This is a genomic window from Nostoc sp. DedQUE07 (assembly GCF_034530975.2).
Classification (GTDB): Bacteria; Cyanobacteriota; Cyanobacteriia; order Cyanobacteriales; family Nostocaceae; genus Nostoc.
On record NZ_JAVRCC020000025.1, the window covers coordinates 1 to 57671 of the forward strand.

Genomic DNA, 57671 nt, shown 5'->3' on the forward strand with positions numbered 1-57671 from the left:
ATAAGCTGACACTATTGATAATCAGTTCGCTTAACTCAAAACCTTGCCTACCAAGGCTTGTATCTTACCAGGCAATGATTTTAGGACTTGTGTATACACCGTAGCTCCTTGTAGGAGAGGGTAGGGGGAGAGGTTCTTCGAGGATTACTGGATTGGTGTTCTAGAATGAATGATTTATGAGTTAAAAACTTTATTTACTCATAACTTTTATTAAGATGCCAATAATTGCCGAATTAACCTGGCCACAGCTTTCTGCGTGAAGCGGTTGGCAATTTGTTGACCTAAACGTTGTACATCTGAATTTACCAATAACTGAGTAATTTGGGATGTAATTTGCACTGGGTCAAAGCCTCTTGTTTCTCGGAGAATACCTAATATACGTTTGATATGCTCCAAAGTTTGTTGTTGCTCAACTGTAGCTGCTGGAGTTTTATTAACTGCTGTCAATCCTACCCGTTCTCGTAACAAAGAGGTAAAGTTATGCAAAACATTTTTACCTAAAGCATCGAGTCCGTTAACAGATTCATCTACTAGCTTGTCACGAATAAAAGCACCGCGTTCAGATGACAGAAATTCTATTCCCTGATTCAGCACTAAATTAAAGTCGTAGTCTTGACTATTACGCGCATTTTTTAACAAGTTTTCTAAGCGATTCCAGCGAAATCTGCCATCTTTAAATAGCAAATCTTGCAATGATGCTCTTAATTGCGGTGCTGGATCTGTTAACAGGCGTTTAGAAACGTAGGGATAAGCTTCGCTAAGAACTTTAAAGTTTGGATCTATATATATTGCAATACCTTCAAGCGTCACAAGGGAACGAATAATTAAAGCGTAGTAGGGCGGTACGCGGAAAGGATACTCATACATCAAAGCTGATAGTTCATCGGTGATGCTTTTAATGTTTAGTTCGGCAACGCTGGCTCCTTGGGCATCAGCAAAAACTCTGGCAAAAGCTGGGATAATTGGTGTTAAATCGGTTTCTGGTGATAAGAAATCTAATTTAACGTAATCTTTTGCTAATCCTTCAAAGTCGCGGTTGACGACGTGGACGATCGCTTCAATCAAACCATAACGCTGTGGTGGTTTAATCTCGCTCATCATCCCAAAGTCGAGATAAGCTAATTTGCCATCGGTTGTCGCTAACAAATTACCAGGGTGGGGATCTGCATGGAAAAATCCATGTTCTAGCAGCTGGCGCAGGGAACACTGCACACCCACTTCAATGAGATAACGAGCATCTATCCCTTGGGCACTAATTTCTTCTGTCTGGGTTAATTTAGTGCCGTTAATCCACTCCATCGTCAGGACGCGACGATTGGTGTATTCCCAGTAAATTTTCGGTACGTATACGTCTTTTATATGACCATATAACTCGAAAAATCGCTCGGCATTTTCACCTTCATGGATGTAATCCATCTCTTCAAAAATGCGATCGCCTAATTCATCAAGAATCCCAACTAAGTCACTTCTTACCCGTTTGACTTTTTTCTGCACCCAAGCGGCGAGGTTACGCAAAATATACAAGTCAATGGTGATTCCCTCTCTTAAGTCGGGGCGTTGAACTTTAACAGCGACTTCTTCACCAGTTTTTAGCTTACCTTTATACACTTGCCCCAATGAAGCCGCAGCAATTGGCTGCGCCGAGAGTTCGGCGTAAACCTCTTCTGGAGGTGCGCCTAATTCTTCTTGAATAAACTGGTAAGCAATTTCGTTGGGAAAAGGCGGTAATTGGTCTTGTAATTTAGTTAATTCTTCTAGGTATACGGGAGGAACTAGATCCGGTCTGGTGGATAAAGCTTGTCCAATTTTGATGTAAGCAGGCCCTAATTGGGTCAGCAATACTCGTAGCTGAGTGGCTCGGCGGCGGTCATTTTTGACGACAATTCCCCGTTTACTATCCGACCACAATCCAAATACAAAGGATAGAGTTGGCCCCAACACGGCAAAAATCCGCCGTAAAACTTGCACTTTTCTATTTTGATAATGCGCCGCTATGCCCACGGGATCGTAAAGCGTCTCAGGTTGGGCTGCTGTTCTCACCTTTTGGGCTGCTAAGAGTCTTGGTGAGCGTACAACTAACGTTGATGTACCATCTTCTGGCACTACATCAATAACATTTAATTCGTCGCCTCGGCGATTTGTGCCGTTGCGACTGTCCTCCTGAATCGGTCGGGAACTAGGGGGAAGTGTCTTAACAATCATGAAGAAGGCCACCAGTCAGAACGATCACATTAAGTATTGTAACAATATGTTTAGAAATTGGGAATTGGGCATTGAAAGAGGCAGAGGGGCAGGATGCGGGGGGCAAAGGGGAAAATTCTCCCTTGCTCCCTGCTTTCGTTCGACTACGCTCACGGCAAGCCTGCTCCCTTGCTTCTTTCCCTGCTCCCCACTCCCCACTAGTCTGCTACACTTAAACGGGCATACTAGTTCAATAGTATTAGGTATTGCTAGTTGCTCAAAGATGAGACTTATTATCCTGTAAATTAGAATTATCCGGCATCTGCCCTCATGGAGAATTTGGCTTGATGTTGCTTTGCCTGCGAATTGAAAACTTTGCCCTAATTGACCAATTGGAATTAGAATTTGGCGCGGGACTAAATGTGTTAACAGGTGAAACCGGCGCTGGAAAATCGATTATCTTAGATGCCATTGATGCTGCTTTGGGCGGTAAAGTCTCTAGTAGAGTCATTCGCACGGGGACAAGTCGGGCGATGGTAGAAGCTACTTTCACCTCAAACGCTCCCCTAGCCGCTTGGTTGACCGAACAAGAAATAGATTTGCTTGATGAAAATTCTGTAGTCATTAGCCGAGAAATCACAGCCACTACGAGTAATGTCCGCAGTCGATCGCGGGTGAATGGTGTGTTGGTAAATCGGCAGATTATGGCAGGAATGCGCGATCGCTTGGTGGAAATCACCGCCCAAGGTCAAACTGTACAAGTGGGACAATCTGCCCAAGTCCGCGACTGGTTAGATTTGTATGGCGGCGACTCTCTAATGCACCAACGTCATAAAGTCGCCGCAAGCTTCAGTGCTTACCAACAGGCGCATTTAGCACTAGAAAAACGCCGGACATCGGAACGGGAACGATTGCAACAACTCGACTTGCTTACTTATCAAGTGCAGGAATTGGGAGCAGCGAATCTCAGTGAGCCTAATGAATTGGAACAGTTGGGACAAGAACGGGAACGCCTGAATCATGTCGTCGATTTGCAACAAATGAGTTACAAGGTTTATCAGGCTTTGTATCAAAACGATCATGAAACTCCCGCCGCAGGTGATTTATTGGGAGACAGTGAGGCGACATTAAATGACATGGTGGAATACGATAACCAACTACAACCCCTATTGGAGTTGGTACGGGACGCGCAAGCTGCGGTAATGGAAGTGGGAAGGCAAATTAATGCTTATGGAGATGGTTTAGAAGCCGATCCGCAGCGATTGGAAGAGGTGGAAGAACGGATTCAGGAGTTAAAGCAAATTTGTCGTAAGTATGGGCCGACACTACAAGAAGCGATCGCTTATTACCAACGTATCCAAGGGGAATTAGCCCAACTTAACGACAGCGAACAATCTATCGAAAAGTTAGAACAGCAAGAAAAGACGTGTTTTGAGAAACTTACCCAAGCAAGTAATCAGTTAACTCAATTGCGGAGTAAGGCGGCTGCTAATTTAGAATCACGTTTGATCGCTGAACTCAAGCCCCTAGCGATGGAAAAGGTAAAATTTCTGGTTGAAATATTACCAGCTTTCCCAACTGCGATGGGAGCAGATAAAATTACCTTTATGTTTAGTTCCAACCCCGGTGAACCACTGCAACCTTTAACAGAAGTTGCCTCTGGTGGCGAAATGAGCCGTTTTTTACTGGCGCTGAAAGCTTGTTTTTCTCAGGTTGACGTAGTTGGGACAATGGTATTTGATGAAATTGATGTCGGGGTTTCAGGAAGGGTAGCCCAAGCGATCGCGGAAAAATTATACCAGCTAAGTCAACGCAACCAGGTGTTATGTGTTACCCATCAACCTTTAGTTGCGGCAATGGCCGATCGGCATTTTCGGGTAGATAAGCAAACTATCAATCAAGGTAAAGGTAAAAAAGCTAACAATGATAATGCCGAACAGCGTACCGTTGTTAGAGTTACTACCTTGGATAATTTAAACACCCGTCGAGAAGAATTAGCGCAGTTGGCTGGTGGTAAATCTGCAACTGATGCGATCGCTTTTGCAGAATCTCTATTATTACAAGCTGCTAACCACCGTAGCACGAAGCATACTTGACCAAATAGTTACGAATTAGTAATTAGTAATTACTAATTACTAATTCGTAATTATAAATTTAGGCTGCCAATTCTGAAAGCCGTAAACCAGCAATATTCTCACAGGAAAAAGTCTCTTTGCCCATACATCGCCGACAGATTAGCTCTATAATTTGCCCTGCCCAATTGCGGAAAAACCATTGACACAAGGAATCATCTTCTTGAGGAGTTAGAGACAGAGGAATAAAACCTTTCTTCTGCCATACTTCTGCTGCTGTATAGATATCATCAACAAGAATCGCAACGTGATGGACAGTATTAAAACCTTGCTGTTGGAATAAGCTAGCAATCTGTTCATCTGGTGCGTTAGGCGCAAGCAGTACCAAAATCATGCCTGACGGCATTAAGGCTGAGAGAAAGTACATACTAGCATCTTCAGGCAATAGGTTTTGCTCAGGACAAAAATCATCAGGCCATTTTCCTGGCCCTTCAGTAATTTTGGCATCATAGTTAATCAGAGCTTTAGCATAGTTTGTAAGAGCTTCTGAATCAGGAAACAACAGTACATAGTGATCTACGATAACTCGTTCACCAAAAAGATGTATGCAAAATGATGAGTTGAGAAATTCTGGAGTCTTGCACCCATCTTTATACAATAGCAATCCATGATTTTCTACAAAAGGCGACTCCTTATTCATTGAAGTTTTGGCTAAGTTAAAACCTTTTCTAGGATTTAATGGAAGGTTGTTGTTCATAATGCTCACCTATAAAAACAATCTATAGCATTTATTCAAATTTGAGGCTTAGAAACAAGGTTTATATCTACTATTATAGTCAAATACTTTGAGCTAATCTCAGACACCCGCAAGGCAATTATAGTAACTAATAATACTAACTGTCTCTAAACTGGTGCCGAATAATTCTTAACTTATCTCTTCCTTTTATTCCCGATGAAAGCTACGTAGTAGCTTGTCTCTTTGTATTCTTCTGAGCGAGACGCTGCACCTAGCAAGCCAGGAACAGCTTTGTTGCCCTCCCACTCTAGATAATTTTTCAAGTATACGAGCAATCTGTTATTTGAAATTTTCAAATACAGCATTATAGTCTTTCTACTCATGAAGCCCATTTGTCAAGTCCGATCTATACAAATTTAAATGAGTTTACCCTGCATATTTAAATAGAAAAAGTATCTAAAAATTTGACATAAGCATCTAAATATTTTTCATTGTATAGAACGGTGAGTTTTTATATATTTTTTAGGTAAATAGCATTAATTACAAGTGTTTTTTGGAGTTAGTAAATTTCCTAAAAAAACTCTGTAATTTAATCCGAAAAGCTCAAGATTAGAAATTAAAAAAACAATAAAAAAGCTACATATGAAGCTTAATTGTGCTTTGTGATATTTATTAATGAAGCCAAATTTATGTCCTAATAGGAGAATTAACTCTAATGGCATCTGATTCAAATTCTGTTTTTGGTAATCCCGTTAATAGTGGTGGTCAGGCTAGCAACCCCAGCGATCCTTTCGCATCTGGAGGCGCTTTTGGCATCCCAACGGCTGAAAGCTTCGATTTTGATAAGTATGGAATTCCCAAAGAAGGCAGTTTCGATCCTGCTAAGTATGACATCCCAACGGCTGACAGCTTTGATCCTGCTAAGTATGGTATTCCAAAAGAAGGCAGCTTTAGTTTAGGTAGCTCTGGCATCCCAACGGCTGATAGCTTCGACCCTTCTAAGTATGGTATTCCAACGGCTGATAGCTTCGATCCTTCTAAGTATGGTATTCCAACTGGAGGCAGTGTACCAAGTTTTGGTGGTGGTGGGCCAACTGCTTAGTGGCAATTGTATAACTTGAAAGGCAAATTCAAGTTATACATAATTCTAAAAGTCTGGATTTATCTATCTTTTAATTACGTGATGTGCAACTTTCACTAAACAAAAATCCCATCCGAGCAAAAGATAACAATTATAATTTTGTAGCTTTTACATAGGGTGGGATTTTTATTATCTATGGAAGACTTAGTAGTGGATATAACTCCATCATCTAATACTGCCATTTTAAATTTATTTATACTCTTGCAAAGCTCCTAACTTACGAATTCCTGGCCAAATCATAGCTGTAGCAATCACTACTAAAATTGTGCCAATTCCACCACCCACAACAGAAATCACTGGGCCAAATAAAGCCGCAGTCAAGCCGGACTCAAAGCCGCCTAATTCATTTGAAGCACTAATAAACACGCTATTAATAGCAGCAACCCGACCACGCAAATGATCTGGTGTTCTGATTTGAACTAATGTATGGCGAATCACAACGCTAATACTATCTAGTGCGCCACCAAGGATCAGCATCAACATAGACAGCCAAAAAGAACGAGAAAGTCCAAAGATAATTGTTACAACCCCAAAGCCAACCACTGACCATAATAAGGCTGGGCCTGCTTTGCGTAATGGTGGTAAATACGCCAGGGTAATCGCCATAGTCAAAGCACCGATGGAATGAGCTGCTTGTAGATATCCCAATTCCACTGGCCCCACGTGTAAAATATCTTTGGCAAAAATGGGGAGGAGCGCGATCGCACCACCCAACAATACTGCAAACATATCCAATGTAATCGCCGCTAAAATCAACTGATTCTGCCAAACAAATTTAGCACCGGCTGCAAGTGCTTTAAATGAAATTGGCTCAGTTGCGCGGATGACTTTTTGCTGTTTGATCGCCAGCGTTAAAATAAAACACAGTAAAGCGGCGATCGCTGCTAATACATAAACTCCTGTAGCACTTCCTAATAGCGCAATCCCAAATCCTCCGAAGGCTGGGCCAATAACAGCAGCTAACTGAAAGCTACTACTATTCCAGGTCGCTGCATTGGTAAAGGCGGTAACAGGTATTAATTGCCACATCAGAGCATCACTTGCAGGTTTGAGGAATGCCCTAGCAACACCCGTTAATACCAAACAGGCGTAAATTAGAAAAATTGCACCCTGAGTATAGGAAAGTACCCCTAAAGCTAAGGAGCAGAGGGCTAACAACATTACCGAGAGTAACATGGTCACTTTGCGATCGCGACGATCGGCAACATCTCCGGCAATTAAGGTGAGAATAATCATCGGTAGGACTTGCGCTAGTCCTACACCACCTAAAGCGATCGCTGAGTTAGTCCGCTCATAGAGTTCCCAGCCAATCGCTACAGTTTGCATTTGCGACCCCACGAACAGCACTAGCCGTCCGATGGTAAATAGCCGATAGTCTCGAAACTTAAAGGCTGCAAAGGGATCGTGTTGTGCAACCTCAAAGTTATGGGGCTTTGAGTTCTGTTTTCTCGAAGACATTTTTTAGTAGAGTTAAGCCTTCTTCAATGTTGGAAATTTGGTCTTCTGAAAGACCTTTGAGCAGATCGCTAATATGAGCGCGAGTTTGATCTTGAGATTGCTTGAGATGGTGTTTTCCATCTTCAGTTAAATTGAGCAGTACCCGCCGCCGCTCTTGGGGATGAGCAATCCGTTTCACAAAGTCGCGTTGTACCAAGCGTTCTATGGTTGCTGATGCCGTGGCAGAGGTGACACCTAAATGCTCTGCTAAGTCAGATAATGAAGCACCAGGATTGCGGTTGATAAATGCTAGCGATCGCAACTGAGGTATAGATAAAAAAGCGGCACTATGGGCACGCATATCCGCTCGGATAAACCGCATCACTAATGGAACTGTTTCCATTACTCTAGCGGCACATTCTTCGGAAGTTGCACCTTGATTAGGTTTATCCAAGGTCATGGGCTTGTTGTTCTCCTAGTTACATGGCCACCCGTGGATAAAGTTTTCCACCAAGAATGGCCAAAATTATTAATGTTAATAAGAGAATTGTACAATCCAGACCAAAGCCATAGATGCTAGTGCCATTCAACAGCATGGTGCTACGTAACCCGTCAACCAGATAAGTCAACGGATTTAAATGGGAAATGAACTTTAACCAACTGGGCATCAACGAGATCGGATATATGGCATTGCTAGCAAAAAATAAGGGCATGGTTAACAATTGTCCAATACCCGTCATCCTTTCTCGGCTTTTCACCAAACAGCCAATAATTAATGAAAAAATACAAAATGTTCCCGCCCCCATTATGACTAGCAGCAGTACTTGGAGAATAGCTAGGGGATGAAGATTTAGTTTGACACCTAACAAAAATGACAATCCGTAAATGAATATTACCTGAGATAAGCACCGTACCCCACATGCTAGACCTTTGCCCAACACCATCGCTACACGAGGTGTAGGACTAGCTAAAAATTTATGTACAATTCCTAAGTCTCGCTCCCAGATTAGCGTCATCCCACCACTAAAAATGGCCACAAACAAAATGCTCTGAGCCAAGATGCCAGCAGAAATAAAGTCTAAATAGGGTAAGTTTCCTGTAGGAATCGCGCGAGTCCGCGAGAAAACTTGCCCAAAGATTAGCAGCCATAAAGCTGGTTGCACAGCTCGAACGACTAAATCAGTGGGATCGTGGCGGAGTTTACGGATTTCCAATTCTGCGATCGCCAGGGTTTTCGTAACTAGCTCTTTAATTGCAGAGATCAAATTTACTCGGACGGTGGGTGGTGCTTTAACCCAACCGTTGAGCAGCACGTCTGGTTCTCGCTGTGTCACGGTAGTTGACTCCTGATGTTAACTGGTCGCCTGTATAGTGAATAAAGACATCATCCAAAGTTGCATTTGGGTTATCTAAAGAAGCTTTTAAGTCGGTTGGTGTACCTGTAGTAACGACTTCACCTTGTTGCATAATCGCCACTCGGTTACATAAGCTATCCGCTTCTTCTAAAAAGTGGGTTGTTAAAAATATAGTTGTGCCGTAATCAGCACAGAGTTGTAGTACAAGCTGCCATACTTGAGTTCGAGCGATGGGATCTAGTCCGACAGTCGGCTCATCAAGAAACAGAATTTGGGGTTGATGTAGAACTGATATGCCAATTTCCAGCTTACGGATCATCCCACCAGAGTAGTTGCGTACCAAGCGTTTCGCCGCATCTTGCAAACCCATGTATTCTAGAATTTCATAGATGCGGCGATCGCGTCCTTTGGCAGGTATTCCATACAGCTTGGCGAAGATTAAGAGATTTTCGTAACCCGTAAGACTACCATCAGCAGACAGCGCCTGGGGTACATAGCCGATAGCCCGCCTCACAGGATTAGATTGACGAGTCACGTCATAGCCAGCTAAGGTTGCTTTCCCTGCACTGATAGGCAGTAAAGTTGTCAACATCTTAAGAACTGTACTTTTCCCTGCGCCATTGGGGCCAAGGAGTCCAAAAACTTCGCCCTGTTCTACAGATATGCTCAGGTTATTAACTGCCGTGAACTTCCCAAAACGGCGTGTGAGTCCCTGAGTTTCCAGAATCAACGGTTTTGGTTCGCTAGCAGGTTGCGATCGATTTATTTTTCCCGTCAGTATTGTCACAAGTTTGATGCACTTCTATTAATTAGTAAACCTAACTATTAGCTTCTCAATAGATTTACCAGAAGTCAATAGACTTCTGGTGGAAATTTGAATCAGAGTAAAAGGAAACTCAGTAAAGTGGCGGCAAAGTTATTGATGGGCGAAGTATCACTGGCAAATTAACCGCAAACACTTGCTAGGATAGTCAATAGGTGAAAAAATGTTCAGAATGCCTACTGCTGTTCAAAATCCTCCACTCCGTAATGCACTGAAATTTGACGACTTGCGAGTAGATGCTGAAATGCTATGAAGTAAGGGAGTGTCAGTGTAAATACAGTTGCTACCTTACTAAAAATCTTGCTTGAATGGGATTGTATTAAGTAATCTGACAAAATTAATCACATATTGATTCTTCACTAGACAAAACTTTGAGTACAGATTTTGTGTAATTAATTATGTTCCAAATTTCAAAAATTTATACTCTTGACTCAGTGTTAAATACTTAGTCTCAAAGCATAAATTCCTAGCTTTAAGCCGTCGATATCACCAAGAGATATAGTTTTGTTTATAAAAAAACTTATATTTAACAAACTCACTAGCAATCATGGAAGACATATTTGAATGGCTACAAGATCAGTTAGGTAGCTTTTTGCTTTTATTAGTATTAAAGCGCTTGCGCTTGGGAATATCAATAGCGATTATTTTATTCATTGTAGTCATCTTGTGGAGGATAGGTAACCAAATAAAGCCCGCTAGAAGTAATAGTTCAAGTTACAACTATACGCCTTGCTTAAATATGAGTAAGGTTCCTACTTTGAGGATGGGAAGTAAAGGCAAAGCTGTAGAAGTCATGCAACGACGACTCAGTGATCTAGGATATTCTACTACTATTGATGGAGAATTTGGCAAGGCTACTCAGCAAGCAGTTGTGAATTTTCAGAATAGCCGAGGGCTAAGATTAGATGGTGTAGTTGGCGATAGAACTTGGATCGGCTTATTTAAGCAATGTTAGCCGTGATTCAGATCAACTCCGATACTTGAACGTAATTGCATAGTCGTATTGACTTTTAGCTTCAACCAAGATCCCTAAAATCCCTGTGTAACCAAGCTTTAGCCTAGCTGCAACCATACGATCATGACGTTCATCAATCAAAACTCGATCTGCTTTCATTTCCAACGCTAGAGCGATGGCTTCAGCTTCACCAATATCCAGTTCATTGCTAAGTACTTCAACCAATGTTCGATCTTGAACTGGACGAGTTTGAATCCAGATAAAAGTTTGGACTTCAATTGCACCTGCAACTGGAAAGTTGGGATCAGTCACTTCTCGGTAGACAGCTTCAGGAATTAGGACTGTTCCGTAAAGCTGTTGTAGTAAATGAAGATGGTTAATGGCGGCGAGGTTATTAATGGGCGAAGTATCACTGACAACGATCACAGTCTACCCATCGCCCGCAAGTTTTCTATATCTTGTTCAAAATCCTCGACCCCATAATGCACTGAAATTTGACGACTTGCGAGTAGATGCTGAAATGCTATACGGTTTATCCCTGCAAATCGGCTGGCTTGAGCAAGAGTTAACTTTTCTTTTTAAAAAAGCATCACCGCAATTTCCTGTTTCATTTCGCCTTCAGTCATCCGAGTTGCGGTTAATATTTCATTAGGAATGACGACGTTCATAATTATAATCCTCTCTATCACTACTATTCTAAGCAGCTTGGGCATCGCCAAGTGATAATCAGGTAAATTAACCGAACCGTATCCTTTTTATAAATCTTGTTCATGTCATAATATAATGCTTTGTTCTGATTTGGGAACCCTAAGAATAATATTTGAGTACTGAATACGGTCTATATGGCAATAAAGGATGTTCTTGCAGATTTCGAGGGAGATGATTTCGTCACTCCCAGAATTATTCGTGCTGCTCGCAGTTTTAATGGTCAAGGTACTTCACTTTATTACTATATTGATGCTAAAGATTCTGATGGGCTTGTTGCTGGTCTAAAACTAGACTTCTTTAAAGAAGTTCGCTTTACTAACTTTAAGAAACCTCACCCAACAGAGAAATATAAACCTTATTTTGATAAATTCATTTCTGGATGGTCTTGTAGCCATGATGATGTGTTGGAATGTTTTACATCATCGAATTCAATAACAAAAGTGCAATTAGACAAGATGGCTAAACATTGGAAAATTCCTGTAGAGCGATTTATCAATACCTTGTTATTTGCATATATGTTGTTGTGGGATGCTGAGGATGATGGCTGGCTTGATGGATCTGATTGGAACGGCGGAGATTTCAGGGGTTCCTTACCTTCACCAAAGCGATGAAGTATGAATAAAATTAGAATTGAGTTGTTGGATATAGTAGCACTGACAGTTGATCTGCCTGAATACAACCTGTACCGTGGTCAAGTTGGCGCAGCAGTAGAATTATTAGCTGGCGGTGCTGCATTTGAAGTTGAATTTAGCGATGCCTACGGCGGGCTACGCCTACGCTCTGGCCGCACTTATGAATCTATCGGTTTACGCCCAGAGCAAATTATGGTGTTACATTTTGAGCCAGCATCCCCTGATTCAGTACGGTCAATGGTGACAGTCTAAGTTGTTGTGCCCAGAGCGATGCCTACGGCTGGCTACGCCTACGCAGTTTTATAGATATTCTGAAATAAAATCATATCTATAAACCTTCCGCAAAATATCCGATTATGGCGATCGTTGTTTCCCTAAGCCCAGAATTAGAAGCACGACTGCGCGAGAAAGCTACACAGCAGGGAAAAGATGTTAGTTTGGTTGCAGCCCAATTGCTAGAGGCTGTCCTAGAGTGGGAAGTGCAAGACTCAGAAGCAGCTATTAAGGGTATTCAGCAAGGATTAGAAGACTTTGAAGCGGGTAGATTCCGTTCATTTGATGATTTTGCTGACGAGCAACGTCGCAAGTATAATCTGCCAGCCGATTCATGAAATACCGCATTGAAATCTCTAGTGTAGCTGAAGCAGAAGCAGACAGCGCATTTTTGCAGTTATCTCAAGTTACTTCTCCTGAAAGGGCAAGTCAGTGGTATGCAGGATTACTACAAGTCATTGAGTCTTTATCGCAAATGCCAAGCCGATGTTCTCTAGCGAGAGAAAATGATTATTTTAGCCAAGAAATTCGCCAGATACTTTACGGTCGAGGACGCAACTCATACCGAATAATTTTCACGATTTTGGCAGGACAAGAAATATCCACAGTGCGTGTTCTTCATATCCGTCACGCTGCACAGTAGACCCTTGGTGAAGCACCGGATGACTCTGAGACGACCTAAAGACTAGTAACCGCACGGGAACTGGAGCATATTAAATATGTACCAGCAAAGCGATCGCATCTGGTAATTTTGAGAGCGATGCCTATGGCTGGCTACGCCTACGCATTAAAAATTATTGAAAAATTGAGCGCTTGTTGACAAAAGCCTGATTAGTAATCACAATGTAATTACAATCAAGGATAAATATCCTCATGGGGACAGCAATTAGAACCCGTATTGTTAAAATTGGGAATTCTCAAGGTATCCGCATTCCTAAACTTCTGCTAGAACAAAGTGGTATTGGTGAAGAGGTGGAAATTGAAATTCAAGATTGTCACCTAATTGTCCGTGCTGCCTCTCAATCGCGTCAGGGGTGGGAGGAAGCATTTGCAACTATGGCGAAGCAGCACGACGATGCACTGCTGCTCGATGATGCGATAACTACAGAGTGGGAGCATCGAGAGTGGGAGTGGTAGTCAATCGATTTGATGTGTTTTTGGTTAACCTCGACCCAACGATTGGCAGTGAGATTCAGAAGACAAGACCCTGTGTAGTAATCTCACCAGATGAGATGAATAAATATATTGCCACGATTATTGTTGCTCCGATGACAACTAAAGGACAGTCTTATCCGACTCGTGTCACTTGTGAGTTTCAGGGTAAGGATGGACAAATAGTTCTAGATCAAATTCGTACAGTTGACAAAACTCGATTAGTCAAAAAGCTAGGTCAGATTGACTCTGATGAACAAAAAGCAGTTTTAGATACCTTGGCTGAAATGTTTGCTGAATAATATGCCTAATAATTCTATAAACCGGATAGTTATACCAATTCTTTATAGCTAGGAGTTATATAACATCTCTGGTTATCTTCAACATTTTATTTCCACCAGGCTGGAATTCGTATTCAACCTTTCCAATATCTATTTTATAACCCATTGAAGTGTAATATTTTACTATTTCATCTAAATGTTGTGAGTGTTTCCACATTAAAGTTATGAGGGGAAATATTCGGACTTCTTTAGCAATACGCAGCATCTCACCTATAGAATCTAAGTGAAAATTGTAATCGAGATGATCTGAATATAAAAATAATAAATGCGAACAAAGGGCTAGATCAAACTCTTGATTATTATAAGCCAATTTTGGCAATTCACCGACTGCATACCTGTTACTCTTTTTGCCAGTTTCATAATCAGACAGAAATTCTCGAATAACTTTCACTCGATTGTGTCGCAAATCATCTGGAGATTTATGATAGCTCCATACCCAATCATTCGTTGTAGCCTTGACTTGATTAATGATGTTATCTACCACTTCATTAAATCTTTGCAATATTTCATCACCAGAAAATTGGTAGAGTGGATCAACAGAGACTACACTTTTACCCTGACGTGTCAGTTCTGCATTAAAGCTTGCTGGCCCATCTCCAATCCCAATGATTTTTTTATTTAAATCTGCATTTTTTAAATTGAATATTTTTATATATTCATCCATTGATCTCCCAAAAGGAACTACTTTATCAAGAACCATTGCCATAGAATTTACCTCGTCAATAGACTGATTAAACAGGATGATAGCATCAAAATGTTTTATTTACTGAGAGACGGCAATCATTCAGAAGCGCGTTAAGTTCTTTTATAACTGTCAAGGGATTTCTACCTCTAAATATAGCAGCGATCGCAGCTTCATAAGGATTTCTACCTGTTCTTTTGACAGCATTTATTGCAGCTTGATTTGATAATCCTCGGACACTAACTAGCCATGCCGCTAATACATGTCCAGTACGTCCAATTCCACCGGAACAGTGTACAACAACTTTCTCATTTTGTTTCTCAGCTTCTATTAAGAAAGGAAGTATTTTCTGTGTGAGGGTTTCTAAATCAGATAAATGGAAATCTGCAATTGGTGCCCAACAAATTAGCTGATTCCCAAATTCCTGTTTGTATATGTTTAGAAGATTAGAGTAAGAACCTAGCTGTTGTTCATCAAGAAGACAGCAAACACGCTTGATATTTTGGCGCTTCATGAACTCTATCCAATCCTGAACATTCTTGTCAGTGTATCCAGGTCGCGCAGCACCAAAGACTATTTGCTCCTTCTCCCAAGCTGGGGCAAATTTGTACATATTTAACTGTCTAGAATCGAGGTTGATAAATCTTACCAATGGCAGAAAATAGCAATGGCTGCGCCAACGCTTTCAGCGAACGCCGTTTAAAAATCTTTCTACAGTCAATGCCAACTAAAGTAACTATACTTAAAAGCCTAATACAATACCTACGTATACACACTATATTACTTTAGAGTTATACTGCACTGCATCTAATCTACCTGGAAAATAATAAGGTAGAACGAATGCTAAGAATAAAGTTTTTCAATAAATTTTATATTTTTGTGAATTGTCTTGCTGCCTATACTACCTCTAATGCTTATTCTTAGGACTTTTGCAGCTTACTTCGCTTACTCCAGTAGTTACCTTGACTAATCAATGAGGTTAAGAGAAACTAACTAAATACTGATGCGTGTGCTTATAATATTAATAAGTTTTGTAAAGATTCTGAGATATATATGTTGAAAAATGGAACATTAGTTAACAAATGGCAAGTTTATATCTAGTAAAAATGTTCCTATGGCTATATTTGTAGCCTTCTGCTAAGGCAGTAGAATTTAAGCGTACTTATCCTGGTTGGCCAAAAGAATGGAGACATTAGAGTTCATAATTTATCCAGACGGTCGGGTACAAGAGAAAGTCACTGGCATTGTGGGTAATTCTTGCGCTGAAGTTACAGCAGCAATAGAGGCGCAGCTGGGGCAAGTACTTAATCATGAGCCAACCTCAGAATATTTCGCCGCCAAGGTGCAGCAACCTAATGTGGCGAATACACACACCACTTACAGCGATTGGTAAGTTTTCACAGTAGTTTAGTGTTATTAATTCACAACCACCATGTCACACTTTAGCCAAATTAAGACTCAAATCCGTAACCTTGATTCTTTGAAAGATGCTTTGACTGAATTGGGCGTAGACTGGAAACCCGGCCCGCGCGAAGTCCGTGGCTATCGCGGTCAAACCCATCCTGCAGAAGTTAGTATTGAGCAGGAAAATGGCTATGACATCGGCTTTAGATGGAATGGCAAGGAATATGAATTGGTGGCTGACTTGCAATATTGGCAACAAGATTTGTCTGTAGATGGATTTTTGCGCCAAGTAACACAGCGCTATGCTTATCAAACAGTTCTGAAAGAAACTGCTCGTGTTGGTTTTCAAGTTTCTGAACAACAAAAAAATGAAGATGGTTCAATTCGCCTGGTAGTACAGCGCTGGAGTGCGTAATGGCTGATTTTCTGCCGTCACTGGAAGAACAAGAAGATAACCGTTCCGGTTTGGAACCAGAATTAGGGGGTTTTTTACGGGATGCCCCAGAACGTTCTGGTTTAGAACCGGAATTGGGTGGTATGCTACGCCAAAATGGTGTTTATGTTGACGAAATCACCTGTATTGGTTGCAAGCATTGCGCTCATGTTGCGCGTAACACCTTTTATATTGAACCAGATTACGGGCGATCGCGCGTGGTTCGGCAAGATGGGGACGCTGAGGAAATTATCCAAGAAGCAATTGACACTTGTCCGGTTGATTGCATTCATTGGGTTGATTACACTGAACTGAAAAAATTAGAAGACGAGCGCAAATATCAGGTAATTCCTTTAGTGGGTTATCCTGTAGAACAGGCAATTGTTGCTAGCGAACGTCGGCGTAAAAAGCAAAAGTTAAAAACCAAAAAATCCCGTTATTAAGATAAAAACGTTAAATCAATATAATAAAGGACTGGAATATCCAGTCCTTTTGTTTTTCGTTATGTAGTTAATTTCTGATGTCCGGATAATTTTGAATTCCCTGTAAGAGCTAACTCTCTTCATTTGAAATTTAGAGGATTGTGTTGTGAAAGTAATTTTTCTACTTTTGCCTTGTTTAACCTATGTAGTCAGTAGAAACTGGCACAGGATTTGTACCAGTTTTACAAGTGGCATTAAAAGGATAGTTTAGTTATTCATCTGGAAAAGTCTGTACCTTGCCATCAGGACTCAGAACAACTCGAATTCTGACATTTTGTCCATTTTTATTAGCGGAAACAAAAGGTTTGCCAACTTCAGGCATCCCAGCGTTATCAACGAATTCTCTTGCTGCCTTATTAAGGGGGAAAATTCGTTCAATTGTGCCGTCAACACCAACTATCAAACTGTACTCTAATGTTTGTCCCAGCCCAGTAGGTGGTTGCCAACGCTTCGTTAGGTATTGTCTAGCTTCTGCTACTTGAGGTGTGTCAAATAATGTGCCAGTAGCTACTTCTCTGGATGTGGGGTTTTTATTTGCGTCCCCTAATTGATCGATAAAGGGATTATTCTCCGCAGTCCTAGAGGAGGGAAGTTGTGAAGCAGGTTTTTCTCCAGCAGAAGATTGCTGTAAGGAACGGATTCTTTCGTCTAGCTGTTGTGAGGTTAGCGGGGAGGGTTGGGTTGGGGTATTGACACGATTCTTATTGGGTATGGTGTCAAGAGATGGAGGGAGGACTGGTGAGATATTAGTTGGTAAGCTATTGGCGTTAGAAGATAGTCTGGGTGGCAAATTCCGCAGTTGAGGGATATTACCAGCACCGGGTTGGGAACTTGACCCAGTTGGATTCTGTGCCAGATTTGGTAATATGGCAATTTCCTGGCTTGGAATTTTGCTGGATGCTGAAGGCATCGCTCGATTACTGGGAAGGGTTGCAGTCGTCCCTTGAGGTATTGTCAATGTATTTGGTGGCGGTGCAGAAAAACTATTAGAACTAGGGGCTGTTAGAGGTGCTTGGGGTAAAGTGGATGTGGAAAGGGGAGGGGTAGAACCTAGCAAATTGTTTGATGGAGGGGTTAGCCTAGGTTCAGGGGTGGGAAAGTTTAGTGAGGATGAAGGTTCTAGAGCAGTCTTTACTGCTTCTGAATTTGATGTTTTGGCTGTCTGCTGTTGCTTTTCTCTAATATTGTTAGCATATTGCCAAGTAACTGGTAAAAAACCTACACCTAATACTAATACTGCGGCAACAGGTGCCCAAGCAGGGAACCTCAGAGTCGAATCTGTGCTGTTGAGAGTTGGAAGTGCCATGACATCAGTTGAGTATTCATCTAAAGCACTTGCCAAATCGAATAGTTGCAGCAAACTGAGTTGAATTACGGGGCCAGATGAATAGTTGGCCAGAGAACCAAGAAATAGGTTGTGAGTTAAATAGCTACTTGGTTCTAAGTAGATATTTGCTCCTGGAATCTGGTTACTAAAAGCATTTAATGTTTTTGTTGAAGACTTTAATTCTGGATCGTCCAGTGCTGTGCTTGACTCCTGGGTACTGGGGAAACTTACCCAAAAGCTTTCTGGAGACTGTTGGAGGAATTGCTGTACATAGTTAGTGACGGCATCACATAAAGCTTCAAGTTGCTCGCGATCGCCCCGAATTGGAACTCTTTGTTCTTCTGGGAGTCGGGGATCGTCAAAACGTAGCTCAAAACTCAGATGTTTGAGGACAGTTTTCCCCATCCAACGAGACAGAGGTGAGCTTTGCGCGAATACTTCTAGCGTGCAAGTCGGTGGTGTGTAGCAACGAATAACTGAATTTGATAGAGGCATGACAGGAACTACGAAGAAGACTATATTGGGATTTTGCAAAAATTGAGCCAGTTGCTTGCAAAGAAAAGTTGGAACAGTGGATTCTTCCACTCAGAAATTTGTCAGGTTCCTTCTGTTATGCAAACTGGCGTGCAAGGAGGAGGCATTATTGATAGTGCATCGCTCAAGAACTAATGACCATCAAAAAGGAATCCTTACCTAGCAAACTTTTGAAAACGAATTTTGGTTGAGGAATTTCAAATCTAAAATTTAAAATTTTGTTGAACGGTCTATAAGTGCTAGCCAGAGACGGCGATGCCCACCAGGAGCGCTGTAAAAAAGTAAATCTACAAGCAGTTTTAAGGCCAGGTTAGTTAGTAAATCCGTTGAGATTTGCTCGTCCTCTTCCATCCGCTCTTGGTAGGTGTTGCAAAAAGCATCAATATAGTCTCCAAGTAAAGCAGCCTGGTGAGGTTCCCGGTTATTTTCTGCCATTTGTTCTAACAGACCGACAGCACGGCGAATCAATTCCTGGTGCTGTTTGGCTAGGTAGCAGACGATCAAAACAAGCGATCGCGCTTCTTCGACATCTAACTTTTTTCGCCCTCCTTGACCTTTGCGTAGAGGATTTGATTGGCGCAATCGCCATAAAGCTACGCGGTCTGGCACTCTTGACTCTAAATTCAGATCGGTTGCCGCCGAAAGCATTGCCTCTGAACCAATCCCAGTTAAGGTTTCTAGCGCTAACAGCACCAAGTCTAATTGGGTTTTGATATTGTCCCATTGAACTGTGTTTGGGGCTGGAAGCTTGATTAAATCCTCCCACTGGGAATTTGGAGTGGCTGAGTTGGCGGCCGAGTGCATAACTTTTAGCATAGGTGATCGAGCTGATAGGGGATGTTGCTGTTACCCATTTTGAAACCAGACTCTTAAGAATCAAGCTTGGTTTCCCATAGATAGCTATGAGCCGGAGGCTTCAGCTAGCTTTTATAGGTGGTAAACAGTAGGTATCTTTGTCTTACTCTAGATGAAAATTTATTTTCGACAAAGTAAAAAATTATCAATTCTAATTAAGGTTTACCCAACTTTCGCTGTTAGCTCCGTATCAGAGTATAAATAAATTATTGTTTTGAATGTTAACCGCTAGCGATCGCTAAGTAATTATGTAGAATACCTCCTAATTTGTTTGCATTTTTAAATTTTGAAATTTCTTGATATTTATTACTTGGTCTTAATATATACATAATTACTCTACAAATATTTTTCCTGTTTGCTAAAGGCACTTTTTGCTGCTGGACATTACCCCAACTGAGTTTTACTTGTGTGCGGCCTGTCATTTCAGTATAGGCTGGGCAACATCAGGACGATTGACGCCTCCATAAATAAAACCGATGACAAACTTAAAAATTTGATAAAGTCAGCCTTTGAAGATATTGACAATTGATTTACTCCAACTAAGTTGGTAATGCAACTTTAACCACAAACCACGCACATATCAGAACTTATTTATAAAGTTAATGGGCAGAGGTAATAGTTTAGACATTCACCAAAACCTATGCTTAAATATGGCTTAATTTCATTACTTCACCCAAGCGAATCACTCTATAATCATCACCAATCTATTTCAAATGGTAAGTTGAAAACACTTTCAGGAAGAGACTTTAGAGGATTTCCATAGAGAAGTATACTGTTCTTAAGTCCAGATAAATTCCTAATACTATCTGGTAATTCGGTTAGCTGATTGTTTATAAGCTCTAACTTTTCTAACTTAGTTAGGATACCTATACTCCCTGGTAATTGAGTTAATTTATTGTCATTAATAATTAGTTCTCTAAGATTTCGCAATTCACCAATACTCTCTGGCAAAGAACTTAAAAATCCCCTTTCAAGCCTCATAACTGTTAATTTTTGCAGTTTGCCAATAGTATCTGGTAACTTATGTAGTTTGGGATTGCGGCTGATTTCTAAATAATCTAAATTACTAAGATTACCTATAGTATTAGGTAGTGACTGTATAACTGTAGAGTTAATTATCAGTTCTTTTAAAGAACTAAGTTCTCCAATATTGTCAGGTAAATTCTCAAAATTAGCAAGCGGTCTCATTGATTCCATCAACTCTAACCGCTTAAGATTTTTGAGTTTACCAATACTGTTTGGTATTGCTTTCAAGCGTGAACAATCAGCAATGTGCAAAACTTCTAAATTTGTAAGATTACCGATACTTTCAGGTAGATATTCTAATTCACATAAATCATAAATTTTAAGTATTTTCAAGTTAGTTAGCTTTCCAATAGTTGTTGGTATTTGTTCAATTCCATAAACTATATTGTGCGATTTACTATAAATTGTTAATTCTTCTAAACTTAATATGTCGCCGATAGAATCAGGAATAACAGAATCCCTGTACCTATGAGAAAAACTCAAGTCTAGCCTCGTGACTTTGGTTCTTATGTCACTTTCAATTACTGCTTCAGCTTCTTGTAGAGTTTCTATTTCTATATCCATATAATTTATGATATATCTTATTTAATTAGAATATTAATGTCTGGTACTTATAGGTATTAAAGAAAAGGTAAGTAGCGTGGTTTCCTAACCTGTAAACCACGCTTCGTGAATCTCCTAATGTTTAGTTTGATAAGGGAGAAATAGCAAAATATCACTATTTTTATCCGACTAGCTATAACTTTTTTGAGTAGGCATTTATGATAATGTAAACTAAATCGGGCTACTAATTTGCTGTCTTATCCACACACGAAATGCTTTGATTGTCGCATTTCTGCCATTGGTTTTACTTAGCATCAAATATTCGGGAATCACTTGGTTTATTGAGAGATTGGGGAAAATATAACTGGTATTTGATTCTACATACTTACCATCAAAAAGCACGTTTATTTCTAACTTACTTCCATTCCATCGCCACAGTTCCGGTACTCTCAAAGATTGATAATTATTAAAACGAGTGCGAGAGGTAATATCAATTTCAATAGCAAAATCTGGAGGCGGGTCAATTTCTAAATTGATTCTATCTTTGCCCCTAATTTTAGCTTCATTTTGAATATAGAAACAATCATCGGGTTCTACCCCAGCATCCATACTTTCCTTATCAAAAGTTGTAGAACCTAAACTCCAAAATTCTAGATCGAGTTCTTCTAATAAAACTTTTACCAAATCTCCAATAATAACTTTAGCTACTTCATGTTCTGGCAATGGAGCCATTATTTCCAGCATCCCTTGACTGTAACCTATGCGCGAACTGCGATTGTCTCCTAATTCTGCTAAAATGCGTTTGTATGCCGACCAGGAGACATCTTTAATCAACAACTGATGACCGGCTCTAACAATTAGTTGATTGAGTTCAAGTAACATAGCATTCCTGCTTTTTATTTGATGTGAGCAACGGTAACACCAGTGCCGCCATCAGCTTGTTCTGCTGGTTCGTAGTTGTTCACTCTAGGATGCTGTTGCAAAAATGCGTGAACTCCTTGCCGAAGTTTCCCAGTACCGTAACCATGAATAATCCAGACTGGGCCTGTAGCTTCCGAAATGGCTTTATCTAAAATGTATTCAGCATCAGCTACCCGTTTTCCACGCAAATCGATGGTATTTTTGGAAGTCCGAATTTCTGGGACAGCTGGCGGTGGGGGGGTTACTGCTGCTGGGGCTGGTTTGGCTTTAACAACTGGTTCGGGTTTTTGACCATCTAGAGATTCAACATCTTGCAACTTCACGGTCATCTTCATTAGCCCAAAGCGAACGCTTAACTCGCCATCTTCATCAGGAGCAGCGATCACTTCTGCTATCTGTCCCAATTTGGGAACGCGGATGCGATCGCCTATCTTGGGCATAAACCCAACTTTTGGTTTTGCTGGCGCTGCTGGCTGATATTGCTGGCCAATTTGATTCAAAGCATTAGTAGCTTGCTGCGCCTCTTGGGCTGTGGGCGTACCTTTCTGCAAACGGCGAATTACTTGGGCAATTTCACTTTTTGCTTGAGCGATCGCTTGTTGGACTGCTATTTCCTGGGAAGCCCGCAAACTGCTTTCCCTTTCCTCCAAACTTGCGGCTTTTGCAGATACTTCTTTATATAAACGTTCCGCTTGCTGCAACAAAACTTGGGCTTCCGCAGCTTTGGTTTCTTGGCGGCGGCGTTGCGCTTCTAAGCCTGCAATTACCTGGTTAACTTCATCTGTAGCTTCTCCAACTTGGGTTTTCGCCTGTTGTACAACTTCTGGCTTCAATCCCAAGCGCAGGGCAATAGTCAGGGCGTTAGAACGTCCGGGGATGCCCCACAGCAGACGGTAAGTAGGCGATAGAGTACTTTCGTCAAATTCTACAGAGGCATTTTCAAACCGATCGTCTTCGTATTTCAGGGCTTTTAGTTCCCCGAAGTGAGTGGTAGCGATCGTTAGCTGGGAATGGTTGGCGAGATATTGCAACAAGGCGATCGCTAAAGCACTACCTTCTACTGGATCGGTTCCTGCACCGACTTCATCAAGTAAAACTAGGGAATTGGGCATAGGGCATGGGGCATTGGAATCTTTTTCATCTTCCTCTGCTTCCCCAGTTCCCAATGCTTCCAAAATCCGACTAATTCGGCGGATGTGTCCAGAGAATGTGGATAAACTCTGCTGTAAGGATTGTTCATCGCCAATATCTGCCAGCACTTTATCAAACCAAGGTATTTCTACTGGTTCGCGGGCGGGGACAAATAAACCCACTTTGGCCATTAATGCTGCTAACCCCAAGGTTTTTAAGGTTACAGTTTTACCGCCAGTATTGGGCCCGGTAATTGTCACTACCCGAATTTGCGGACTAATCAATAAATCTACAGGAATTACTGGTTGCCCTTGTTCGTGCTGTTGTTGCCACACTAACAGAGGATGTCGCAAGTTCCGCAAGGTAATCATTTCCCTGTCTTCGCGCTGGATAAATCGCGGGGGGTTTGCTCCTAGCCAGAAACTATATCGCGATCTAGCGGTTGCCAGATCCAAAGTAGTAGCGATCGCTAACAATCTCTCTAAATCTGGTTTGACTGCGGCTACTTGTTCCGTCAAAACACGGCGAATTGTTTCTTCTTCGGCTTGCTCTCTTCTGATGATCTGCCGCAGTTGGTTGCCTAGAGGTACTACTGAATTCGGTTCCACATACAGGGTGGCACCGCTGGTAGAGGTATCGTGGACTATACCAGGGATGGCATCTTTTTGGGGTGCTTTTACGGGGATAACAAAGCGATCGCTGCGTTGGGTAATCAGCTGTTCTTGAACTGCGCCAGATTTTGCCTGTAAGATATTTTGCAGCTTTTGAGTAATTTGGCTGCGTACTCGCCGCAAGTCTGTGCGAATTTCTCCCAGTTTTTGACTCGCGCGGTCAGTTACCTGGGCCCGTTCATCAATACAGCGATGAATTTCCTGTTCTAGTTCGGGATAAGTCCGCAAATCGGCAACCAAATCAGTCAATATCGGCAAATCTTCTTGATTGTCGATGACACGGCGCAAATTTCTGGCACCAGCGAGGGTGGTAGCGATCGCTAACAGTTCTTCCCCCGCCAAAACTCCACTGCGTTCTGCTCGTTCTAAGGAATCGCCAATATCTTGAATTCCTTCAAATGATAGTCCCGTGGTCAGGCGACTTTCCAGTTGGTAGATTTCTTTGGTTTGCTCTAACAACAGTTCGCTTTGGGTCTGAGAAGCAGGTATTTTCAGATGACGCGCAGCTGTCGCCCCCAGCTTAGTTGCGGCAAAGGTGGCAAGGTGCTGGCACAGGCGATGCCATTCTAATAATTCTAAGGTTTCAGATTGGATCAAGGTTTCAACATCTAATCTGAAATTATGGTAACAATTCTAGCTGCTAGATGGATAAATCTTAAAGGAGAAAATTTTGCTTTAATTAAATCAGCCAGCTAGTCCGTGGCAATAGCCAAGTAATAACTGGCACATTCAACTATCTTTTCTGAGAAAATACCCCAATATTAACTGCCATCGAAAACAATACAGAAACGAATTAGGCAGCAACTATTTCTTGGGCTAGAACGTAAGGTTGAACGATGAGAGTATTAAATCGTTTACTACGATCGCCATTCCATTCTCCCACTTGTACTGTTGTGGGTTTGGTAATCAATTGTTTATCAATCCATTGTTCCACTGATGGAATGTTATCGCTGGCGATCGCTACTCCAACATCCACCAAGTCTAGCTCAAGCGCCACCAAAATTACTGCATCTCGTTGTACATGAGGAATTAACCATTCCCACTCTGCCTCATCCAAAATTTCTGTTAATTCCGCTCTTAAATCCGACATTACTTCCCAATTATTTGTAAATAGCTATTTTTACATTATTCACTAGTTCCGAGTTCCTGACAAATGACCAATAACTAAACTTCAGATTTCATTTCATCTATTTCAAATAAAGACACAATTACTCCAGCTATGGGAATAGATATAAAAACACCTAATAATCCTGCTACTCTAGCCCCTACTAGTAAAGCAAAAAACACCACTACAGGATTAAGATTCAGCGCGCCTTGCATAATTCTGGGCGCAATCAAGTTGTCTTGTATCTGCTGGAGGACAATACAAGCTATTAATACTTTGACTGCTAACCAAACACCTTGAGACAACACGAATAGAGTAACTGTGCTTACTCCTAATGTTGCTCCTATACCAGGAATAATATCAACAATTCCGACTATTATTGACAATATCAAAGCAAAAGGTACTTTTAATAGTAAAAATACTAGAAATGTTGAAATTGTTAAAAATGCGCTTAATAGTAACTGACCTCTAAAAAATCCCAGAAAAGACTTTCTAATTATATTGGTAAATCTATTACGACGCTGTTTTGGAACTATTTTCAAAATAAAGTTCCATAATTTGTCTCCATCTAATAGCATGAAAAAAGCCACAACTGCAATCAAGATAAAAGTGACAAAGTTCGTCATGAACCCTTGTAAAATAGCTAAACTATTAACAAGACTTGATACAGCCTGATTCCGCAATTGTTCTTGAATAAAACTTAAATCTATTTGTAAATTACGGTTTCGTAACAAACCTTCTATTCCCTCTAATAAAGGTACTAAAGAATTTAAAAATGCAGTGATACTATCAATTAATTGTTGTCCTTGAGATAAAACCGTTAAGCTTACAGTAATTATCAGACCGCCTATAATCACAATACTGAGCAAGAAAACTACACCAACAGCTATACCGTGGGGCAAAAAACGCCGCAACCCTTGTACAGGATAACTGAGCAAAAAAGCTAAAATTGCTGCAAATGTAAAAATAACAATGACCGATTCAAAATAAGCTAAAAGTTGTACAATTGCCCAGCCAGAAGCAACCAAAAGCAAAAATCGAACTAATGCTAGATTATTTAATCGCTCCCAAAAACTCTTGGCTTCAAAGCCGCTCATAATAATTCATAATTTATAGCTCGTAATTAAGACTTGAAAAAAGCTATTTGTTTAGTGGGATAAACTTGCCCACCCGACAAGATTGATAATTTATTTGTTGGAAATCCCTTAGTTAATTACTAGAGCGAATTGACTTTAAGATTAGATCAACCTAATAGCGATCGCTACCTCCCAAAAGCATATATCTGTAGTTTCTCTAGGTTCATCGCCCTAAATCATGCATTTCGTTGATGACTATGGCACACTTTTGTGTTAGAGTTTCCAATTCCTCTTTATTACTGGAATTAGGAGCATCAATCAAGTTACCAATTCTGACTGTGATCGGAACTGCACGAGGTAGGGACGCTCCTTTTTGTAAAATCCCTTCAGTACCCCAGACACTCACCGGCAATATTGGCGCTTTTGCTTTCGCCGCTAGCAACAGTGCGCCTCTTTTGGGGTCTGTAATGCGACCATCTGGGGTACGAGTACCTTGCAAGAAAACACCGACAGCCCAACCTTTATTGAGATATTCTAGGGCGGAACGGATGGCATTGCGATCGGCATTTCCCCGACTCACTGGGTAAGCACCATACAATTTAATCGCTTGCGCCAAAACGGGGATATTAAATAACTCTTCTTTCGCCATGTACGCTACCGGACGACGTACACAATTAGAGACAATCGGCGGATCGAAATAACTAGCGTGATTACTTGCTACTAATAGAGGCCCTGATTTGGGGACATTTTCCGCACCATAAATATGGCCCTGAAAATAAGCGTGAAGCATGGGGCTGACGACTGACCATTTAAAGGCGTGGTAAAGTGCCAGACTGATCAACGGTTCGCGGTTTTTGTCCACAGAAGATAATGCAAATCAAACTGAATTTAGCATACGCGATCGCAACACCCAGATCAAACGCAAAAAAGTTAAAGATGCAAATCAGCAACGCACGCCTACAGAAATTGCTTCACATCCCAACACAATTTGGATTCATACTTGCTTGGTATCTGAAAACCAAATCAAGATTGCGATCGCAGAGAATGGTCTTGGAGTTGCAGACACAAATTTAACTAGGTTATTTAACCTTTTTTTGACAACTAAAGATGTGGGTAAGAGATCCAGCTAAAAAAATTAAACAGGTAAATCAGTAGCACTCTGAATGTTTTGTAAAATCAAATCAGGGGTATTACGTTTAATCAAGCCAGTTAATACTTTACCAGGGCCAATTTCCATTACTCGCTCGATACCGTTGGCTGGTAATTGCAGACAAATTTCTCGCCATCTTACAGAACCAGTCATTTGTTTGTTCAGGCGTTGTTTTAAAATCTCGGCATCAATAGATGCAGTTGGCTCGACATTAGACAGCACTGGCACAATCGCGGGTTGAAATTCCACAGATTCTAAAATGTCTTGAAATTCCGCAGCTGCTGGTGCTATTAAATGTGAATGAAATGCTCCAGAAACTTTTAGGGGAACCGCACGCTTTGCTTTAACTTGAGTCATCAGCGCTTGTACAGCCTCAGTCGTGCCTGAAATTACCACTTGAGCCGAACTGTTATCATTTGCTATCACCACATCAGGCGTTTGGGAAATAACTTTTTCTAACTGTTCGCGGTCAAAGTTCATCAAAGCTGCCATCATCCCATCAATGGAACTATCCATGAGTTCTGCACGACGTTTCACCAGATATAAACCAGCCGACCATTCAAAGACACCTGCTATATAAAGGGCAGTATATTCTCCCAAACTGTGGCCAGCAACTAAATCTGGCTGGTGTCCTCGCTCTCGAAGCAGGTCAGCAAGAATGCTTTCAACCACATAAAGACTTGGTTGAGTATACAGCGTTTGTGATAACTTCTCTTCTTGAGTTTGACAAATTTCAGTTACAGACCAGCCCAAAATATCCTCAGCTTTGGCAAGCTTGTCTTTAGCGGACGGTATATCTAGTAAATCCATTCCCATTCCCAGCGTTTGGGAACCTTGTCCGGGAAACACCCATGCAGTTTTTGTCATTTGTCAATAGTCAGTGGTCATTGGTCATTGGAGACTGGGGATTAGGGACTGGGGATTAGGTACTGGGGAAGAGTTTCCCAATACCCAATACCCAGTCCCCAATCCCTATCTTCCCCATTGAAAGATTGCCGCGCCCCAAGTAAGACCGGCACCAAAGCCGGATGTAGCAACGATGTCATTGGGTTTAATTTTACCTTGTCGTACTGCTTCATCTAAAGCTAAGGGGATGGAAGCAGCTGAGGTATTGCCATACTGGGCGAGATTACTTATAACTTTATGTTCTGGGATATTCAGGCGTTGGGCAACGGCATCGATAATTCGCTGATTGGCTTGATGCAATATCAGCCAATCTATCTGGTCAACGCTAAGATTGGCTTGAAACAAGGCTTTATCAATTATTTCTGGCACTTTTTGGACAGCAAAGCGGTAGACTTCTTTGCCGTTCATCGTAATCGGTTGGTAAGTGCCTTTGGTGATATTTACATCAGTCAGCAGTTCTTGGGAAGTACCTGCATAAGCAAGGTTGAGGTAATGGTTTTGAGTACCATCACTTTTAAGTGCAAATCCTAATAAGCGATCGCTTTTGGCAGCTTGTAACACCACTGCCCCAGCACCGTCACCAAACAATACACAAGTCCGGCGATCTTCCCAATCTACCCAACGAGAGAGGATATCTGCCCCTATTAACAATACATTTCTATAGACACCAGTTCTAATGTATTGGGCTGCTGTAACCAAACCAAACACAAAGCCGGAACAGGCAGCGGTCAAGTCAAAGGCGACTGCGTTAGTAGCTCCCAATTGCGCCTGTACTTGACAAGCACTACCAAACAAATCATCAGGGGTGGAAGTCGCTAGCAGAATCAGGTCTAGGTCTTCTGGTTTAATTCCTGAAGCGGCGATCGCTTGGCTGCTGGCGGCAGTAGCGAGTACACTCAAGGACTCAGATGGCAGAGCTAATCGACGTTGACGAATTCCCGTTCTTGTAGCGATCCACTCATCTGATGTTTCAACTAGTTCACTCAATGTCTGGTTGTGTAGGGAAGTCGCTGGTACTGCCGAGCCGCTTCCAGTAATTGCTACGCCTAAGTTTTGCACTCCTAATCTCCCAAGCTATCAGCTTTTTGTCTTTTGTCTTTTGTCAGTTGTCCTTTGTCATTTGTCCTTTGTCATTTGCCAGTTGTCCTTTACAAATGACCAATGACCAATGACCAATGACCAATGACTAATGACTAATGACTAACCGCTCTCGCGCTCTAGGATATATTGGGACTGAATTCGTTGTATCACCTGATTGTCAACAGCTTCTTTTGCCATCCGAATTGCATTAAAAATTGAAGGTGCTTGAGAGCTACCGTGACCAATAAAACAGACTCCTGCCACGCCTAGTAGTAAAGCACCACCATGTTCTGCGTGATCCATTCGCTGCTTAATCCGCTTCAAGTTGGGTTTTAAGAGTGCGGAACCGATTTGACCGTGCAATCCTTGGGGTAATTCTTCCCGCAGAATTTGCAGAATCACTTCTCCGACGGCTTCGGCAAATTTTAACAGTACATTGCCTACAAAGCCATCGCAGACAATCACATCAAAGTGACCGGAAAGTACATCACGCCCTTCAGCATTGCCAATAAAATTAATTTGGGAATTTTCGCGTAGCAGTTGGTGGGCGCGGACGGCTGCATCATTGCCCTTAGAGTCTTCTTCACCGATATTCAGCAAACCTACTTTCGGTTCATCTGTACCCAAGACATACTTACTGTAAGCCGATCCCATAACACCAAACTGCTCTAAAAACTTGGGGCGGCAATCTACATTTGCGCCAACATCAAGTACCAGCACTGGCTTACCAGCAATAATTGTCGGAAAAACTGTCCCGATCGCTGGGCGATCGATTCCTGGTAATCGTCCTAAGCGCAGCAAAGCTGATGCCATAGCGGCCCCAGAGTGACCTGCCGAAAATACGGCATCTGCCTTTTGTTGCTTGACTAAATCCATCGCCACATTGATAGAAGCCTTGCGTTTGCGTCTAACTGCATTTAAAGGCTCCTCATCCATAGCGATCGCTTCTTCAGCATTCACGATCTCTACCTGCCCTAAACTTGTTTTTGATGGCAAGGCAGCTTCTATTTGTTGGGGATCGCCAACTAAAAATATATCTACACCCAATTCTTCTCTTGCTCGCAATGCGCCAGCAACGATTTCACCAGGTGCATGATCCCCTCCCATTGCGTCAATTGCGATCCGTACGCGAGTCGATCCCATTGCTCACAGCTTCTAGAAACCTTACAAATTTTACCAGATGGCAATGCCCGAAAAAGCTTAATTTTCTGACCGCCAAATTAATTCTGTTACTATTGCAACAATTTTTACTGGCAAGCTCAAGATAGCACGAATTTGGGGATTGGGCATTGGGGATTGGGCATTGGGGATTGGGCATGGGGAAGAGACAAGGTAGACAAGGAAGATGGGAGAGACAAGGGAGAGGCTTGTTCAATAATTCCCCATTGTCCCCAGTCCCCAGTCCCCAGTCCCCAGTCCCTACTCCCCAATCCCTAATACCCAATCAACTAGCGTCCGAACGCCGTAGCCAGTTGCCCCTGCGCTGTTGTAGCCATTTTCTTTATCTGTCCACACTGGGCCTGCAATATCTATGTGCGCCCAAGGGGTTTGTTTGACAAATTGCTTGAGGAAAAGGGCTGCGGTGATTGCACCACCTGGACGCGGCCCTGTATTTTTCATGTCCGCAATACCTGACTTTAACCCTTCAAAATATTTTTCTTCCATTGGCATCCGCCAAATCTTTTCTCCTGAAGTTTGGGCAGCTTTTTCGATCTGGGAAGCAACACCATCATCGGGAGTGTACAAACCAGCAATATCGTCACCCAAGGCAATGACGTTGGCACCAGTCAGGGTGGCTAAATCAACGATCGCATCTAATCCCAATTTTTCGGCATACACCAAGGCATCTGCTAAGGTCAAACGTCCTTCTGCATCGGTGTTGTTCACTTCAATTGTTTTGCCGTTTGATGCTGTGAGAATGTCTCCAGGGTGCATGGCATGACCGCTAATCATGTTTTCGGTCACTGCGGAGATGAAGTGAACTTCCGAATCCGGCTTAATTTGAGCAATTGCTTTTGCTGCGCCGAAGGTAGCAGCTGCACCCCCCATATCCATTTTCATGGTTTCGATGCCGCTACCAGCACCTTTAATGTTGAGTCCGCCGGAATCGAAGGTTACACCTTTACCAATAATTGCTAATTTCTTTTTGGGTGTACCTTCTGGCTTGTAAGTTAGGTGAATGAATTTCGGTGGCAAATCGGAAGCTTGGGCTACTCCTAAAAATGCGCCCATACCTAACTTTTCACAGTCTTCTCGTTCTAGAATTTCTAGTTGTAAACCGTATTCTTTGGCGATCGCTTGAGCAGTTTCCGCTAAAGTAATTGGTGTTACCGCGTTGGCTGGTGCTGCCACTAATTGCCGTGCCAAATTTACCCCAGAAACAATTTGATTGGCGCGGGTTATGGCGGCTTCTTGTCCGCCGAAACCCAGTAAATCTATACTTTCTATTTGTGAACCTTTCTCTTCTGGTTCAGATTTAAAGCGAATATCTTGGTAAAGTGCTAATTCCACACCTTCTGCGATCGCTTGGGCACTCGCGGCTGGATCGTTGTTCCACAATGGAAAACTAAAACCCAAAATTTTGCTTTTTTGCTTTTTTCCTACCCTGGCTACAGCAGCAGCAGCACGGCGCAGAGTATCTAGTTTTAACGCTTCTGGTTTGCCTAAACCCACTAAAATCAATTTCCGCACTGGGCTATCAGCATTTACACGGGTGAAGATTGTACTGTTGGCTTTACCTTTAAATTCTTCTTCAGTAATCAGTTCTTTTAAGACCCCAGAAAACTTTTGATCTAAAGTAGCTAGTTCTCCGGTTAACTCTACTGCATCTTCAAATAATCCAATTGCCAAACTATCGCCCGCCCACTCTAGTAAAGGCTTATCACTAGGTTGAATTGTCATTTTGGGATTTTCTGTAAATATTCCTTCTTGTACCAGTATTGCTCAAAATTCTGGTTTCATGGTGAGGGGAGTGGGTATTGGGCATTGGGCATGGGGCATGGGGCATGGGGCATCAAGGGTTAGTAAGTATAAGTTAACGAATTAGTATAAATAGCACTCGTTAATGAGTCTTTGATCCTCGTGAATCCACCTCAGAACTCCGTTAACGAGTCTTTGATCCTCATTAATCCACCTCAGAACTCCGTTAACGAGTCTTTGATCCTCGTGAATCCACCTCGGAACTCCGTTAACGAGTCTTTGATCCTCATTAATCCACCTCAGAACTCCGTTAACGAGTCTTTGATACTCGTTAATCCACCTCGGAACTCCGTTAACGAGTCTTTGATCCTCGTTAATCCACCTCAGAACTCCGTTAACGAGTCTTTGATACTCGTTAATCCACCTCAGAACTCCGTTAACGAGTCTTTGATCCTCGTTAATGAAGCTATAATCTCCATTCTTTTACCTGACTTTTCGCGTTATATGGAAAAGTCCACTAAAAACCTAACCCCCAACCCGTGGCGGGAAGGGGGAAAATTCAAAGTCTCTCTCCTTTTAGGAGAGAGATTTAGAGAGAGGTTTTCCAGATGCCGTGAAAAGTCAGATTCTTTTACGTCCTGCTTCTTGTCCCATGCGCCATGCCCTATGCCTCGATTTTATTTGTATCAATATTAAATTTACGGGCGATCGCTGCGATTATTTCTTGTTCGTGTGGTGTAGTCTTATTGTCTAGCTGGGCAATTTTTTTACACTGAGCCAGCAAGGGTATGGCAAAATCACGATTTAGCTGATTGAGCAGTATATCTAAAGATTTAGGTGATTTGATATTTTGAGCAATCGCATCCAACGAGGTAGGACTGAGTTTTACAGCTTGTAATTCTGGCAAAATTTCTTCTAAAGTCTTGTCTGGATGACTAGCAAGGATCATGTGAACTAAGATTTGATCCATGACTGCTTCTTGAGCGATCGCACTTTCTAGATACTTTTCACTTTCGGCTTTTAATGTTGCTAATGTCTGTGGTGATGCTAAGGAAGTTGATTCATCCAGCTTGGTTTCGTAAAATCGACAAGCAGCATACCCCAATGAATAGATCATCGTTGCATTGGAACTAGCTGCAATCACTGCACCCGCCAAGGGCACATTTCGCAGCAAGCCTAATCCCGCAGCTTTCAACAAACGCCCTCCACCCAAAGCCAACCCAAAGATTGCCAAAATTTCACCTTTCCGAGCAGGATCTTTTAAATCTAGCCCGTAGACAGATGCAATTTGATAAAGCATTTCTGACTGCAATTTTGTTGTGGCTGTTAAATCAATTGCCAACAATGCCACTGCTATTCCTGGCAAAATACTAGTGGTTAGTCCAACTGTGGCTGCTTTAGTTGATTTTTCCACCATGATTCGGTGAGCAAGCTGGCTGGGTGATTCATTTGGATACTGTTTTTTAAGCTTGTTTACCGCCGCTTCTGCTTGTTCTAAATTAACAAGGTTACTATCGTTAATCAGCCAATTGAGATTTAAGACTCCAGATAGTTTTCTAATCAGCCAATTTTCGCTGAGACGATTTACAACCTGACCGCTGGTTTGAGTTGTTTGCTCAATAAACTTGTGTGTTTCTTTTGCTGTCGCTTCTCCTACCTCGATTGCTGTGTCTAAAACTGCTTGGCCAGTCTCAGCAACAGTTTTAATCAAAGACTCTACTATAGACGGTTCATTTTCTACTGATGATTGAGTCTGGATTTTTACTTCTGAAGTTTCTCTGGATGAATTAACTAATTTATTCACCTCTATTTCTTGGAGTTTGTCTGCCATAGTTTGACACCATCTTGTAAAGCCTCTCTTTTTTGGTTGTAGCGAAGTTTGAGGGGCTTTGACATCTCTCGATAAGTACAATTTGTCAGAGCAAATAAGAATGATTCTAAGCTTTAACTATAGACATAAGATGGATGACAGAGGTTATGATTTTACCACTGATAACCTAATGTCAACAACACTTTGCCTTCTAAAATAGTGAGTATTTCTGGAGTCAGAATGCCCAGTTTTATTTGCAATCTTGTTTTATCAATTACCCGCAATTGGTGGCAAAGAGCAACTGAATCCCGTTCTAATCCACCTTCACCACTTTGAATTAATAAACAGGTTGGCAAAGATGCACGACGCAAATTTGTTGTTAGAGGAATGGTGATGATGGTGGTGGAAAATTCGGCGACAATATTATCTTGAAAAAGAATAACTGGTCTTGTGCCTCCTTGTTCAGAACCCTTAGTAGGATCTAAATTGGCTAGCCATACTTCACCTCGTTGAACCCTCATTTTAAATCTTCTTGTGTAAGTAGTTCTGCATATTCATCTAATCCTGCCTCCGCTAGTTGACGATCTTCCTGGGCAAATTCACTGTAAAGAGCGGCCATTTGATTTTTATCTATTTGCCAGCTAATATTTCTGCTGCGAAATTTGAGGAAGGCAATAAAATCACTAACTTGTTTGAGTTGTTCTTCATTCAATTTGTCTAATTCCTGGCTGAGGAACTCTTTGAGAGCAATCATTTAAGAGTCTCCAATAAATATGTGTTTAAGCTTTTTAAGGATGCAAATCTTATTTGAAGGTGACGAGATATTAAATGTACTTTACTTTTCCTTCTTATCAAAGAAAGCAAAATTGAGGTTGTGAACTCTCTGAATTTATGTGTAGCACACTTTTTACTTATTAACTCTACCTGTATCAGCTTTACTTTCTAAAAAGTCGTTATCCTGAAGAATTTCATAGAGATTAGTATCTTGCTCTAGCAAGCAAGCGTGTCCACAATGGGGCAACACTACAATCTTTTTATTTGGTAAGATGTTCCCTATCCGGTTGACTTCGCTTACAGAAGGCAAAAGGCGATCGCTAGCACCAGCAATCAACAAAACTGGTTGAGTTAGACGCCTTAACTTTTCCTCATCAACATGAAAGTCTCGCAGTAAAGATAACCGCCAAAGAACGGTTTCTGACGGGACAGAACGCATCGTTTTTAGCAGATCGTGGCGATCGCTCCGAGAAATGCGTGACAAAGATGCTAAAAATGGCAACAAGCCTAGTGCGCCAATATCATACAATCCTGATGGCACTAGGTAAGTTAATTGGGATGCCCAACTTAACCAAGGGCGAAGCTGAAAGGACGAAGCTGGGTTAATTAGGATAATTCGCCTAAATAAATGGGGTGCTTGGATTGCCACTTTCATTGCCAAGCAACCACCAAAGGACTCACCGCACAGGTAAACTGGTCTTTGAGAGCTTTTTTCTAATTCAGCATCGATCAAGTCCAATACACTTTTAGTTAGTACATCCCAAGTGTTAAGGTCTTTGCGGGGGAGCGCCAAACAACGGACATCAAAGCCAGCTTCTAATCCAGCAGTTTGCGATCGCAATAGTTGACCAGTTCCATCCATTCCTGGCAAATATACCAAAAGTGGATACTCTGGCTGTACTCGTTTAGGAGTTAGAAAACAAGGATTTAGCTCAACTTCTGTGATAGTCATTGGTCATTAGTCATTAGTCATTTGTACTGAGCGTAGTCGAAGTATTGGTCAATGGTATAAAACTTTTGGACTGTCGATCGTTGCTTTCAAATAAAGTTCGGTGCTTCTTACCTAAAACAAACGTCCTTTTAGAGCAAGACATTGAAAGTCATAAGAACAATCCAAAATCCAAAATTGAATGGCTCTAATAGCAACCTTGACGCAGTAAATTGCTAATTTCGCCGTGACAGTGTTCTGTCAGTTCAGCCACAACAGTTCTGGCGTGTTTGCCATGATATTTTTTATGATGTTGGGGCGTAATCCAATAAGGACGACCGATTAACACCGCAACTCGACGATAAATTACCAAGGGATGCCAACCATTTTGATTAAATAAAGGTTCTGAAGGGTCAAATACACTTAAAAGTCTTAATGGAAAGCCATTGGTGTTTACTTCTTCTAAGGATGCGATCGCGATCGGCAAAATAGCTAAATCCTGCACATTCGCTCGTAATGCCAAATGGGCAAATCCGCGCTGAAACTCACCCACGTGGTTGGGCTGAGTAAATTTCACCATTGGTGCAGTCCCTTCTGGAAATACTCCCACCATCTGCTTGGACTGTAATAGCAATTGTGACTGCGAAAAAAAGCTTTGCTGGCGGTTTTGAGTTTCTTCCAAGGGAAAACACCCCAATTGACCGGTGACAATCTCCCGCATGACTGGAACTTGTCCCATGTAGTGATGGCAAGCAAAGCGAATCGGACTCGATAACGCCGCCATTAAAATCAGTGCATCCATAAAGCTGCGGTGATTGCTGACTACCAAGACGCTCGCATCCTGGGGAATGCGGTCTTCGTAATAGCGGAACATTTGCGTTGAGAATGCCGCCACCAAAGCGCGAGAAATCTCTAGGGGGCTATTTCCACTCATACCTAATCAATATATCTTCCAGTAAATATGGCAATTTGTCTTAATTTAATTTTTACATTTCTTTACTATCGCCATGACCGTCTTAAGATAGAAATATCTAATCTACAAGAGTAATTAGATTTTCTGCATTCTCAATTATGTATTCTTGAACACAAGAATATCTAATATAAACTATTCAAAAAAATTATGATTAGTTAGTTTCCATTTTTTAGGTAAAAATGAGTTTAATTGATGCGTATTAAAAAACGATTCTGGACTTGATAAACTTGCTAGTATGAAGATGTTATTGGAAAAAATGGTAATAATATTGTATAATTACCTGGTTTTGCCGACAAAAGGTAAGATGTAAAACGTTTTAATAAGTTAATTTTTATTTTGTATGAATCTAGTGAAAAAAAAAGAATTTACATTTGCGCTGACCACACCCCTATATTATGTAAACGATGTCCCCCATATAGGCAGTGCTTACACGACGATCGCAGCTGATGTATTGGCGCGATTTCAGAGATTACTGGGATATCAAGTATTACTAATTACAGGTACAGATGAACATGGGCAAAAAATTCAGCGATCGGCAGAAAGTTTAGGCAAAGCACCACAAGAGTTTTGTGATGAAATTGTCCCTAGTTTCGTGAGTTTATGGCAATTATTAGATATTCAATACGATCGCTTTAGTCGGACTACTGCGCCTCATCATCAAGCGATCGTGAAAGAATTCTTTGAGCGAGTCTGGGAATCTGGTGATATTTACCAGGGACAACAACAAGGCTGGTACTGCGTATCCTGCGAAGAATTCAAAGAAGAACGGGATCTCTTAGAAGGACACCGTTGCCCAATTCATACTAACAAAGAAGTGGAGTGGCGAGACGAACAAAACTATTTTTTCCGCTTATCCAAATATCAAAATAAGCTGACAGAATTTTATCAATCTAAACCGGATTTTATTCAACCAGAAAGTCGGCGCAATGAAGTTCTCAGCTTTGTCAATCAAGGACTGCAAGACTTTTCCATTTCACGAGTGAATTTAGATTGGGGTTTTCCTGTACCAGTCGATCCTAAGCATACCCTTTATGTCTGGTTTGATGCGCTGCTAGGTTATGTCACAGCATTGCTTGAAGCAGATGCAGAACCGACTTTAGCAAATGCTTTAGAAACATGGTGGCCGATTAACCTGCACCTAATTGGTAAAGATATTCTGCGCTTCCATGCAGTTTACTGGCCAGCAATGCTGTTGTCGGCTGGCTTACCCTTGCCAGAGAGAGTATTTGGGCATGGCTTTTTGACTAAAGACGGGCAAAAGATGGGCAAAAGTCTGGGTAACACCCTTGATCCTGTGGCGTTAGTTCAGCGCTATGGTAGTGATGCCGTTCGTTATTACTTCCTTAAGGAAATCGAATTTGGCAAAGATGGAGATTTTAATGAAGTAAGGTTCATTAATGTTCTGAATGCAGATTTGGCAAATGATTTAGGTAATTTGCTCAATCGCACCTTGAGCATGGTGAAGAAATACTGCACTGAGAATAATGTCCCATCAATCGGCAATGAAGGCATTCCTGACGAAAATCCTTTGAAAGCAATTGGTTTACGTCTAGGGGAACAGGCAAAACAAGCATACCAAGAGCTAGCTTTCAGTCAAGCCTGCGTGGTCATACTTTCACTGGCACAAGCCAGTAATAAGTTTATTGATGAACAAGCTCCTTGGTCATTATATAAACAGGGACAGCAGGAGTCGGTGGAAAAGGTTCTCTACGCAGTTCTAGAATCGGTTAGACTGGCAGCTTATCTGCTATCCCCAATTATTCCGAACATCAGTAGCGATATTTATCAGCAACTGGGCTTTGGAATAAACTTTAACGATCGAATACAAAGTTCAGTTAATGCTCCTTTTGCCACTCATGCTACATGGGGATTACTATCGAGCAAACAACAGTTGGGTAAACACCAACCTGTTTTTCAGCGAATAGAACCCCCGAAAAACGATTAGTCCTTATCAAACTCTGATTTTGTTCAATTTTTTTATTTTCTCACAAAATTTATCGTGGCTCAATTTAAATTAGCCGCGGAACATTATCATAAGCCGCTGTGACTAGCATCTAAAAGTTGGTAATTTGTATCAAAAATAACAGGAATAAAAATTGAGGTATCACAACAATGTTGAATAATTTGGAAAACGATTCAATATTTACGCCAGAACAAGTTTTGGAAAATCGGGGTAGGGTCGCCATATTTATTGATGGCTCAAATTTATTTTACGCGGCATTGCAACTAGGGATTGAAATCGATTACACGAAGCTATTATGTCGATTAACAGGAGGTTCTAGATTACTGCGTTCTTTTTTCTACACTGGTGTAGATCGGACAAACGAGAAGCAACAGGGGTTTCTGCTGTGGATGCGTCGCAATGGCTATCGAGTCATTGCTAAGGATTTAGTCCAGCTACCAGATGGCTCTAAAAAAGCTAACCTGGATGTAGAAATAGCAGTAGACATGATGGCACTTGTAGATTCTTATGATACCGCAGTTTTAGTTAGCGGTGATGGGGATTTGGCTTATGCAGTAAATTCAGTCAGCTATCGTGGCGTGCGGGTAGAAGTTGTCAGCTTGCGTTCGATGACCAGTGACAGCTTAATTAATGTAAGCGATCGCTACATTGATTTAGAAGCGATCAAAGAAGATATTCAAAAAACTCCTCGCCAAAGCTATCCATACCGGCCTTTATCTGGGATCGGTTTTTTGGAAGACCCCAGAAGTAGTGATGGACACCTAGAAATCCAAGAATAATGGCGTATCAATTTCATAAAAGAGGGAGATGGGGAAAGAGAAAAATGCAAGATTTCTCCTCCACTCCCTCCTTTCTTGTTTTACCTTTGACCTTTTTATTGGTATTTGCTTTAGTCGCCTGTGGGGGTAAATCACCTCCAGCTTACCAACAAAATACTGCTGATTCATCTAACAAAGATAGCAATTTGACTTTCTTTGATGTCACCTTAGAACAAGCAGATGAAGTGGGAAGACCAATTTGGAAAGTCAGGGCTAAAACCGCAAAATACACCAAAGAAAAACAAATTGGTCAGGCTGAAAGTCCTTATGGTGAACTATATCAAGATGGCAAAATTGTTTACCAAATTAAGGCAGATGTAGCAGACATTGAACAAGATGGGAAGCAGTTGTTTCTAAAAGGTAAAATATTTGCCACAGATCCTAGTAATGGGATTGTGTTGCAAGGTAATGAATTAGAATGGCGTCCCAAAGAAGATTTGTTGATTGTTCGTAACAAGATTAACGGCAGCCATAAAAAACTACAAGCAGTAGCGCAGGAAGTGCGAGTTAAAACCCGCGAACAACGGATGGAATTTTCTGGAGGAGTAGTAGCAAATTCTATCGATCCCCAGATGCAAGTGAGAACTGAACATTTAATCTGGAATATTAAAGAAGAAAAACTGATTGGCGATCGCCCTCTAGAAATTGACCGCTACAAAGATAATAAAATTAGCGATCGCGGTAAGGGTAATTCTGCCGAAGTCAACTTAAAAACAAAAATTGCCACTATCCAAAAGAATGCTCAACTAGAATTACTAGACCCACCAATGCAAATAGCTAGTAACTCTATGACCTGGAACATGAACGCAGAAACTGTAACTACAAACTCACCTACGCGAATGTTCCAGCGTGCTGAAAATGTCACAGTGACAGCCAATCAAGGTGAAATGAAAATACCGCAAAAAACCGTTTACTTAAAAGGTAACGTCAACGCCGTTGGTCAGCGTCGCCAGTCTCTAAGATCCAATACATTAACTTGGTATTTAGATAATAAGTTAGTTGAAGCTCAGGGAAATGTTGTTTACCGACAAATTGACCCACCATTAAATTTTGTGGGTGAAACAGCAGTTGGTAATCTGCAAACAGAAAATATTGTTGTCAAAGGTGGCAGTTCTAGCGGTAGGGTAGTAACGGAGATTATTCCCCAAGAAAGAGCCAATCGTCAGCAGTAAAGTTAGGGTGAATGGGGCCTGCCTTCACTCGTAAGTTTTGGGTTAGTCGAGTACTAGACTAGGATCTTAGTAATACAAGCCTTTTGATAGCCCATGAATGGATCAAATCGATTAGGTAAAAAATCCTTGCCAACATCCCAGCAAGCAGAACATTCTCACTATCACGATACAGACCACGAGCATACAGATAGTACTCATGGGACTGGAGAGTTGGCTCATCCCCACATCCATAGCGAAGAGTCTTTACGGCGAATTGTCAATCGATTATCGCGTATAGAAGGACATGTTCGTGGTATTAAGGCAATGGTTGAGCAAAATAGCCCTTGTCCTGATGTTCTGCTGCAAATTGCCGCAGTGCGGGGCGCATTGGATCGGGTAGCGCGAATTGTTTTGGATGAACATTTAACTGAGTGTATTGCTAGAGCCGCACAAGAGGGTAATATTGACGTTGAAATTACACAGTTAAAAGCTGCTTTAGATCGATTTTTACCTTAAAAATAAAAAATTAACTCGGATGAAAAAACATTTTATAGAGATGCGAGATTTAGTATATTGAACGAGGCAAAGTCTTCTTCATGCCAAAATTAATGCAAATGTCCCAGAGGATGTTTGGAAAGTATTAAACGCAACGGGGATGACACCCTAGATTTCCTGGAGGTAACAGCACCGATAGCAATTTCCATTGTTCATCGGTTAAGTCTGTTGGATATGATTTAGAAATGCCTCAAGTAATACTGTCGCATTTTTATCTACTGACAGAATATCGTTACTTAAGCTTTTTTTGACTTTCCAAACATCCTCTGAGAATTTATGGTGGGATTACTATCAGAGTAAAAATAATGTCAGGTAAATGTTATGAGTAAGGTAAAAAATAAATTTTTCTCTCAATGGCTTTCTATTGCTACTGAAATTAATCACTCTTTACCAAATGTGCCTGTATTAAACTGCCCAAACTGTCATCAACAAGAAGTAGATTTTCAATTTGTAGGAGATTTGCAAACTAGAATAGGCTACATAGCAATATGGTGTCCATTTTGTTTACATGGAATACATCTTTCAAGAGTGCTTATTCCTGCTTTACTTGAAGCTAATTCTTTTGATATATCCATAGAAGAAGTTTCAAAAAGAATTCCAAATTTTACCCATGTAGAACCTTAAAATAATAATTGTCATAGCCGGGCTATTTGATTATAAAAAGTTGTTTGAGTGTGTCTAAACCAAAAGAGCATTTGGGCTTGTGCCATATTTTTCAACATCTGGTCGTGGTATAAAATGAAAAGTTAGACCAGCATGTAATTTACACATATCTTCCAAAAATGACTTTAAAAAAATATAAATTTAACTATTTTTTTAATTTAAATATTAACAAACCTCTAATTATTTTCTTACATGGCTTTATGGGAAACATTAATGAGTTTGATGAAGCCATAAAATTGCTAGCTGAAGATTTTTCTTATCTGATTATTGACTTACCAGGACATGGTAAAACTGAAGTTTTAGGAGGTGAGGAATACTATAAAATAGAAGCCACCGCTAAAGCAATAATTAATTTATTAGATGAATTAAACATAGATAAATGCCACTTAATTGGTTATTCGATGGGTGGAAGATTAGGTTTATACCTAACTCTAAATTTCCCAAAACGTTTTATTAAAGTCGTATTAGAATCAGCTTCCCCAGGTTTAGCGACAGAAGCAGAACGATTAGAACGAGTTAGACGTGATGCTCAAATAGCTAGAAAATTAAGCAGAAGCATTATTCAAACTGATTTTGCTGCTTTTTTGTCAAATTGGTACAATCAACCAATTTTTGGTTATATAAAAAATCATCCAGAATACGATCGCATGATTGAAAGTCGGTTACAAAGCAACCCACATGAATTAGATAAATCATTGCGCTTGATGGGAACTGGATGCCAACCTTCTTTATGGGAGAAGCTACAAGAGAATAAAATTCCCATGCTTTTACTAGTTGGTGAATACGATCGAAAATTTATATCTATTAATACAGAAATGGCTAAAATATGTAAATTTGCACAGCTAAAAATAATTATTAATGCCGGACACAATATCCACTTTGAAAATACTTTGGCATTTGTGGAAAATATCAAAAGTTTTTTATCCGCAGCAAGTTAAAAATTACGATAATCTTACTACTTTTTTACTGCCTTGCTAGAAGGAGTTGGGGATGGTGTCAATTTTGGGGCCGATCGTTGATTCGCTGCGGTTAATTCCTCTTGCAACATTTTCTGATAAACTTTAGGCAAAGAGCTACTAACAGAATTAGTTTCTATACCATATCCCAGACTTGTCCAAGTGGGAGAGAGTCGCCGCAAAACATCATTTAATTTTCCCTGACGCAACAGTTGCGAAATATTAGTTCCCCAAACTTTAGAATCATTTAACCAACGGTAAACTACTACATCTTGATATTCTGCTTCAAAACTATAAGTAGTCCAAAACATCATTCGCATCGGCTTTGGGTGATAAAGAGGAGCTAAACGATACCAAGTAATGTTGATAATTTGATATCTGCCAGCAGCGGTAGAACAATTTCCTGTATTAGGGCCTGTGACAATTGTGACGCATATCTCAGGATGTCGGCTAAGGTCGTTGACTTGCTGTCCCCCATACAACAGCGAATAGGGGCGGTTTCCACTAGCCTCACTTGCCGAGATAGTTCGCATTAAAGCGCGGATATAAGGGTCGCCCTCTTTCATCACCAAAGGCGGCTGTTTATTTTCAAAGATGGGATCGGGAGGCGATCGCAAGTCTCCAATATACCATTGCAACAAATACACAAAGCCGAGAAGCGCGGCTATTGGGCCAATAAGTTTTTCAACACCTTTGAATTCAAAGCCTTTCAGAGTCTGACTCCTTCAAATTCACTCTTTTTGCTAACAAAAATCACCGACGAACTGATTCGAGTAAAGTTCACACCTGATTGTTAGTTATTATTTCCGATTTGCTCATTTTTTGAGAAATTAGCAAAAAAGAGTATAAATACAGGAGTTTGTAAGTAACTGAGGTACAAAATGCCGGACTGACGCATCAAATATAAAGAGTTTCTACCTCCTGCCTTAAAATCCGTAGCTTTGTACTTCATCTAAAAGAAAACTACTGTAAGTATAACAACCGAGAGACTCGCAAAAATCTCGAATAAGTATAAAGTCAATTGATTATAGTAGCATCTGCTCTCAGTAATAATTGCTTCTTTGCTCAAATCGGGCGATAGGTCGATACAATCTCATTGCGAAGGTTTTGATTTAATTTGACACCAATGCCCAACTGCGATCCCCAATAAAAAGTCTGTATTACGACCGATTGAGAACTGCGAACCGTGAGATTGAGTATTTAATGATACTAATTTTAAAAAGAATGCGACAGATACATAGGGACATACCTTTGTTCTGTCTGGCTTTCTTAGAGCTAATTTGTGAAATCAAGTAAAGTACTTGTCTAATAAGGGTTTCAATAATTTAAATCAATCCAGATTTATTCGCTGAAATTCAGACCTAGTAATGAGTTGAGTACCCTTAAAATTTTCTTTACGAATCAGCTCTTAATTTTGAATTGGTATGAGTCTGTTCCTGTAGCCCCACATCATTTTTGTATTTTAAGATACCAAGAATTTCCTGAAGACACTGGAGATAACAAATGTTACTGTGGGCTAGTTGAAAACCAAGAGGCAGATTAGCCTTTATCAATATTGAATCTGCTTTGTGTTTTTACACAATAGTCATAGTCATGGGCACAATATTCAAGTAGCTTGAAATATGAAAATCACTCATATTCACCACCAGTTTGAAAAACTATGGTTAACCGTTTTACTTCCGTGAGTACTGCTCTCACACTTAAGGTAGTTGGAATAATCTGCATTTTGTCGTTTTTCGTTGACTTTTTGATTCTGTTGTTACCCTTTCAACCCACCGATCGGGTATGGCAAATCAATTTGGGAACAGCGCTTGTCGATCGCGGAATTGTCCCTCTAGTCGGTTTGGGGCTTTTGTTTGCTGCCTATTGGATTGAGAATGCCGATCCAGCAAGCGATCGCCCCCAGGGTATCGACTTAAGATTTCCCGCCGCGATTATCTCCAGTATTTTAGGGTTGATGTTCTTGCTGATTTTTCCCCTGCACTTAAATAACGTCAATCAAGCCAAGACTCAAACACTCAACCGAATCACCCAGGAAGCAGATCAGGCAGAAACTCAACTGAACACTCGCTTATCGCAATTGCAAGCACAACTGAATACTGAGCAAGGAAAAGCGCAACTAGATCAGCTGCGAAACCAAACCAAAGCTCAGTTTAGTGAAATCCTCAAAGATGACCAAAAATATAAGCAAGCAATTGAAAGTCCTCAAATTCCCGCAAATATCAAAGAGTTACTCAAGAAGGCTAAAACAAATCCCCAAGTACTTGACAAAGCTATCGAACAACAAACAGATGTTCAAACGCTGCAAACTCAACAACTAAGCCAAGTTCGCCAGCGCCGAGACGAAGCACTGCAACAAGCTAAAGATACTGCTTGGAAATCTGGACTGAGGATTGGTATTAGCAGTTTGCTATTGTCCATTGGTTACATTATCATCGGCTGGACAAGCTTAAGAGGTAGGGGTGCTGTACAAGGTGGTAAACCTAGAACTGCCGCACGCTAATCCACTATTGGCATGGCAGTAGGGAGTATCCAAAAATTATTGACGGCTGATACTGCCATGCGCCTAATAGCTAATAACAATAAAAAGACAACGATCGCTGAGTAAAATCGCTATAAAACTTGAGTAATGTTCTCAATTTACATACTGACATATAACGAAGAACTAGATATTGCTGCTTGTATCGAATCGGCGATGTTATCAGATGACATCATTGTTGTGGATTCATGCAGTAGCGATCGCACTGTGGAAATCGCCAGTCGCTATCCCATCCGCGTTGTCCAACACGCTTTTGAAAGCCACGGACGCCAACGCACCTGGATGTTAGAGTCTATCCCCCCGAAGCATCAATGGGTTTACATTCTCGAAGCTGACGAGCGCATGACACCAGAATTGTTTGCAGAATGTGAAAAGGCAAGTCATAATCCAGACTACATCGGTTACTATGTGGCTGAACGCGTCATGTTCATGAATCGTTGGATTCGCTACAGCACACAGTATCCGCGTTACCAAATGCGACTCTTCCGCCACGGTAAAGTGTGGTTTACAGACTACGGTCATACTGAGCGAGAAGTTTGTGAGGGTGCAACTAGCTTTTTAAAAGAAACATACCCACACTACACTTGTAGCAAAGGTTTGAGCCGCTGGATTGACAAGCACAACCGTTATTCTACGGATGAAGCTCAAGAAACATTGTATCAGCTAGAACAGGGTAAAGTTAACTGGCAAGATTTATTCTTTGGTAAATCGGAAGTCGAAAGACGGCGTGCCCTGAAAGATTTGTCTTTGCGTTTGCCTGCTAGACCGTTGCTCCGGTTTGTATATATGTATTTTATCTTAGGCGGATGCTTAGATGGACGCGCCGGAGTCGCTTGGTGTACATTGCAGGCATTCTATGAATACCTGATTTTGCTCAAAGTCTGGGAAATGAAATATCTACCAAAACCTAATTTAGATACAACAGCGATTTTGGTAAAAGAGAGTACACAACAGGTGCAGTGTGCGGATTCTGAAACTACACAGGTTGATGCGGCGTGAACAGGGCTGAAAATCCTTTTGATTTCCAGTAAAATCAGCGATCGCAAAATCATATGGTGCACAGATGTGCTACACAGATCCTTGACTTCGTAAAAGTTGTCAGGGATCTTGTTTTTTATGAATCAAGACTAGATAAAAGGCAATACAGTTCAGTTGGACTTTGGAACCAGAGTTTTACCCTTAACTGAACGTATTGAGATAAAAGGGACTTCCAAATAAAAAACATCCCAAATTTTCTAGTGGGATGGGTGTCCTCATCTGTATTCAGGGCAAGCAGAATACTTACCCCACAAGATGGATAATTTATTTCTTAGAAATCCTTAACAAATTAATATTTTTAATAGAACATTTTAATAAAAGCCGCTCCTGTTCAAAAGTGAGTGACTGAACAGATAAACTAATAAATTATTTTATCCAGTAGTACTTGCACAATCATCAGCAGCTTTTGATTAAGCGCGGTACATTAATAATATCTAAGAACTTGCAACAATCATTTACAAGTCTTATAAAGAAAAGTAATATCCTCTAAGAATAAACAGTTGCGATCGGATTGGTGAATGTCTATGTGTATGCTTATAGGAAAATAGCTAATTTCCAGCAGCAAGTACGTGTTTTTGCGACAGCAAGCAACTTGCTAGCGTTTTAGACAGTTGCTTGCGGCAAAAACTGCCAAAGTTAAAGCCTTCGGAATTTGACGAATCTGCTGGTATGGATACGAATAACAAAAGTTCCTCTAGCTTAAAACAGGAGAATCGGGGCTTGGTAATCGATCGCCTAAAACAGGACTTAAAAAACGACCTGATTGCTGGTTTATTGGTAGTAATTCCCCTAGCAACCACTATCTGGCTGACAATTACCATTGCTACTTGGGTAATCAACTTCCTCACCCAAATTCCCAAACAATTGAATCCCTTTGATGGGTTAAACCCAATTTTAGTAAATATACTTAATTTATTAGTAGGATTGGCTGTACCTCTACTAAGTATATTGTTGATGGGATTGATGGCTCGGAATATAGCTGGGCGATGGTTGTTAGATTTTGGTGAGCGATTATTACAGGCAATTCCTTTAGCAGGACAGGTATATAAAACTCTCAAACAGCTTTTAGAAACAATACTAAAAGATTCTAATGGCAAGTTTCGTCGGGTAATTTTGGTAGAGTATCCCCGCCGAGGAATTTGGGCGATCGCTTTTGTGACTGGTGCAATTAGCAGTGATATCCAAGCCCAGATGTCTCGCCCCGTGCTAAGTGTTTTTATCCCTACCACCCCAAATCCAACTACCGGATGGTACGCAGTTGTTCCTGAAGAGGAGGTAGTGAACCTCTCCATGTCCATTGAAGACGCCTTTAAAATAGTTGTATCTGGTGGCATTGTAGCCCCCAATACGTCTTTGGTTTTCTCCAAAGAGTCTACATTGGAAGTGAAACACGACGAAATCAAGCAGCAGGTTATTCCCATTGAAGAAACTTAAAATCAATCTGGCATAGTCACAAGCAAATGCGTAATGTTGTTGTTTAACTGTGCCAAAATTGATAGGCTTGTAAGTTTGTCTTGCTTAGTTAATCAGTTCTCGCACAATCACCCCTCAGTTTTATGCAACCTCGTAAACCCCAGCAAATTGCTCGTGAATTGGCGCTTTTAAGCCTTAGCCAATTGCCAGTCAACCCAAAGAAATTAGATAAATTAGAAGACGATCAACTAGTATCCAAGTTGGTGCTAGGAGCAGTACGTACTCTGACCTCAGAAGTACAAGATACCCTCGATAATGCCGCAGGTGAACTGCAACGCAGTAACGATCGCCTCTTAAGTAGCCAAACTCGGGCCTCCGACCTCAATACTGCCAGAACAATGCTTCAAGAAGCGATCGCCTGCACTCAGACAGCAATCAATCAGTTGGGTACAGCAGTTGATTTCCCAGTATTGATTCAGTTAGCTAATCAGGACAAGGGAGTTCGGAATTACGCTAAAGAGCTTGTGATTACCGTCAACGAAAATCGACACATTATAGATGAACTCATTTCTGCTGCCTTAGTAGATTGGCAAGTAACTCGCCTCGCTCAAATTGACCGCGATATCTTGCAAATCGCTGTGGCAGAAATGAAGTTCTTAGGAGTTCCAGACAGTATCGCCATCAACGAAGCTGTGGAGCTAGCCAAACGCTACAGTGGAGACGATGGCCATCGCTTTATTAACGGTGTTTTGCGCCGAGTCACTGAGCAGAAAAAAACTGCGTAGTACTGCTACGGAATTAATAATTTTTATACTGCTGTGGAGAAAAGTCTGTAGCCGCTTCTGCGGCTTCCTCCAAGCGGAACCCTTCCGAAGGGAGATGCTGCGCCAACAGAGGAAACCTTTTGTCGAACTGATTTTCTTTAAACTGGCGTTGAAAGGTGAGGATAACCCGGAAGTTTTCACCCCAAGAAAAAGTACAAAGTTAAATTAAACTCATAACTTATAACTTATAACTCATATAACTAATACTGCTGCAATGGTTTTTAATTGGTTCCGTCGTCAACATAACGATTCCTCTAACACTCCTTCTGAGAAGAAACAGGAAGAAACTCCTCCTGCAAAAGAACCCCAACCAGAGCCAGCCGAAACCTCAACACCAACTGTTGAAACTACACCAGACACAACGGCAGACTTATTGGCATTTGCGAAAGCTGCCTACAAAAATATTCAGCAAAAACAGCAAGTCGAGGTAATAGAAACCCCACCCGATCCAGCAGATACCTTAGCACCATCAATACAACCTGAAACCGCAGAAACGGTAATTGCGGAAATCACTGAACCAGAAGCAACTGAGGAACCTGCTAGTACAACCGTAGAAACAGCACAGCTAGAAGTTATTCAAGCTGCTAGTGAGGAAGAAATTACAGAAGATTCCTCAGTAGCAGCAATTGCTGAACAGCCAGATATTTCCAGCCCAGAACTCACGGCAAGTGAAGTTGAACTAACACCCACTGAACCACTAGCTACGCCAGAGGCAACACAGCCAACAGCACCAGCTAACTTATCCTTTTTAGAACGGGCGGCGGCAGAACGGCAAGCCAAGCTAGAACAACTAATAGCCACCGCCATTGAAGTTCCAGAACCGGAGGTAGTACAGCCAGTAGCTACAACCTCAGAAACAGGAGAGGAAAGTCCCGGACTGCTATTTGATGATGGGTTTGTCTGGTCAGCGAAAGTTCTAGCAGCTCAAGGTAGGAGTGCAGAAGACGTTTCTATTGAAGAAATTACCTGGCTGAAAAAGCTCCGGCAAGGGTTAGACAAAACTCGCCGTAGTATTCTCAATCAACTGAAGGCGATCGTTGGTCAAGGGCCGCTAAACTCTGCTGCTGTGACGGAAATTGAAGCATTGCTTTTGCAAGCTGATGTAGGTGTAGAGGCGACAGACTTTATTATCAATGCCTTACAGACAAAACTGCGAGAAGAAGTTACCGCACCTGAAGAAGCGATCGCTTTCCTAAAAAAAATCCTCCGGGATATGCTGGATGCACCGAGCAAAACATCCCAGAAAACTACCTTTACCCCAGAAAAAGAAACCTTGAATATTTGGTTAATCACTGGGGTAAATGGTGCCGGTAAAACCACTACCATCGGTAAAATTGCCCACTTGGGACAAAAATCTGGCTATAAATGCTTGATTGGCGCAGCAGACACCTTCCGCGCCGCCGCAGTGGAACAAGTAAAGGTTTGGGGTAGTAGAAGTGGCGTGGATGTAATTGCCAATCCGGGAAAAAATACAGATCCGGCAGCAGTTGTATTTGATGCGATCGCAGCCGCCCAAGCGCGTCAAACCGAATTACTTCTGGTAGATACAGCTGGGCGACTGCAAAACAAGAAAAATTTAATGGACGAACTCGGTAAAATCCGGCGAATTATCGACAAAAAAGCCCCAGATGCCAAAGTAGAATCTCTTTTGGTTCTAGATGCCACTTTAGGTCAAAATGGACTACGGCAAGCTGAAGTTTTTTCCCAAGCTGCCCAACTCAGTGGTGTTGTCTTAACCAAGCTAGATGGTACTGCCAAAGGCGGCGTTGCCCTTGCCGTTGTACAGCAGCTAGGTTTACCCATTCGCTTTATTGGTGCTGGCGAAGGAATTGAAGACCTACGCCCCTTTTCGAGCTATGAGTTTGTCGAAGCTCTTTTGAGTGGTTAATTGAAAAATTTCGAGTTAAAAATTTTTCTTACCAAACTTAGGACTTACGCAATATTGTATTATTCTTCTCTGGGAGACACTGCGCGTTGGCGTCAGCCTCTGACAGAGAAGGAGGTTCGATCAATTAAGCTTTTTAGCTATTTTTGCGTAAGTCTTAAAACTGATAAATTTAGGGATGACTGGTGTTGGCTATGGCGACTTACTCGTGCAACGTCTATCGAGGGGTTGGAATTATGATGGTTAAATGAAAAGACTCTTTCTGACTTTTGACTTAAAGTTCTTAGAAGATATTTCTTCTATTTTTAGTGTCATCTCTTCTATTCATATCTTACACTTACCAAATGACTCACCCCTAGAATAAATTACAGGCTAATGGTTTAACTCTGTTACCTTTGACTAAGAAGATAGAGTTACTTCACTTTTATCCAGTTTTGATGGATTTAAATTTTGCGTATTCAGCAACTCAAAATTTACAAAACGAGAAATTAAAAATGGAAAAGCTCAATCTTGGCGATTATCCGAGCATTTATGGTGTACAAATTAAGTATTTGAAAACTTATTAACATATACTCAGGTTTGGGAACGAGTGTAGTTCTGTTTTTGAGCAAATCAAGCTCGATTTGAGCGCTTATAGAGGTTTTTACTCAAAAGACTTCTAGTCTTCTAGCTAGTTGCTTCTGCCCAAAAAGTCCCTCTGAGAGCGTTATAAATTATTCTTTGAATAAAGTATTTTTATGACTTTAGAGATATGCTTTGGTAATTAAGTTATGGAAAAATGAAAAATTTTCTGATATATCAGCGAAACTAGTAATTTTTACGGGTAAAATTTGGACTAAAAATACATGATTTGAAATAACTAATATTCCATCAAAAATACAATAAGCAAATAAAATACTTATAAAATTTGCCTGTTACGTCTTTATACTCTTGCTAAAATGGCAAGTCTTGTCTAAATATGGTTTAGCAATGCCAAAGCCAAAAGATTTATAAATCATCTAAAATCTGCCAATATAAAGTGCAATAATACCCGTGCCTGTGTCTCAACTGCCCTCTCAACCCACTGATAATAGTAGTAGTGCCGCGACGGATGTCACACCAGTCGTGGCACTCAAAGAACTCGTGGCAAGGTTGCACCGGGAACAGAACAAAATTCAAGATTTGCTAAGTTCTTTAGGATTTGCCCTGAGAAGTTTCAATAATTTGAATCAGTTTTTAGAACTGATTCCGCTGATGGCAACAAGAGTGACAGATGCAGACGGTAGCGCCCTGTTTCTCTACAAACCTAATGGTCAAGTCAGGTTAGAACAGTTACATTGGCAAGATAGTGGCCAGCGCAAGAATATCCGCAAAGCGCTAGAAATAGCCAGTAGTCAAATCACGCTTTTACCCAATACTGCACCTCTAGCGAATGCCACGGGGATTTTGGATGACCAGATGCATCGCTATTTGGGGCCAGATGTGCAAATCTTTGGTACGGCGATTCTGGTAAAGCATACAGAACGGGGATGGCTCTATGTCTTGAGCCGCGATCCAGAATATAGTTGGACAGAAACCAGGCAAAAGTTAGTTAGGTTAGTGGCAGACCAAACAGCAGTAGCGATCGAAAACGATGAACTAGCTGTAGAACTAAGAAAAAAAGAACGCTTAGACCAAGAATTAGAAATTGGCGCAGAAATTCAACGGCGACTTCTACCACGTCAATGCCCTACAATTCCTGGTGCAGTCCTAGCTGCACGCTGTAAACCTGCCAATCGCGTCGGCGGAGACTATTACGACTTTATTGCTACCAATCATAATAAGATTCAGCCCAAGATCAAAGGTGGCAGCGAAACTAGCCGCTGGGGTTTAGTTATTGGAGATGTCATGGGCAAAGGTGTCCCTGCTGGGCTGATTATGACGATGATGCGGGGAATGCTACGGGGAGAAGTGTTACATGGTAATTCCCCAGCCGGAATTCTACAAAACTTAAATAGAGTTATGTATGCGGATTTGGAAAATTCCCACCGCTTTGTAACACTATTTTACTCAGAATATAACCCCTACAGCCGAATTCTGTCTTATAGCAATGCGGCACACAATCCTCCTTTATGGTGGCACGCAGCTACAAAAACTGTCACCCGTTTAGATACTTTGGGAATGTTAATCGGTTTGGATGCTAACAGCCAATATGAAGATGCCCAGGCACAGCTAGAGCCTGGAGATACAATTATTTACTATACAGATGGCTTAACTGATGCCGCTGCTGCTGGTGGCGATCGCTTCGATGAAGACAATTTTGTTACTGGCTTCAATACTGCTTGTAAATACTGCAATGGGCCAGAGGAGATTGTAGATTACCTATTTGACCAAGTTCAGCAATTCATCGGTGCTGATAAACAAAACACTGATGATATGACACTAGTTGTTCTGCAAATCTTATAATCATTGGCTATTTATACTCGATCGAGTCCATTAGTCAATGCTTGAGTTTATGGTGACAGAGGATTCACCACAGTGATTACACTAAATTTAATTTTTTATTTATTTTTCTTTGAATTTTCGTAGCGATCGCCCAAATGGTTGCACATCAACCTTTTTTGGGAACTTGTTTGTATTTAGCCTTTAGGATAATACATAAAAAATGATCGTTAGAATACTTTTCTGTTCAATTAAAAACTATATATTTTGCACATCTAGCACAGTAGGAAACGCCAAGGGGGAGAGCAGGTAAAAGGTAAAATGTACAAGGTAAAAAGTAAAAGGTAAATTTACTTCTTCATTTTTGCTTTCTTTCTATCCTTGTGACGCAAGCATTTGGTCTGCTCCCTTTTGGCGTTTTAATTTTTCTTTCTCCGCCGTAGCAAGTTCACAACAGCTACGACGGAGTTTTGCTTTCTTTGTTTCTTCGTCCTAAATTTGGTTTTTTAAACTTCCTTGCTATTTCAGCGAATAAGCTTCATTTAATAATTTGTCAAGATATTTCTAGAAAATATTTTCGATGAAGAATTTAGATTGCTATTCTTGCGCCCCAGCTTTTTGCAGACTCCGCACCACATTTTTATAACCATTAAATTCTGCAATCATCAAAGCAGTATAACCGCCACGGTTTTTCAAATTCACATCTGCCCCAGCTTGGAGTAATAACTGCACAATTTCGCCATAACCTCCTGAAGCCGCCCACATCAATGATGTGGCCCTCGCTGAGTCTTGAAAATTCACATCTGCCCTCTTTGCCAGCAGCAAATGTACGATCTCTTTGTGTTGGCGTTCGGTTGCCTTGATCAAAGCAGTTTTGCCATCATCCCCTGGAATGTTGACATCAGCACCATAGTCTAACAACACTTGCACCGCTTGGGTATGTCCTTGTGATGCAGCCAACGTCAAAGGTACTTCACCAAGATTTTTCCCATTTATATCTCCGCCAGAACGTAGCAGTGCCTCGACAATTTGGCTATGTCCTTGCAATGCTGCTACAAGCAGTGGTGTATCGCCCAGGTGGTTGCTAATTTGGACATCTGCACCTCTGTTAAGTAATATTTGCACAACATCAATGTAGCCTTCCACAACGGCAAGGTGTAAGGCAGTTTCACCATCTCGATCTTGAAGATTAATCTGGGCACCTCCATCTAGTAAAGCTGCTGCGATCGCACTGTGTCCAGCCGCTGCTGCTGCCGATAGGGCTGTTCCACCATCAGCGTTTTTCACATTCACATCAGCCCCTGCTGCTAGCAGTGCTTCCACAATCTTTAGATGTCCTAAGTCTGCCGCTAGCATTAAAAGTGTCTCACCCTCCTCATCTGGGATATTTACATCGATACCAGTTTGGAGAATTGCTTGTAAAACTTCTATTTTTCCCTGCTTAACGGCAAGTTTCAACGCCGTATCATTATCTTTATCAACAATATTAACTTCGGCACCAGCAGCCAATAAAACTTGCACTACATCGATATAACCTTTGAGGACTGCTGCCATTAATGCTGTACTGCCATCTTCATTAGTGGCATTGACATCTGCACCTTTAGATAGTAAAAGTTGCAAAATGTCAAGCTGTTTGGCACTAGCCGCCAACATCAAAGCTGTTAAACCATAGAGTTTTCTGGGCAAGTTGATATTTGCCCCAGCATCGAGCAGCGATCGCACAATTTCGGTGTAGCCTAAATTGGCAGCAAACATTAACGCCGTGGTACCTTGGCGATCGCACGCGTCCACCCTTGCACCAGCAGCCAGTAGCGCACACAGCCCCTTAATATCACCACTTTTAGCAGCTTTGAGCAGCAAAGTATCGTTGTTTTCAGTCATGGATGAGATCCCACACAAGGGGTTTTGTTCGTCTACCCTCAAAATTTAGTCTGAGATTGTTTATCCACTTTGGCAAGAGGGTGAAGGAAAATAGTCGGGGACGTGCGGAAGTCTCTTTTAATTTGTGCAACATTAAGCACAGAAAATAGAGTTATGCTAATTTTTATAAATATTTAATAATTAATTAGGCGAGAACACGATGAGTCTGGAACTTTCTACGTCGGTGAAATATTGGCTGAACTTCTTCCACCCGGTGCTCATGTGGGCGCTATTAGTACTCTCAATTTATGCTGCCTATTTGGGACTGCAATTACAGCGTACCAGAAATGCTCAAGGGGAAGAAAAGAAAGAACTGATTAAAGGTAGATATAACGTCAGACACTACCAAATCGGTTCTATACTCCTAGCTTTGATGGTAGCAGGTGCGATCGGAGGGATGGCTGTCACTTACATCAATAATGGTAAGTTGTTTGTCGGGCCTCACCTGCTGGCAGGACTTGGTATGACAAGTCTAATTGCATTTTCTGCTGCTTTGTCCCCTTATATGCAGAAAGGGGCAAATTGGGCGCGTGCAACTCACATTTTAATAAATTTCACTCTTTTGGGACTTTTTGCTTGGCAGGCTGTTACTGGGGTGCAAATTGTCCAAAGAATTCTCACTAAAGCATAGTCCTTTGCCATTTGTCCTTTGTCATTTGTCATTAGTAGATGATAAATGACAAAGGATTGTTGACTCAGCGCTTTTGTTTAGAATTCCCAGGAAATGGTATTTCTAAAGATTTATGAAAATCTTCCTGAACTTTGCGAGTTAAGCGGCGGGAGACTTGGCGGACAATTTGGTTAAGTAAGCGATCGCCTGTAGATTGAATTATAGATTTGGGTAATCGCTGAATAAACCGGGGAAAGTGAAGATAAACTATCAAATCCAATTCCCATTCAACTCTTGTAACCTTACCAATGCTAGTGGAAACATCGGTTTCTTTTAACTCTAGAGATGCACGATAGTCTACGTCATAACCAGGCGGTTGGTAGTCAGGAATGGGGATTGTACGGATGCGGTAAATACCCTCCTCTGGGGGCAACAATTCCAAACCTATTTTCGGTTCTACTTCATAACCGAAAGAACCAAAACGACCAATTGTTAAAGCATAGCCATTTTCCCCAAGTGATTGCACCTTCATGGGTTCAGCGCAGCGCGCAAACCATGAGGCGTGAGAATTGAGATACTCAGCAACCTTCTCTACTGGGGCAGCCATTTCCATACAATCTTGATAACGACCGTAAAATTTTGTCAACGTCGCTACATTTGGTTCTGTTAATGTGTCCTCGGCTTCTTGGCTGGACGCTACAGGTAAAACTGCTTCTGTTATTTCCCAGGATTTATATTCGCCTTTTCTTGAAAGCATAAATGCATTACTGTATATTTTGGCGTTAGTCTATATTAATGATTCCCCACACACCTGGGTCATTTCGCATTCAGATCCTATTTTGACCGAAACCTCATGAATCTGCGAGTAACTCCATAGAATTACTAAAATAAAGAACTGAACAAGCACACAATAGTTTCCCAGGATAGCATTTATCATGAAAGCATTTGTAGCAGGGGCAACAGGTGAAACAGGTCGCCGGATTGTGCAAGAATTAATCGCGCGGAATATTCCCGTCCGAGCCTTGGTGCGGGATATAGAGAAAGCTAGGGGTATTCTGTCTCCTGAAACCGAATTAGTGTTAGGCGATGTGTTACAACCAGAAAGTTTAAGTGCTGCCTTGGGAGATAGCACAGTTCTATTGGTTGCGACTGGGGCAAAACCTAGCTTTGACCCCACTGGCCCCTATAAAGTGGATTTTGAAGGGACTAAAAATTTAGTAGATGCTGCTAAAGCAAAGGGAATTGAGCATTTTATCTTAGTTTCTTCTTTGTGTACTTCTCGGCTTTTCCATCCGCTGAATTTGTTTTGGCTAATTTTGTTGTGGAAAAAACAAGCTGAAGAGTATATTCAAAAAAGTGGTCTTACTTATACGATTGTCCGACCTGGTGGGTTGAAGAATGAAGATAACTCCGACCGCATCGTGATGCAGAGTGCAGATACGCTGTTTGATGGTAGTATTCCCAGGCAGAAAGTTGCACAAGTTGCTGTTGAAGCGCTGTTTGAAGCAGATGCACGCAATAAAATTGTCGAAATTGTTGCCAAACCTGAAGCAGCTTCAAAAAGCTTTAAGGAGCTATTTCAGCAGTGCTGATATTTCACATGATTTTATTGCTTCTGTCTACTTAATTCTCATCCCCAAGATAATCGGCTCACATCTTTAGGGAAAAGTGATTTTTATGGCTCTGCCTACGCACTTTTTCAATTCGCCCCTTGATTATGCTCCTTAAAGCGATCGCTCCATCTCCCCTGCAAGGGCTTGTTCCCAAATTGGCAGATCCTCCGGTCGATCGACATCAGCTAAGGGCAACAAGTCCGCGTATGATAAATTAAGTTTCTGGGCAATATCCACGGTTTTCTGGAATACTTGAGCAGTTCCCCACTCGATGTTAACGAATAACTCCGGGATGGGTTGGCGCAAACCAATTAAGTAATATCCACCATCGATCGCAGGCCCAAGTACGAGGTCAAAGGCGTGTAACTTCTCAAAGGCTGTTGCTAAAATCTGGGCATTCACTCCAGGACAATCTGTACCAATGATAATTACTTTTTCTGCACCAGATTGAAAAGCATTAAAAAGCGATCGCGCCATCCGCAAACCTAGATCCCCTTCACCTTGAGACTGGTAAAGCAAATCCAACCCCAGCCAGTCTTGCATAAGTTGCGAATCGCCGCCTGCAAACCGCACTTCCACAGATATGTCAATGGCTTTTTGCAATTCTTGAACCTGAAATATTGTATGCTCAGTCATTTCCCGTTGAAGATTGGCAGCACCAACATTTCCCAAAGCAGGTATCAATCGGGTTTTTGTCCTACCTGGTTCTGGATAACGGGTGAAAATAATCAGGTGCTGTTTTGGGCTTGCTGGTAAGTTCAGCACACAATACCTTGTTTAACAACTA

Annotated in this window: 57 protein-coding genes and 1 pseudogene; 27 read left to right on the forward strand and 31 right to left on the reverse strand. The window is 41.4% G+C overall.

The genetic code is table 11. The annotated features are described in order from the left end of the window. Nucleotides 1–210 precede the first annotated feature (210 nt). Entirely contained in the window at nt 211–2202 is a 1992-nt protein-coding gene (locus RMZ95_RS19135; RefSeq protein ID WP_322682280.1) for an AarF/ABC1/UbiB kinase family protein, read from the reverse strand. A gap of 326 nt (nt 2203–2528) precedes the next feature. Between RMZ95_RS19135 and recN the strand changes: the two genes are divergently transcribed. Next, on the forward strand, nt 2529–4277 hold the full coding sequence (gene recN, locus RMZ95_RS19140; protein WP_322682279.1) for a DNA repair protein RecN: 1749 nt from the start codon (nt 2529–2531) through the stop codon (nt 4275–4277). A gap of 58 nt (nt 4278–4335) precedes the next feature. On the opposite strand, the gene RMZ95_RS19145 is transcribed toward recN, so the two are convergent. Beyond that, nucleotides 4336–5010 carry a VOC family protein gene (locus RMZ95_RS19145; protein WP_322682278.1) on the reverse strand — a complete coding sequence of 225 codons (675 nt, stop codon included), beginning with the start codon at nt 5008–5010 and terminating at the stop codon, nt 4336–4338. Between the two features lie 694 nt (nt 5011–5704). Here RMZ95_RS19145 and RMZ95_RS19150 point away from each other — a divergent pair. Beyond that, nucleotides 5705–6091 carry a hypothetical protein gene (locus RMZ95_RS19150; protein WP_409883190.1) on the forward strand — a complete coding sequence of 129 codons (387 nt, stop codon included), beginning with the start codon at nt 5705–5707 and terminating at the stop codon, nt 6089–6091. 228 nt (nt 6092–6319) lie between these two features. Here RMZ95_RS19150 and RMZ95_RS19155 read toward each other — a convergent pair whose 3' ends face one another. From RMZ95_RS19155 to RMZ95_RS19170, 4 genes are read right to left on the reverse strand one after another with little or no spacing between them, the layout of a single operon-like run. Then, the gene (locus RMZ95_RS19155) at nt 6320–7588 is read right to left on the reverse strand and encodes an MFS transporter (RefSeq protein ID WP_322682276.1); all 1269 of its coding nucleotides are present in this window, start codon (nt 7586–7588) and stop codon (nt 6320–6322) included. Next, on the reverse strand, nt 7554–8027 hold the full coding sequence (locus tag RMZ95_RS19160) for a MarR family winged helix-turn-helix transcriptional regulator (protein WP_100902601.1): 474 nt from the start codon (nt 8025–8027) through the stop codon (nt 7554–7556). Before RMZ95_RS19160 ends, RMZ95_RS19155 begins: the two co-directional genes overlap by 35 nt. Before the next feature lie 19 nt (nt 8028–8046). Then, the gene (locus RMZ95_RS19165; RefSeq protein ID WP_322682275.1) at nt 8047–8901 is read right to left on the reverse strand and encodes an ABC transporter permease; all 855 of its coding nucleotides are present in this window, start codon (nt 8899–8901) and stop codon (nt 8047–8049) included. Then, the gene (locus RMZ95_RS19170; protein WP_322682274.1) at nt 8858–9709 is read right to left on the reverse strand and encodes an ABC transporter ATP-binding protein; all 852 of its coding nucleotides are present in this window, start codon (nt 9707–9709) and stop codon (nt 8858–8860) included. The genes RMZ95_RS19165 and RMZ95_RS19170 overlap by 44 nt, the downstream gene beginning before the upstream one ends. Before the next feature lie 583 nt (nt 9710–10292). Here RMZ95_RS19170 and RMZ95_RS19175 point away from each other — a divergent pair. After that, on the forward strand, nt 10293–10700 hold the full coding sequence (locus RMZ95_RS19175) for a peptidoglycan-binding domain-containing protein (RefSeq protein WP_322682273.1): 408 nt from the start codon (nt 10293–10295) through the stop codon (nt 10698–10700). Nucleotides 10701–10712: 12 nt separating this feature from the next. On the opposite strand, the gene RMZ95_RS19180 is transcribed toward RMZ95_RS19175, so the two are convergent. After that, nucleotides 10713–11126, reverse strand: a complete 414-nt coding sequence (locus RMZ95_RS19180) for a DUF3368 domain-containing protein (RefSeq protein WP_322682272.1) — start codon at nt 11124–11126, stop codon at nt 10713–10715. Further along, nucleotides 11123–11263: pseudogene (locus RMZ95_RS19185) on the reverse strand (UPF0175 family protein); the annotation flags it as partial. The gene RMZ95_RS19180 and the pseudogene RMZ95_RS19185, both read right to left, overlap by 4 nt. A 279-nt stretch (nt 11264–11542) precedes the next feature. Between RMZ95_RS19185 and RMZ95_RS19190 the strand changes: the two are divergent. From RMZ95_RS19190 to RMZ95_RS19215, 6 genes are all read left to right on the forward strand, one after another. After that, nucleotides 11543–12019, forward strand: coding sequence for a hypothetical protein (locus tag RMZ95_RS19190; protein WP_322682271.1), 477 nt, complete (start codon nt 11543–11545; stop codon nt 12017–12019). 3 nt (nt 12020–12022) lie between these two features. Next, nucleotides 12023–12292, forward strand: coding sequence for a DUF4926 domain-containing protein (locus RMZ95_RS19195; protein WP_322682270.1), 270 nt, complete (start codon nt 12023–12025; stop codon nt 12290–12292). 104 nt (nt 12293–12396) lie between these two features. After that, nucleotides 12397–12651, forward strand: a complete 255-nt coding sequence (locus RMZ95_RS19200; protein WP_322682269.1) for a hypothetical protein — start codon at nt 12397–12399, stop codon at nt 12649–12651. Next, on the forward strand, nt 12648–12956 hold the full coding sequence (locus tag RMZ95_RS19205; protein WP_322682268.1) for a type II toxin-antitoxin system RelE/ParE family toxin: 309 nt from the start codon (nt 12648–12650) through the stop codon (nt 12954–12956). The genes RMZ95_RS19200 and RMZ95_RS19205 overlap by 4 nt, the downstream gene beginning before the upstream one ends. 230 nt (nt 12957–13186) lie before the next feature. Continuing rightward, nucleotides 13187–13450 carry an AbrB/MazE/SpoVT family DNA-binding domain-containing protein gene (locus RMZ95_RS19210; RefSeq protein WP_322682267.1) on the forward strand — a complete coding sequence of 88 codons (264 nt, stop codon included), beginning with the start codon at nt 13187–13189 and terminating at the stop codon, nt 13448–13450. After that, on the forward strand, nt 13444–13767 hold the full coding sequence (locus tag RMZ95_RS19215; protein ID WP_322682266.1) for a type II toxin-antitoxin system PemK/MazF family toxin: 324 nt from the start codon (nt 13444–13446) through the stop codon (nt 13765–13767). The genes RMZ95_RS19210 and RMZ95_RS19215 overlap by 7 nt, the downstream gene beginning before the upstream one ends. Before the next feature lie 55 nt (nt 13768–13822). On the opposite strand, the gene RMZ95_RS19220 is transcribed toward RMZ95_RS19215, so the two are convergent. Together RMZ95_RS19220 and RMZ95_RS19225 are read right to left on the reverse strand one after the other, a co-directional pair. After that, nucleotides 13823–14512 (reverse strand): SAM-dependent methyltransferase, encoded by a 690-nt coding sequence (locus RMZ95_RS19220; RefSeq protein ID WP_322682265.1) that lies wholly within the window; start codon nt 14510–14512, stop codon nt 13823–13825. Nucleotides 14513–14555: 43 nt separating this feature from the next. After that, nucleotides 14556–15101 carry a dual specificity protein phosphatase family protein gene (locus RMZ95_RS19225; RefSeq protein ID WP_322682264.1) on the reverse strand — a complete coding sequence of 182 codons (546 nt, stop codon included), beginning with the start codon at nt 15099–15101 and terminating at the stop codon, nt 14556–14558. A gap of 570 nt (nt 15102–15671) precedes the next feature. Between RMZ95_RS19225 and RMZ95_RS19230 the strand changes: the two genes are divergently transcribed. Genes RMZ95_RS19230 through RMZ95_RS19240 form a run of 3 tightly spaced genes read left to right on the forward strand, consistent with a single transcriptional unit; the run spans nt 15672 to nt 16768 of the window. Continuing rightward, the gene (locus RMZ95_RS19230) at nt 15672–15881 is read left to right on the forward strand and encodes a DUF2997 domain-containing protein (protein WP_322673334.1); all 210 of its coding nucleotides are present in this window, start codon (nt 15672–15674) and stop codon (nt 15879–15881) included. A gap of 39 nt (nt 15882–15920) precedes the next feature. Then, nucleotides 15921–16307, forward strand: coding sequence for a DUF1257 domain-containing protein (locus RMZ95_RS19235; RefSeq protein WP_322660747.1), 387 nt, complete (start codon nt 15921–15923; stop codon nt 16305–16307). Continuing rightward, nucleotides 16307–16768 carry a ferredoxin gene (locus RMZ95_RS19240; protein ID WP_322673333.1) on the forward strand — a complete coding sequence of 154 codons (462 nt, stop codon included), beginning with the start codon at nt 16307–16309 and terminating at the stop codon, nt 16766–16768. The genes RMZ95_RS19235 and RMZ95_RS19240 overlap by 1 nt, the downstream gene beginning before the upstream one ends. Nucleotides 16769–17018: 250 nt before the next feature. Here the strand turns inward: RMZ95_RS19240 and RMZ95_RS19245 are convergent, their stop codons facing one another. The 8 genes from RMZ95_RS19245 to RMZ95_RS19280 all read right to left on the reverse strand — a co-directional run bounded on the left by RMZ95_RS19245 (nt 17019) and on the right by RMZ95_RS19280 (nt 26858). Continuing rightward, entirely contained in the window at nt 17019–18629 is a 1611-nt protein-coding gene (locus tag RMZ95_RS19245) for a DUF4335 domain-containing protein (RefSeq protein ID WP_322673407.1), read from the reverse strand. Nucleotides 18630–18878: 249 nt separating this feature from the next. Beyond that, complete coding sequence (locus RMZ95_RS19250) at nt 18879–19484, reverse strand: DUF3038 domain-containing protein (protein WP_322660741.1); 606 nt, start codon at nt 19482–19484, stop codon at nt 18879–18881. A 735-nt stretch (nt 19485–20219) separates the two neighbouring features. Next, on the reverse strand, nt 20220–21113 hold the full coding sequence (locus RMZ95_RS19255) for a hypothetical protein (protein ID WP_322682263.1): 894 nt from the start codon (nt 21111–21113) through the stop codon (nt 20220–20222). Between the two features lie 210 nt (nt 21114–21323). Continuing rightward, nucleotides 21324–21974, reverse strand: a complete 651-nt coding sequence (locus RMZ95_RS19260) for a Uma2 family endonuclease (protein ID WP_322682262.1) — start codon at nt 21972–21974, stop codon at nt 21324–21326. Nucleotides 21975–21988: 14 nt separating this feature from the next. Beyond that, complete coding sequence (locus RMZ95_RS19265) at nt 21989–24412, reverse strand: endonuclease MutS2 (protein WP_322682261.1); 2424 nt, start codon at nt 24410–24412, stop codon at nt 21989–21991. 196 nt (nt 24413–24608) lie between these two features. Beyond that, on the reverse strand, nt 24609–24905 hold the full coding sequence (locus RMZ95_RS19270; RefSeq protein WP_289796739.1) for a DUF2288 domain-containing protein: 297 nt from the start codon (nt 24903–24905) through the stop codon (nt 24609–24611). Between the two features lie 74 nt (nt 24906–24979). Continuing rightward, nucleotides 24980–26017, reverse strand: a complete 1038-nt coding sequence (locus tag RMZ95_RS19275; RefSeq protein WP_322682260.1) for an AI-2E family transporter — start codon at nt 26015–26017, stop codon at nt 24980–24982. A 202-nt stretch (nt 26018–26219) separates the two neighbouring features. Then, entirely contained in the window at nt 26220–26858 is a 639-nt protein-coding gene (locus RMZ95_RS19280) for a lysophospholipid acyltransferase family protein (RefSeq protein ID WP_322682259.1), read from the reverse strand. On the opposite strand from RMZ95_RS19280, the gene RMZ95_RS19285 reads away from it, so the two are divergent. Beyond that, nucleotides 26851–27126 carry a hypothetical protein gene (locus RMZ95_RS19285; protein WP_322673326.1) on the forward strand — a complete coding sequence of 92 codons (276 nt, stop codon included), beginning with the start codon at nt 26851–26853 and terminating at the stop codon, nt 27124–27126. The two genes, RMZ95_RS19280 and RMZ95_RS19285, sit on opposite strands and share 8 nt — an antisense overlap. 5 nt (nt 27127–27131) lie before the next feature. Here RMZ95_RS19285 and fabD read toward each other — a convergent pair whose 3' ends face one another. The 9 genes from fabD to RMZ95_RS19330 all read right to left on the reverse strand — a co-directional run bounded on the left by fabD (nt 27132) and on the right by RMZ95_RS19330 (nt 36497). Beyond that, a complete protein-coding gene (gene fabD / locus RMZ95_RS19290) occupies nt 27132–28013 on the reverse strand; it encodes an ACP S-malonyltransferase (protein WP_322682258.1) in 882 nt (293 codons plus the stop codon). Nucleotides 28014–28118: 105 nt separating this feature from the next. Beyond that, nucleotides 28119–29111 (reverse strand): beta-ketoacyl-ACP synthase 3, encoded by a 993-nt coding sequence (locus RMZ95_RS19295; RefSeq protein WP_322682257.1) that lies wholly within the window; start codon nt 29109–29111, stop codon nt 28119–28121. 141 nt (nt 29112–29252) lie between these two features. Continuing rightward, complete coding sequence (plsX, locus tag RMZ95_RS19300) at nt 29253–30275, reverse strand: phosphate acyltransferase PlsX (RefSeq protein WP_322673323.1); 1023 nt, start codon at nt 30273–30275, stop codon at nt 29253–29255. Between the two features lie 276 nt (nt 30276–30551). Then, on the reverse strand, nt 30552–32033 hold the full coding sequence (locus RMZ95_RS19305; protein ID WP_322682256.1) for a leucyl aminopeptidase: 1482 nt from the start codon (nt 32031–32033) through the stop codon (nt 30552–30554). 682 nt (nt 32034–32715) lie between these two features. Continuing rightward, nucleotides 32716–33882, reverse strand: a complete 1167-nt coding sequence (locus RMZ95_RS19310) for an EcsC family protein (protein ID WP_322682255.1) — start codon at nt 33880–33882, stop codon at nt 32716–32718. Between the two features lie 152 nt (nt 33883–34034). After that, entirely contained in the window at nt 34035–34382 is a 348-nt protein-coding gene (locus RMZ95_RS19315; RefSeq protein WP_322682254.1) for a type II toxin-antitoxin system PemK/MazF family toxin, read from the reverse strand. After that, nucleotides 34379–34615, reverse strand: a complete 237-nt coding sequence (locus RMZ95_RS19320; RefSeq protein WP_322669845.1) for a hypothetical protein — start codon at nt 34613–34615, stop codon at nt 34379–34381. The genes RMZ95_RS19315 and RMZ95_RS19320 overlap by 4 nt, the downstream gene beginning before the upstream one ends. Before the next feature lie 153 nt (nt 34616–34768). After that, nucleotides 34769–35587, reverse strand: a complete 819-nt coding sequence (locus RMZ95_RS19325; RefSeq protein WP_322682253.1) for an alpha/beta hydrolase — start codon at nt 35585–35587, stop codon at nt 34769–34771. 184 nt (nt 35588–35771) lie between these two features. Further along, a complete protein-coding gene (locus tag RMZ95_RS19330) occupies nt 35772–36497 on the reverse strand; it encodes a 1-acyl-sn-glycerol-3-phosphate acyltransferase (RefSeq protein WP_322682252.1) in 726 nt (241 codons plus the stop codon). Nucleotides 36498–36876: 379 nt separating this feature from the next. Here RMZ95_RS19330 and metG point away from each other — a divergent pair, with 379 nt between their 5' ends. The 6 genes from metG to menH all read left to right on the forward strand — a co-directional run bounded on the left by metG (nt 36877) and on the right by menH (nt 42624). After that, nucleotides 36877–38481: a methionine--tRNA ligase gene (metG, locus tag RMZ95_RS19335; RefSeq protein WP_322682251.1), complete on the forward strand. Its 1605-nt coding sequence runs from the start codon at nt 36877–36879 to the stop codon at nt 38479–38481. 167 nt (nt 38482–38648) lie between these two features. Next, a complete protein-coding gene (locus RMZ95_RS19340) occupies nt 38649–39278 on the forward strand; it encodes an NYN domain-containing protein (protein ID WP_069072029.1) in 630 nt (209 codons plus the stop codon). Between the two features lie 44 nt (nt 39279–39322). Continuing rightward, nucleotides 39323–40489: an LPS export ABC transporter periplasmic protein LptC gene (gene lptC, locus RMZ95_RS19345; protein WP_322682250.1), complete on the forward strand. Its 1167-nt coding sequence runs from the start codon at nt 39323–39325 to the stop codon at nt 40487–40489. Nucleotides 40490–40582: 93 nt separating this feature from the next. Further along, the gene (locus RMZ95_RS19350) at nt 40583–40984 is read left to right on the forward strand and encodes a metal-sensitive transcriptional regulator (protein ID WP_322682249.1); all 402 of its coding nucleotides are present in this window, start codon (nt 40583–40585) and stop codon (nt 40982–40984) included. A 360-nt stretch (nt 40985–41344) separates the two neighbouring features. Next, nucleotides 41345–41647, forward strand: a complete 303-nt coding sequence (locus RMZ95_RS19355) for a hypothetical protein (RefSeq protein WP_322682248.1) — start codon at nt 41345–41347, stop codon at nt 41645–41647. A 158-nt stretch (nt 41648–41805) separates the two neighbouring features. Beyond that, complete coding sequence (gene menH, locus RMZ95_RS19360) at nt 41806–42624, forward strand: 2-succinyl-6-hydroxy-2,4-cyclohexadiene-1-carboxylate synthase (protein WP_322682247.1); 819 nt, start codon at nt 41806–41808, stop codon at nt 42622–42624. A 17-nt stretch (nt 42625–42641) separates the two neighbouring features. On the opposite strand, the gene RMZ95_RS19365 is transcribed toward menH, so the two are convergent. Next, entirely contained in the window at nt 42642–43289 is a 648-nt protein-coding gene (locus RMZ95_RS19365) for a glycoside hydrolase family protein (RefSeq protein ID WP_322682246.1), read from the reverse strand. Nucleotides 43290–44302: 1013 nt separating this feature from the next. Here RMZ95_RS19365 and RMZ95_RS19370 point away from each other — a divergent pair. The 6 genes from RMZ95_RS19370 (at nt 44303) to RMZ95_RS19395 (ending at nt 52765) form a co-directional block, all read left to right on the forward strand. Beyond that, on the forward strand, nt 44303–45145 hold the full coding sequence (locus tag RMZ95_RS19370; RefSeq protein WP_322682245.1) for an HpsJ family protein: 843 nt from the start codon (nt 44303–44305) through the stop codon (nt 45143–45145). Between the two features lie 126 nt (nt 45146–45271). Continuing rightward, a complete protein-coding gene (locus RMZ95_RS19375) occupies nt 45272–46180 on the forward strand; it encodes a glycosyltransferase family 2 protein (protein ID WP_322682244.1) in 909 nt (302 codons plus the stop codon). A 708-nt stretch (nt 46181–46888) separates the two neighbouring features. Then, nucleotides 46889–47653: a DUF502 domain-containing protein gene (locus tag RMZ95_RS19380; RefSeq protein ID WP_322682243.1), complete on the forward strand. Its 765-nt coding sequence runs from the start codon at nt 46889–46891 to the stop codon at nt 47651–47653. Nucleotides 47654–47775: 122 nt separating this feature from the next. Continuing rightward, a complete protein-coding gene (gene nusB / locus RMZ95_RS19385) occupies nt 47776–48417 on the forward strand; it encodes a transcription antitermination factor NusB (protein WP_292787087.1) in 642 nt (213 codons plus the stop codon). A 253-nt stretch (nt 48418–48670) separates the two neighbouring features. Then, complete coding sequence (gene ftsY / locus RMZ95_RS19390) at nt 48671–50344, forward strand: signal recognition particle-docking protein FtsY (RefSeq protein ID WP_322682242.1); 1674 nt, start codon at nt 48671–48673, stop codon at nt 50342–50344. A gap of 1029 nt (nt 50345–51373) precedes the next feature. Beyond that, nucleotides 51374–52765: a PP2C family protein-serine/threonine phosphatase gene (locus tag RMZ95_RS19395; RefSeq protein ID WP_322682241.1), complete on the forward strand. Its 1392-nt coding sequence runs from the start codon at nt 51374–51376 to the stop codon at nt 52763–52765. A gap of 573 nt (nt 52766–53338) precedes the next feature. Here the strand turns inward: RMZ95_RS19395 and RMZ95_RS19400 are convergent. Further along, nucleotides 53339–54622, reverse strand: a complete 1284-nt coding sequence (locus RMZ95_RS19400) for an ankyrin repeat domain-containing protein (protein WP_322682240.1) — start codon at nt 54620–54622, stop codon at nt 53339–53341. A 199-nt stretch (nt 54623–54821) separates the two neighbouring features. Here RMZ95_RS19400 and RMZ95_RS19405 point away from each other — a divergent pair, with 199 nt between their 5' ends. Then, nucleotides 54822–55292: a DUF4079 domain-containing protein gene (locus RMZ95_RS19405; RefSeq protein ID WP_322682239.1), complete on the forward strand. Its 471-nt coding sequence runs from the start codon at nt 54822–54824 to the stop codon at nt 55290–55292. A 64-nt stretch (nt 55293–55356) separates the two neighbouring features. Here RMZ95_RS19405 and RMZ95_RS19410 read toward each other — a convergent pair whose 3' ends face one another. Then, a complete protein-coding gene (locus RMZ95_RS19410) occupies nt 55357–56028 on the reverse strand; it encodes a DUF1997 domain-containing protein (protein ID WP_322682238.1) in 672 nt (223 codons plus the stop codon). A 178-nt stretch (nt 56029–56206) separates the two neighbouring features. On the opposite strand from RMZ95_RS19410, the gene RMZ95_RS19415 reads away from it, so the two are divergent. Further along, nucleotides 56207–56863, forward strand: coding sequence for an NAD(P)H-binding protein (locus RMZ95_RS19415; protein WP_322669829.1), 657 nt, complete (start codon nt 56207–56209; stop codon nt 56861–56863). Between the two features lie 132 nt (nt 56864–56995). On the opposite strand, the gene RMZ95_RS19420 is transcribed toward RMZ95_RS19415, so the two are convergent. After that, nucleotides 56996–57649: a TIGR04282 family arsenosugar biosynthesis glycosyltransferase gene (locus RMZ95_RS19420; protein WP_322682237.1), complete on the reverse strand. Its 654-nt coding sequence runs from the start codon at nt 57647–57649 to the stop codon at nt 56996–56998. Nucleotides 57650–57671: the final 22 nt, after the last annotated feature.

Excerpts from the sequence above, each read along its gene's own strand:
- RMZ95_RS19225 (WP_322682264.1), bottom strand. The coding sequence starts at position 15,101 with ATGTACAAATTTGCCCCAGCTTGGGAGAAGGAGCAAATAGTCTTTGGT.
- metG (WP_322682251.1), top strand. The coding sequence starts at position 36,877 with ATGAATCTAGTGAAAAAAAAAGAATTTACATTTGCGCTGACCACACCC.
- RMZ95_RS19275 (WP_322682260.1), bottom strand. The coding sequence starts at position 26,017 with ATGAGCGGCTTTGAAGCCAAGAGTTTTTGGGAGCGATTAAATAATCTA.
- plsX (WP_322673323.1), bottom strand. The coding sequence starts at position 30,275 with ATGGGATCGACTCGCGTACGGATCGCAATTGACGCAATGGGAGGGGAT.
- RMZ95_RS19150 (WP_409883190.1), top strand. The coding sequence starts at position 5,705 with ATGGCATCTGATTCAAATTCTGTTTTTGGTAATCCCGTTAATAGTGGT.
- RMZ95_RS19205 (WP_322682268.1), top strand. The coding sequence starts at position 12,648 with ATGAAATACCGCATTGAAATCTCTAGTGTAGCTGAAGCAGAAGCAGAC.
- RMZ95_RS19415 (WP_322669829.1), top strand. The coding sequence starts at position 56,207 with ATGAAAGCATTTGTAGCAGGGGCAACAGGTGAAACAGGTCGCCGGATT.
- lptC (WP_322682250.1), top strand. The coding sequence starts at position 39,323 with ATGCAAGATTTCTCCTCCACTCCCTCCTTTCTTGTTTTACCTTTGACC.
- recN (WP_322682279.1), top strand. The coding sequence starts at position 2,529 with ATGTTGCTTTGCCTGCGAATTGAAAACTTTGCCCTAATTGACCAATTG.
- RMZ95_RS19355 (WP_322682248.1), top strand. The coding sequence starts at position 41,345 with ATGAGTAAGGTAAAAAATAAATTTTTCTCTCAATGGCTTTCTATTGCT.
- RMZ95_RS19255 (WP_322682263.1), bottom strand. The coding sequence starts at position 21,113 with ATGGATATAGAAATAGAAACTCTACAAGAAGCTGAAGCAGTAATTGAA.
- RMZ95_RS19250 (WP_322660741.1), bottom strand. The coding sequence starts at position 19,484 with ATGCTAAAAGTTATGCACTCGGCCGCCAACTCAGCCACTCCAAATTCC.
- RMZ95_RS19240 (WP_322673333.1), top strand. The coding sequence starts at position 16,307 with ATGGCTGATTTTCTGCCGTCACTGGAAGAACAAGAAGATAACCGTTCC.
- RMZ95_RS19350 (WP_322682249.1), top strand. The coding sequence starts at position 40,583 with ATGAATGGATCAAATCGATTAGGTAAAAAATCCTTGCCAACATCCCAG.
- RMZ95_RS19325 (WP_322682253.1), bottom strand. The coding sequence starts at position 35,587 with ATGACTATCACAGAAGTTGAGCTAAATCCTTGTTTTCTAACTCCTAAA.
- RMZ95_RS19380 (WP_322682243.1), top strand. The coding sequence starts at position 46,889 with ATGGATACGAATAACAAAAGTTCCTCTAGCTTAAAACAGGAGAATCGG.
- RMZ95_RS19155 (WP_322682276.1), bottom strand. The coding sequence starts at position 7,588 with ATGTCTTCGAGAAAACAGAACTCAAAGCCCCATAACTTTGAGGTTGCA.
- RMZ95_RS19310 (WP_322682255.1), bottom strand. The coding sequence starts at position 33,882 with ATGGCAGACAAACTCCAAGAAATAGAGGTGAATAAATTAGTTAATTCA.
- RMZ95_RS19370 (WP_322682245.1), top strand. The coding sequence starts at position 44,303 with ATGGTTAACCGTTTTACTTCCGTGAGTACTGCTCTCACACTTAAGGTA.
- RMZ95_RS19400 (WP_322682240.1), bottom strand. The coding sequence starts at position 54,622 with ATGACTGAAAACAACGATACTTTGCTGCTCAAAGCTGCTAAAAGTGGT.
- RMZ95_RS19160 (WP_100902601.1), bottom strand. The coding sequence starts at position 8,027 with ATGACCTTGGATAAACCTAATCAAGGTGCAACTTCCGAAGAATGTGCC.
- RMZ95_RS19260 (WP_322682262.1), bottom strand. The coding sequence starts at position 21,974 with ATGTTACTTGAACTCAATCAACTAATTGTTAGAGCCGGTCATCAGTTG.
- nusB (WP_292787087.1), top strand. The coding sequence starts at position 47,776 with ATGCAACCTCGTAAACCCCAGCAAATTGCTCGTGAATTGGCGCTTTTA.
- RMZ95_RS19270 (WP_289796739.1), bottom strand. The coding sequence starts at position 24,905 with ATGTCGGATTTAAGAGCGGAATTAACAGAAATTTTGGATGAGGCAGAG.
- RMZ95_RS19235 (WP_322660747.1), top strand. The coding sequence starts at position 15,921 with ATGTCACACTTTAGCCAAATTAAGACTCAAATCCGTAACCTTGATTCT.
- RMZ95_RS19410 (WP_322682238.1), bottom strand. The coding sequence starts at position 56,028 with ATGCTTTCAAGAAAAGGCGAATATAAATCCTGGGAAATAACAGAAGCA.
- RMZ95_RS19190 (WP_322682271.1), top strand. The coding sequence starts at position 11,543 with ATGGCAATAAAGGATGTTCTTGCAGATTTCGAGGGAGATGATTTCGTC.
- RMZ95_RS19405 (WP_322682239.1), top strand. The coding sequence starts at position 54,822 with ATGAGTCTGGAACTTTCTACGTCGGTGAAATATTGGCTGAACTTCTTC.
- RMZ95_RS19210 (WP_322682267.1), top strand. The coding sequence starts at position 13,187 with ATGGGGACAGCAATTAGAACCCGTATTGTTAAAATTGGGAATTCTCAA.
- fabD (WP_322682258.1), bottom strand. The coding sequence starts at position 28,013 with ATGACAAAAACTGCATGGGTGTTTCCCGGACAAGGTTCCCAAACGCTG.
- RMZ95_RS19305 (WP_322682256.1), bottom strand. The coding sequence starts at position 32,033 with ATGACAATTCAACCTAGTGATAAGCCTTTACTAGAGTGGGCGGGCGAT.
- RMZ95_RS19220 (WP_322682265.1), bottom strand. The coding sequence starts at position 14,512 with ATGGCAATGGTTCTTGATAAAGTAGTTCCTTTTGGGAGATCAATGGAT.
- RMZ95_RS19330 (WP_322682252.1), bottom strand. The coding sequence starts at position 36,497 with ATGAGTGGAAATAGCCCCCTAGAGATTTCTCGCGCTTTGGTGGCGGCA.
- RMZ95_RS19375 (WP_322682244.1), top strand. The coding sequence starts at position 45,272 with ATGTTCTCAATTTACATACTGACATATAACGAAGAACTAGATATTGCT.
- RMZ95_RS19320 (WP_322669845.1), bottom strand. The coding sequence starts at position 34,615 with ATGATTGCTCTCAAAGAGTTCCTCAGCCAGGAATTAGACAAATTGAAT.
- RMZ95_RS19195 (WP_322682270.1), top strand. The coding sequence starts at position 12,023 with ATGAATAAAATTAGAATTGAGTTGTTGGATATAGTAGCACTGACAGTT.
- RMZ95_RS19340 (WP_069072029.1), top strand. The coding sequence starts at position 38,649 with ATGTTGAATAATTTGGAAAACGATTCAATATTTACGCCAGAACAAGTT.
- menH (WP_322682247.1), top strand. The coding sequence starts at position 41,806 with ATGACTTTAAAAAAATATAAATTTAACTATTTTTTTAATTTAAATATT.
- RMZ95_RS19145 (WP_322682278.1), bottom strand. The coding sequence starts at position 5,010 with ATGAACAACAACCTTCCATTAAATCCTAGAAAAGGTTTTAACTTAGCC.
- RMZ95_RS19175 (WP_322682273.1), top strand. The coding sequence starts at position 10,293 with ATGGAAGACATATTTGAATGGCTACAAGATCAGTTAGGTAGCTTTTTG.
- RMZ95_RS19230 (WP_322673334.1), top strand. The coding sequence starts at position 15,672 with ATGGAGACATTAGAGTTCATAATTTATCCAGACGGTCGGGTACAAGAG.
- RMZ95_RS19200 (WP_322682269.1), top strand. The coding sequence starts at position 12,397 with ATGGCGATCGTTGTTTCCCTAAGCCCAGAATTAGAAGCACGACTGCGC.
- RMZ95_RS19135 (WP_322682280.1), bottom strand. The coding sequence starts at position 2,202 with ATGATTGTTAAGACACTTCCCCCTAGTTCCCGACCGATTCAGGAGGAC.
- RMZ95_RS19245 (WP_322673407.1), bottom strand. The coding sequence starts at position 18,629 with ATGCCTCTATCAAATTCAGTTATTCGTTGCTACACACCACCGACTTGC.
- RMZ95_RS19315 (WP_322682254.1), bottom strand. The coding sequence starts at position 34,382 with ATGAGGGTTCAACGAGGTGAAGTATGGCTAGCCAATTTAGATCCTACT.
- ftsY (WP_322682242.1), top strand. The coding sequence starts at position 48,671 with ATGGTTTTTAATTGGTTCCGTCGTCAACATAACGATTCCTCTAACACT.